The sequence below is a fragment of the Candidatus Sericytochromatia bacterium genome (genome assembly GCA_035285325.1).
Lineage (GTDB): Bacteria > Cyanobacteriota > Sericytochromatia > S15B-MN24 > JAQBPE01 > JAYKJB01.
In genome coordinates this window covers 1-57,202 of the sequence record JAYKJB010000095.1, presented here as the reverse complement: position 1 = coordinate 57,202, position 57,202 = coordinate 1, and the positions used below count along the sequence as shown (strand labels likewise).

The window sequence follows — 57,202 nt, the reverse complement described above, 5'->3', positions numbered from 1 at the left end:
ATCCCACCGACATGCTCGAGGTGCTCGAGAACCTGAGCCGTCGGCGCCGCAGCGCACGCGGCGTCAATGCCGTGGTGGTCGTGAAATCGGGGGAGCCCGGGCAAGAACAGCTGCGCAAGCCCGAGGCGACCATCACACCGGTGGCTCCCTCCGAGCGCCTCGGCATGGTGGTGTCCGAGGCCGTCGCCACGGCGATCGCCACCCAGACCGACATGACCGAGCGCTACGTCGAAGCGGCCCGGCGCATCAACGAGCTGGAGAATCAGGTCAAGGCGCTGGAGCAAGCCCGCGACGAGGCGATTCGCCAACAGCAGGAGCGGGCCCGCGCCCATGACCGCGAGCGGGAGATGCTCACCAGCGAGTTTCACGACCGCCTCTCCCGCGTGGAAGCCGAGCGAGACCTGCTGGCCGATGAACTGGCGGTGGCCAAGCGGCAGCAACTCGACGACATGGTGGAGCGCCTGGCCGAAGCCCTCAGTCCGCGCTTGTCGGGCGTGCTGGACGAGCACACCAGCCTGGCCGATCGCTATGCCAAGGCGGTCCATCGCATCGGCGAACTGGAGGGCCGCCTGGAGGCGCAGGCCGCCCAGGCCCGTCCCCGGCCCTCCTGGCACCAGCCCGATGCTTCCGCGCCGGCGCCGCGGGCCTGGTGGCAATTCTGGCGCTGAGCCACGTGGGCTGGTACCGCCGGCCCTGAGCGCCCCCCGGCGCGGAACCTTCGCCCCCAAACTGTGACACCCTGGCCCACAAGGGACCAGGGTGCCACAGGAGGAGGGGTACGGAAGGGGGATAGCCATTCGATGCTGCCTGCCGCAGCGCTCCGCGACCTCCCTGCCATGGAACATAACGGCCGTGATGCCGATCACCTTGAGGGCCCCGCAAAAAAATGTCGGCCCACGATCGGTCAGCCGTGAAGTACCCGTCTTCACGCCTGAGCAGCCAAGCCGATGGCAGGACGTTCAGGCGCCCCGCCGGGGCGCCGGAAGGAGTCCTCGCCGTCTTGGCTGATGGGCCTGAGACGGGTCTCGCTGGAGAATGAACCTGAACAAGCGGAACCAGGAATGGCGTCGATGGAAATTCACGGGCTCAGACCAGCACGTGCGGCCCCTTGGTGCAGGAACCGTACCGACCCATTCGCGAAGCTTTCCAGCCTGTTTGCCCGCCCGGATCCCACTGGGCAGACGAACAAGGCTTCCAGTTTTCAGGATAATTCCGGGACAGATGGGAAACAAGCTGGAACACGACAAATGTTTGTTAAATCGGTGTTCTGTTACCCGAGGAGGCCGCCAGCGCGCTCTGCGGCTCCCCGTCAGATGTTGATGCGCGAGCGGATCGTGTTCGGTTCGAAGCCCACGGCGCGAAAGGCGTCCGCGCGTTCTCCGAGTAGCTCCACAAAGCGATGGGGGATGTCGTGGTCTTCATTTTGCAGGATGTAGCCATAGCCCGTGTGCTGCAGGAACATGGCCCAGAACAGCTGATCCGTGGCTTCCATGGGCGACTGGGCGATCGCCTCGTCGGCCTCGTCGCCCCAGCCCCCCTCGCGCAGGCTGAGCGCCGCATAGCGTAGTTCGCCGCCGTCATCGTGCTGGCGATCGTTGGCCCAAGCGTGGAAGAAGGTCGCGTGGTAGATCACGTAGCGGCACCACTGCGCGAGGTCGTCCCATTCGCCCGCCGCCGGCGCGTCCGTCTGCGTGAGGGGTCGTACGGCGCGCGTCACGCCATCGATCACCGCACGGGGGCTCGTGACATCCCCCCGTTCGCCCGCATCGAGCACCACGTCGTGAGGGACCTGCAAGGGGGGCACGGCCGGCACGCTGTGCCGCACCATGTCATCCGACATGCGGCGCAGCTCCGGCCAGTTGGCCAGGATCGCCTCGCGATGCGTCTCCAGAAATTCCGCCACGTGGCGGGTGAGCACCTCCCAGTAGAGGCGCGCCGCCTGCGCGAAGGTGTGCTGCGGCACCAGCGGCCGACGCGGTTCCCAGCCCTTCCAGTCCAGCCGGCCCAGCGCCTCCACGAACAGCGCATCGACCGCGCGGCTGGTCAGCGCGGACGCCGCGGACACATAACCACGTTCGCCGAAGATCAGGTCGCTCCCCCCGTGGTTGATCACCGCCACCTCCTTGAGATGGGGGAACAGCAGCCGTCGCAGGGGGCTGCGCCGCAGGTTGCGGTAGGCGGCCACCGCGTACTGCTCCACGTTCAGATGGGAATCGGCCAGGTGGGCCACGATCTGGCCGTGCAACACCCAGGCGCAGCGAAACAGGCGCTTGGCCCGCTGCCAGTCGGCACCATCGGCAGGGGTCAGCAGGCGTTCGGGTTGTAGCGGCCCGAACGGGGCCGTCGCGCCCGGTTCGCGCAGCTGGATGCGCAGGCGCGTCAGCCGCAGCGTCTCACCGTCCGGCACGAACCAGGCATCGGCGTTGGGCAAGGTGTGCACACCGTCCATCTCGCAGGCGTCCCAGTTGAACCCGACCCGCCACTCCCCCGGGTAGCGCGTGTCCCCCACGGGCAGGCAAGGGTTCAGACCGTTCAGAAGGCGGTCGACGAAGTAGGCATCCGAGCGAGTCAGCCCTGGTGACTGCTTTTCCAGGTGCAGCGTGCGGTTTTCCGGGTAATCGCGCTGGATGGTCGTCAGGTGGGGCAGGTGGGCCGAGAGCTTGTGGGCCACCTGGTGCCGGGTGCGGATCAGGCCGTATTCGGCCATGGTCTTGAGCAGCGCGGTCTTGCGGCCGCGCGCGTAATCCTGTGGAGGCTCGGCCCCGGTCGGCACCAGCACGCGCGGCAGCGGACTGTCGTAGGTGTAGGGCCAGTACGGCACCGCGATCGTGCCCAGTTCGATGGTCGCCGCGAGGTCCTGCCCCAGCTGGACGGTATGCACCTCGTGGGGCTGCCATGTCGCCTCACCGTGCGGACCGAAGACCTCTTGTTGCTCGACAACGCGCAACTCCACCGGATGCCGGGTGTGCGCCGGTGCCGCGAACGAGAGCACGAAGGCCCCGTCCAGGTCCGATTCGCCCTCGGCCAGCAGGACCGAGCCGCCCAGCGCATGGCGCTCGCGTACCTGCAAGCTGAAATGATGCAGCGGCGCGGGCGTGATGCCCGGCTTCCAGTCCTGGAAGACCAGACGGCCCGTCACCTGGTGCATCGGCTCGCCGCTCTCAGGCGGATGGTGGGTATCCAGCCACTGCGCCAGCTGCTGGCGCCCTTCCGGGCTCAGGCGTTCCAGAGCCCGGCTCAGGGCAGGCAGCGAGGGCTCGGTCGGTGGCATCAGACGGCCTCAGGGGGCTGGTGGGGCTCCGGGGGGGCGTGGTGGCGCGCGTGCTGGATTCCGCTGGCAGCCAGCCGGCTGCCCTTGATCAAGTCGGGTAGGGCGCGCGTCAGGGCGACCCCGCCCAGCAGGCCCATGCCGTGGGGGCCTGTCGCCGCGCCGGCCCCTTCCGCCGCGCCACCCAGTTCCTGGGCTTCTACCGGCAAGGGAAACGCCAGTTCCAGGCCGGCCAGGGTCACCAGCAGCACCGCCACCACCAGCTGGACGGCTGGCCGCTCGGCCAAAGCAGCCAGACGATGCACCCAGGTCGGCACCCGGGAATGCTCCAGTTTTTCCAGGCCTTCCAGCAAGTCATAGGCGGTGCGGGCCAGCATGGTCAGCCCGAAAATCACCAGGCCCCAGTGCCAGTGACCCTCGTGTGGCAGGTCGTTCACGGCGTGACGGTAGGCTTCGCCGAACCCGGACAGGATCACCAGCAGCCCGACCAGGCCCTCTGCATGCGGACCCGCCAGCCAGTGGTGAAAACGAGCCCAGAAGCCGGCTTCCAGCTTGGACCACTCCCCGGCGAACTGGGTGTAAACCCCGACTTCCGCCACCGCGCGCAGGGTCACGACCGCCCCGAGCAGGGCCACGCCGTGATGCGCGCGCAGCGACAGTTCGTGCCACTCGCTGGGAAAGGCCGCCAGCGTGTGCAACACGCCGGCGATCGCCACCGTGAGACCCAGGCCCAGTTCGGCATAGGCAAACGCTGGCAAGCGCCAGCGCCGCAGAATCGCGAGCGAAGGCTTTGCCCCGGTCATGCCGGCACCTCGGCCTTGCGGGCCGCCACATAGGCCTCGGCGGCCGCCGCGCCACTGTCGATCAGGCGCTGGATCACGGCAGGGGGGGCCTTGAAGTCGGTGGCCCGCACCCCGCAGTCATTGATGAAGATCGTGCGCGCAAGATCCTCCGGATGGGTGTGCTCCAGGTTGGCCGTCTCCATCATGAAGCCCATCAGGGTGCCCGCGTAGGCCACCACGTTGTGCGTGTCCCCCGGCAGCGAGGTCCAGTCCCGCACGCCGGCCTCGGCCAGGTTCTTCGGTTCGAGCACGAAGCCGAGCGTCTCTTCCGAACGGGGGTGGCCCCCGTGGGGATGCGCCTCGTGCAACTCGGGGTGGTCGAACAGGTCGATCGGGAAATTCCAGGACATCCCGCCGTCGACGTAGTACTCGTCGTTGAGTCGCACCGGTTCGAAGATGAACGGGATGCTCATGGAGGTGCGCACCGCCTGCCAGATCGGCATGTCGGGGTGATTGTCGGCGCAGAGCACCTGGGCGCGCTGACGGGTCAGGTTGGAGGCCACGATGTAGAGGTCGTGGAAGCGGCCCGGTTCCGCCTCGGCCCGGGCCCGCAGTTGCCCGAGCGTGGTCTGACGATCGCCGGTATAGCGCGCGATCTCATCCCCGAGCAGGTCTGAGAAATGCTTGCCGGGCGCCACACCGAAATGGCGGATCAGGCGCTCCACCTCGCTGAAGATGTTCCAGCTGGTGTCGAGAAACGAGCCGAAGTCGGTCTCGCGCACCGAGCGCATCAGCCCTTCCGGCCCCGCGCCGATCGCCAGCATGCAGGCGGTGATGGCACCGGCCGAGGTGCCGGCGACGTTCTCGACCTGATCGAGCCAGCCGTGCCTGGCCAGCACGTTGATGGCACCGGCGTAGGCGGAACCCTTCACGCCTCCACCTTGGAACACGAGATTGCGAATCACGGGCGGCATGCGAAAAACCCTCAGAATCGGTTTGGGTGGACCGATCCGGTATTATGCCACAGGCAGGCATCGGCTCGCAGCAGTGCCGGGCCGATGAAGGGCGTCGCGCGAGGGCCGCGGGTTCAGCGGGGTTCGTCGAGACGGCGTGCCATCTCGTGCAGGCCGTCGCGGATCGCCAGATAGGCGTCTTCCTTGTTGCCCTGACGGGCGGCGTGTTCCAGCAGGGCCTGGCACGACTTGCGCATCGGACGGTCCTGGTAGTACTCGCCCAGCACGGACAGCACCGAGATGCCGACGCGCAGGCCCTGATCCCAGCTGGTGGTGGCTTCCAGCGTGGCGGCGCCCAGCGTGAAGAGCGGACTGCCGATCGTCAGGCTGGCTTCCCCATCCAGGCGGCTCAGGTATTCCAGCGTGGCCACCTGCACCCGGTAGCGATTCTCCGTCGTGGGGTGCAGTCCGATGTAACCGTAACCGCGGGCGGCGTGGAGCCCCATGAGCGCCGGCACGTTGCGTTTGCCGAAACCACTCAGCTTCATGTCCCGGATGCTCTGCAGGCCCAGGTCGGTGGCCTTCCAGCGAGCCTCCCAGGACGTCTGTGTCTGGGCATCCTGGATGGCCGTCACGGCCGCGCCCTTCATCCGGGTGACCACGATCGTGGCGACGCCTGGGTCTCCGTCACGCGCCTGGACACTCGCCGTGGCGGCTTTGCTGCGTCGGCTGTCCGGCAGACGCTCGAAGGCGGCCAGGATGCGAGTACCGAAGGCCGTATCGGCGGCTTGAGGCGCCAGGCTGGCGGCGCGCTGAGCGGTGCCCGTCGAGGGGGCCGGCGCGGCGCAGCCCGCAAGCAGCAGGGTGAGGGCCAGAAGGAACCGAGAACGGGGCACGGGCGACCTCTCAAGCAAGGCCTTGCACGGGAAACCAGGCCTCGTTTTTAGTTTATCTAATCCATATTTAACCTGTCAATGATTTACTTATTCTAGATTTAACAAAACGGCGGACTTCCGTTGGCGTCAGCAGGTGGCCAACAAAGCCGTGGTAACCTGACCGGAAAGCGCGATGCGTGGCCTCTCGCCGGGAGGGCCTTGCAGCGCCGCTGCGCGATCTCTGAAAGGACCCCGCCCGATGATGGGAGGATTCGGCTGGCACGTGCTCTCGCTGGGCGAGTCGACCACGCGCGTCACGGTCGACCGGGCCCGATTGCACCGCATCGTGGGCTACTTCCGACCCTACTGGCGGGAGGCGCTGGCCGTGCTGGGGGTGATTGCCACAGCCGCCTTGCTGGGCTTGCTGCCGCCTCTCATGCTGCGGGCCCTGCTCGACACCGCGATTCCGCACAAGGACCTTTCGCTGCTGACCTGGCTGGCCGCCGGCATGCTGATCTTGCCCCTGGTGACCGGCTTGCTCGGCATCCTGGAGACCTGGCTGGATGAACGTCTTAGCCAGGGCGTCATGCTCGACCTGCGCAAGGCCCTGTTTTCGGCGCTACAGGCCCAGTCGATGGATTATTTCACCACCAACCGGCCCGGCGATCTCAGTTCGCGCCTGAACAACGACGTCAACGATCTGAGCGACATCTTCAGCGACACCGTGGTGGCCTTCACCAGCAACGTGCTGATCCTGGGCTCCACGACGATCGTGATTCTGGCGCTCGACTGGCGCCTCGCGCTGCTGGCCCTCGCGGTGGTGCCGCTGTTCATCCCGCCCGCCTGGGTGGTCGGCAAGCGGCGTCAGGCCGTGGTGGCCGAGGCCAACCAGAAACGGGCTGACCTGCACGCGCTGGCACAGGACACCATGAGCATCAACGGCTTTCTGATGCGCCGCATCTTCGGCCACCTGCCCGAGGAGCGCGCACGCTACACCCATCTGGCGGCCGAATTCGGCCAGATCGCCATGCGCCGCATGCTGCTGTGGCGCTGGTTCATGCTGGTGCTCGGCCTGTTCGCGATCATCGGGCCTACCCTCATCTACGGGGTGGGGGGCTGGCTGGCCATTCGCGGCGAGCTGACGATCGGCACGATCGTGGCTTTCGTGGCCTATCTCGGCCGCCTGTATACCCCGGCCACCGCGCTGGCCACCATTCACGTACAGCTCATGTCGGCGCTGGCGGTCTGGGACAAGCTGTTCGTGATTCTGGATGCCCAGCCCAGCGTGCAGGACCACGCCGATGCCACCGAATTGCCGCCGGTCGAGGGACTGTTGCGCTGCGAAGGCGTGGCCTTTCACTACCGCAGCGATGCCCCGTTGCTGGCCGAGATCGACTTCGAGGCCCGGCCGGGCCAGCTGATCGCCCTGGTGGGGCCGAGCGGCGCGGGCAAGACCAGCCTGTCGTACCTGCTGACCCGCTTCTACGACCCCACCGCCGGCCGCATCACGCTGGATGGGCACGATCTGCGGAGCGTCACCCAGGCCTCGCTGCAAGCCCAGATCGCCACCGTGACGCAAGAGCCCTTCCTGTTCCACACCACGATCCGGGAAAACCTGCTGCTGGCCCGGCCCGATGCCACCCAGGCCGAGCTGGAGGCCGCCTGTCGCCTGGCCCACATCCACGAGGCGATCGCCGGCTTGCCGGAGGGCTACGAGACCGTCGTGGGCGAGCGGGGCTACCGGCTGTCCGGGGGCGAACGCCAGCGCCTCGCGCTCGCTCGCGTGGTGTTGAAGTCGCCGCGGGTGCTGATCCTGGATGAGGCCACCTCCAGCCTCGATTCGCACTCCGAGGCGCTGATCCAGGCTGCCTTGAAGCCCCTTATGGCGGGGCGCACCACCGTGGCGATCGCCCACCGCCTCTCGACCATCCTGCACGCCGACCTGATCCTGGTGCTCGAGCGGGGGCGCATCGTGCAGCGCGGCACGCACGCCCAGCTGCTGGCCGAAGGCGGGCTGTACGCGCACCTGTACGAGGAACAGTTCCGCTAAACTTGCCATTCGGGCGGCCGCGCGCGAGACTGAACCTCTGGGCTGCCCCGCCCCTCGCCCCCCAGCGCTTTGCCCTCGCGCCCCTTCACTGACAGGACCCGCTCCGATGATCGATACCTCGCTCGACCTGGTTCCCCCCGCGCGGGATATCACCGTGCTGCGTGTGGCCGAGGTGCCCATGGCAGACGTCGTGCCCAGCCCGCACCAGCCCCGCAAGGCCTTTGATGCCCTGGTGTTGCGCAGCCTGATCGAGAGCATCGGGGCGGTCGGCGTGCTGCAGCGCCCGCGGGTGCGGGAGGTCGGCGACCAGTTCGAGCTGGTGTTCGGACATCAGCGCGCCGAGGCATGTCGCCAGCTGGGCTGGGAGGTCCTACCCGTCGAGGTCGTGGCCTGCTCCGACCTCACGGCCCGCCGCATGACCCTTCATGAAAACATCAAGAGCGCCCGCCTGCACCCGATCGAGCACGCCGAGGCGATCGTGAAGTTCCTCGACGCCACCCTCAGCATGGAGGACGGCTACGAGCTGGTGCCCGGCCAGGTGCCTGCCGCTCGCGTGTCGGCCCTGCTGCAACGCCTTGCGACTGCCCCGGAGGACCCAGCCACGCCCGATCCGGTCCGCAGCTTCGCGGCGACCCACGAGGCCGCCATCCGGCAGATTCTCCGCGAGATGGCCAACAAGGAACCGAAGGCCTTCCTGAGCGCGGATGTGTCCTTGCTGCAATTGCCCGAAACGATCATCACCACCACCGTCGAGAAGGGTCTGAAAAAGGGCCACGCCCGGGCCCTTGGCCAGTTGCTGGCGCGCGAACCGAACCTGTTCGATGAGGTCATGAGCAAGGGCATCCCGCAGCCGGAAGCTGAGGAGGAAAGCTGGTTGCCGCTGGAAAAGGCGCCCGCCTCCGCGATTCGCAACCTGTATGCGCCGTCGCGCCGGCGCGACTTCGGTGACGAACCCCGCGAGATGGCCGCCGACCGTCGCTATATCCCCATCGGGGTGCCGGGGCGCTCGGAAGCGACGCTGGAAACCCACGCCGAGGCCCCCGATGGCGACCTGCCGCCGTGGGAAGACGAATCGGTCACGCCGGTCTTCGGCTTGCCGCTGGCGGCGCTGGCCGAGGCGCACGCCCAGCTCACGGTGCTCTCGCCCAGCGAGTGGGTCGCCATGATTCTCGAATCGGCCCAGGGTAGCTCGACGCAGGCGCGCGAGCAGTGGCAGGCCATCGGCGCGCTGGCCCAGGAAATCAACCAGCGGCTGGGTTGAACCGCCGGCTGCCGCCCGTGCACCGGCGCGCGTGTTGACAAAACGCGGTCTGGACGGCTTTACATAAAGTGACCGATGCCGTCCTTCGGGAGGATTTCCGCGTGTCCGCTCGCCCTGGAACCAATCCCCGCTCGCCTCAATGGCGCGCCGTGCTGACCCTGACGCTGGCGTCACTGGCCTGGCCTGTCCAGGCTCAGACGGCGCTGCCGGCCGATGGCGGCGAGGCCCCGCTGCTCCCGGTCGTCGCGTCGCCCCAAGTGGAACTCGCGCCGGGGACCCCGCTGGGCGCCCCGCTGCCGCAGGAGATGCCCTCCACGCAGCCGACGCCACAGCAGCCGCTGCTGGCCGACCTGGCTCCAGGTCTGATGGCCAAGGTGCTGGTGCGCGCGGGCGACCTGCTTTCCGATGGATCGACCTTCGCTCCCAAAAACGATTTCACCGGCTACTTGCCGCTGAATGCCCACGAGGGCTACTTGATGGTCGGTCATGAGATTCGCTGGGGCAAGGACGCGCTGGCTGGCCGCCTGACGCGCCTGCTGCTGCGAGACAACGAGATGGTTGCGGGCCAGGTCTGGGCCAGCGGCATGCACAACCCCTGTGCCGGGACGGTGACGCCCTGGAAGACCGTGCTCACCTGCGAGGAATACCCGCATGACAATTTCCCGGGCGATGACGGCGAGGCCCGGCGGGAGAATTACCTCAAGCGTCGCCTGTCGCCGGGCCACCCCCTGGCCTCGTGGGGCTGGGTCTATGAGGTCAACGCGCTGGGTCCCACGCCGGCCGGTCAGACCCGTCGCTTGACGGCGCTGGGTCGTTTCAGCCACGAAAGCGCCGTGGTGGTGGGCGAGCGCGAGGTCTATCTGACCGAGGATTATGACCCCGGATTTCTCTACAAGTTCGTCGCGAGCAAGCCACGCGATCTCAGCGAGGGCAAACTCTACGCCTATCAGCGCAAGGAGGCGCGCTGGATTCCGATCATTGACCCGCTGAATGCCCACCAGGCCGCCGAGACGGCCGGCGCCACCAAGTTCGTCCGCCTGGAGGACGTTCAGATGGGCCCCGACCGGGCGCTCTACATCGCCGAAACGGGGCATCCCAAGTGGAAAGATCCCTATGGCCGGGTTCTTCGTCTGAACCTTCAGACCAGCCGCATGTCCGTGTTTGCGCAGGGTGACGGCGTCTTGATGGCCCAGCCGGACAACCTCAGCTTCGACAGCAAGGGCAACATGTACGTCTGCGAGGACCAGTACGAGGACAACATCGCCAAATTCGGCCCCAACGAGCTGTTGCGCCGGGATCGGCGCGGTCGCTGGGCGCGGCTGGCCGCCTTCCCGAAGGGTGCCGAACCCAGCGGCCCGACCTGGAGCCCTGATGGCAAGGTGCTGTTTCTCAGCGTGCTGTGGGGCGATCGCAGCGGAATCCTGTCGATTCGCGGCATCAATTGAACGAACGGCCTCTCTGGGAGGGGGGCAGCCGCGCGACGCGGGCGGCTACGGTGATGGGCGCAGCATCGGGTGCGCGGCCGCGCGGATCACGTATCCCACCCCCAGCGCGGAGAGGGCCGTTGCCAGCGCGAAGTGCCCGGGATAGCCGAGCCCGCTGGCGCTGTAGCCACTGAGGGCCGCCGCCAGCCCGGTCACGGCCACCACCAGCGAGGCTTGCAGCGTGTAGTCGCTGCCCTCGTGGCCCCGGCGACAGGTGTCCATCATGGCCGTGAACAGGGCGGCCGTGACCATGCCCCCCACCACGTGCTCGAACAGGCAGGCGCTCCAGATGGCCGCCTGGGTCGGCTGCAGCGCCACCGCGGCGTAGCCCAGGACCCCCAGCGTCTGCAGCGCCGTGCTCAGCAGCAATGCCCGCGCGCGCCCGAGCCGACCGGCCAGCCAGCCCCCCAGCAGCGCGCCCAGCAGGCCAGCCAGGAAGCCCGCGGTGCCGATCAGGCGGCCGATGTCGGCCAAACTGAGCCCGGCATCCACCAGCATGGGGCGCACCATGCCGCTGGCAAACGCATCGCCGGCCTTGGCCGCCACCAGCAGGCCCAGCCAGCCCGCGATGCCAGGCTGGCGCAGCCAGTCGCGGATCGGCTGCCAGATGCCCGGGCTTTGCTGGGGAGGCGTTCGCGGCGGTTCGTGCAGGCGCCAGACCGGAATGGTCGCCAGCAGCAGCAGCGCGCCCATCGACCAGAACAGCCCACGCCAGCCGATCGTGTCGGCCACCATCAGCAGCAGCCCGCCCCCCACGATCATGCCCAGGCGGTAACCGGCCACCTGGATGCCGTTGCCGAGCCCGCGCTCCTGCGGCGTCAACAGGGCGATCGCCAGCCCGTCCGTGGCGACGTCCTGGGTGGCCGCGAGCAGGTTGCTGATCAGCACCGCGCCGATCAGGATCGCCAGCCCGTGGCTGGGGTCCAGCATCGCCAGGACCAGCGCCGTGACGGCCGTCAGCCCCTGCAACCAGAGTATCGGGCGCCGGCGTGAGGTTAGGCGGTCCATGGCCGGTGCCCAGAGAAACTTGAGCGCCCAGGGCAGCGCCAGCAGGTGGCTGAGCCCGATCGCCGCCAGATCCACCTCGCGTTGGCGCAGGATCACGGGCAGCGCCTGGCTGAAGAATCCAAAGGGCAGGCCCTGGGAGAAGTACAGGCTGGTCAGCAGGCCGAGCTTGGCGGTTGTTTTCACGAGGGGGCAGTGTGCGGCGATCGCCGCGGGGCGTCAAGGGCGATCGCGCCTTTCCCGCTCGCGCAGAGACTTCATCAGGCTGTCCGGAGGGGCGCGATGGTCGTCATGAATGTCTTTGGGCCGATCAGTTTGGGCCCCTTTAAACCAAACTTAAACCAAACTGATTCATTTGTTACCTCACTGTGACCTGCTCGGCCGACAAGCCTTTCATCGAACACCCTGGTTGGAGACCATCCAAATGCCATTGAGCGTGAACCCCATTCGCTCGTTAACGACTTCGCAAGCCCCTCGTCCCTCGCTGGGGACAGCGGCCTCGACGGCGTCCGGCCCGGCTGCGACGTCGACGAGCGCCAGCAACTGGGGGGGCTATCCCAGCTATCCTTCGTATCCGAATTACCCTGGCTACCCGAGCTATCCCTATCAACCGCAGCCCAGCATCTGGAATGCCATCTCGAACATCGGTCGTGGCCTCGGAGAACTCGCCATGGTGGTCTTCTACGGTGCCGGTACGGTCCTCAGTTGGGTCGGCACGGCGGCCGTGGCCATCCTCGGTGTTACCTGGGAGGTCCTGGCCAGCGTGGGGCGGGCGGTCGCACGCGGCTTCCGCGCCATCTTCAACCCAGGCTATCCCACCTACCCCGGCTACCCGGGTTACCCCGGTTATCCGTCGCCATACTATCCCTACCAGCGTTAGCAGCAGGGAACGACCCTCGGCGGAACGGCCGAGGGTGGGAGGAAACGGGGCCTCCCACCTTCGCCCGTTCCGCCGGACGGTTTACCACCCGCCGATCTGGAGCAACCGCTTCCGGATCGGCGGGCGTCGTTTTGTGACAAAAATCACAAAAACGCTTGAATTTCGTCGAACAACTGTTCCATGATTGGGGCATCCCTGCGGGTACAGGAGGTCCCATGCGAGTTTGGGCCGTCGCCGGGCAAGGCCCGAGTAGTTTGGGGGGAATCTGGCGGCCGCTGGCCTGGATGCCGGCGATCGACGTGATCCGCGACCGGCTGGCTGCCGAGGCCCAGGCAGGCCCGCTGACGGTGCGCACCACCTTGGAAGCCGGCTTCCCCCTGATGGCCGCCGCGGCCTGTCTGATCGGCCGCGATGCCGGCCTGCCGCTGAAGCTTGAGGTGGTGGTGCCGTTTCCCCTCCCCGACACGGTCGAGGAGCCACGCGCCGTCCATGAGTGGGCCCAGCGGGCCTTGGCCCGTGCCGATGCGCGGCAGACCCTGTTTGCGCGGCCGCCACGCTCACGCCCCGAGGTGGCGGCGGTGCGTCAGGAGACCGAACGCACCTTGCTTGGGGGGGCCGAACTGGTGCTGGCCTGCTGGAACGGCCGCCCAGGTAACCGCACCTGGGCCATGCTGCAGACCGCCCACGTGCGAGGCCTGCCCGTGTCGAACCTGTTCCCGCAGATCGCCGCGGCGCTTGGGCTGGAAGCTCCGCCCGCCGCCGGGCACGCCGTCCGCGATGACGTGGCCGAAACCGGCTGAACCGTCGCCCGAGGACCTGGCCGCCAGGTGGACTGGTCGGCGTCGGCGTGCTCAGGTATAATGGTCGCTGCGCTGCGGTGTTAGCTCAATTGGTAGAGCACCGGTCTCCAAAACCGGGGGTTAAAGGTTCGAGTCCTTTACGCCGCGCCTCGATCAGGTGGTTTCGCTCTTCTGAGCGGTGCCACCTGTTTCGTTTTTTCCGGGTGCTTTCAGATCAGGCCAGCCGCCAGTGCGCCGCCGTAGACCACCAGCAGCGTGGCCACGATGCGTTGCAACCACTGGATGGTGACCTTGTGCAGCCAGCGGCTGCCCAGCCACGCCCCTGCGAAGGCGCCGGCGATCGCCACGCCGACCGGGGTGGCGTGGGCATCGAGTGACAGGGCTCGCAACTGGCCGCCGTAAATCAACAGGCGGCTGAGGTCGACCGCCACGGCGATCGCCACGCCCGTCGCGACGAACGATGCCGGAGGAAGCCCGACGCGCAACAGGAACAGGCTGCGCAGCGCGCCCTGGTGACCCGAGAGGCCCCCGAAGAAGCCGGAAAGCAAGCCGCCCCAGGCAAGGTGGACCGACTCGAAGCGGGGCAACTGGCGCGGGGGAATCAGCTCCAGCAGCGCGAACGCGACCACCAACCCCCCGACCGCACCCTTCAATGGCGTCACTGAAGCCGTGTGGCCCGCGACCGTCCAGCTGTACCACGGGGTCTGAAGCGATAGCCAGCCCAGCAGCCAGGCCCCGCAGAGGGCCGCGGGAATGGCGGCCAGCGCGAACTGCCGGGCCACGGGCCATTCGACCGCCTGGCGCACGAGGCCCCACTTGAACACGTTGGTAGCCAGATGCACCACGGCCGTGGCGGCCACGGCGGCACCCGGGGGAAAGAACAGGGCAAAAGCGGGCAGCAGCACGGTGCCCAGACCGAAGCCGGAGAAGAAGGTCAGCAGGGCGCCGCCGAAGGCCACCACTGCCAGCATAAGCAGGCTCATAGGCTCAGGGTAGCCCAGGGTGCGTTCGTCGACAAGGCGAGGCGGCGTCCGGGACGGTATGATGGCCGCATTCCCCGCGCTCCCCGCCTGCCCCCTTCCCCCACCGGAACCCGTCCCTTGTCTGATTCTTCCCTGCCCTCGTCGCCCTCTGCGCCTTCATTCTGGCAGCTCTGGCGTCAATTCTTGCCGCTCTCCGTTTCCGACATCACCATGGCCGGCAGCGAGCCGCTGGTGGCCACCACGCTGGCCCACATGCCGGATCCGCGCACGACCCTGGCGGCGCTGGGGGTTTCCAAGGCGATCGCGATCCTGCTCGAGTCGCCCATCATCATGGTGCTGCACGCCTCGAATGCCCTGGCCGCCTCGGCCCGGGCCCGCGCGGCCTTGCTGAAGCTGGTGCTGCTGATGTCGGCGACGCTCACGCTGCTGCTGGCCGGGATCACGCTGACCCCGCTGTTCGCCCACATCACGGGTCGCTGGATGGGGGTCGATGCCGCCGTTCAGGCGGCCGGTTGGCCGGCCCTGCTGATCCTGACGGCCTGGCCCGCGGCGATCGCCTGGCGGCGCTATGTGCAGGGTCTGCTGATCGCCGGCGGCGCGGGCGGGGTGGTCGGGCGCGCCGGCATCGGACGCATTTCCGTGGTGGCACTGGCCTTGCTGGCGGGCTACCACAGCCAGCTGCCGGGTGCGACGGTCGGGGCGGCGGCCCTGATGGCCGGCGTGTTCGTCGAGTCTTGCCTGGTCACACTGGGCGCCTGGCGTCGCGGCACCTTCGCCTCAGCGCCTGCGGAGCCGTCTGTCCCGGCCGGGACCGTGCCGGAGCTCCCCACGGACGTATCGGGCGTCTGGGGCTACTATCGGCCGCTGGCCAGCTCCATGCTGGTGGTCTGGGGGGGGCGGGCTGCCATGTTTGCGATCATCGCGCGCGCGGTGGATGCCCCGGTGGCGCTGGCCGCCTGGCCGGCGGCCTGGTCCCTGGTGACCGTCATCGCCAACACCACCCGCATGGTGCAGCAGCTGACGATCCGCCATCAGGCCTATACGCCGTTGCGGCGCCTGCTGGCCTTCGCCACCAGCGTGGGGGCGGCCTGTTCTGCGCTCGTGTTGCTGGTGGCCACTCCGCCCGGTGCGTGGGCCCTGGCGGCCTTCCTGGGGCACGATGCCAGCCTGATCGAGGCCGCGCGGCCGACGGTGTTGTTCTGCGCCCTGATTCCCCTGCTGGTGGCCTGGCAGAACGCCTCTCAGGGGCTGCTGATTGCCCGTGGACTCACGCCGGCGGTGCAGCGGGCGGCCTGGTGGGGGGTGGGCAGCGGCCTGGCGGTGGCGGGCGGGGCGATCGCCCTGGGCGCCCCTGGGGCGGCTTCGGCGGCGGCGGCCATGGCCCTCGGCTACGCCGTCGAGGTGGGCGTGTTGGCCTGGGCCTGGCGGTTGAATGCGCCCGAAGCCGCGCAGGCGGCGGCCTGATCGGCCTGGCAAACGAGCGCGGGCCTGGGTTTTCGCCCGAGCTGAAAAAATCTTTGCGGAAACGGAACCGGTTGCGGGGGGTTGTCGTCAAGATGGTAAGCTAGAACGTTCAGCTGGTTCCAGGTTCATCCGAAGACACTCAGCAACTGCCACGGTGGGACGGGCGTCGTCCCCTCCCCGAATCGACAAGGAGATTTCCCCATGTTCGCCAAGAAGCTTTCCATCGGCGCCCTGGTGGCGATGAGCCTCAGCGCCTGCGTCATCACCACCATGCCCGAAACCACCGGCACCAAGCCGTCGTCGGCCAGCTCCGCCGCGCCGACCGCTCTGAACAAGGACATGGCCAACAAGGCCGTGGTCGAAGTGATGGCCAGCACCTCCAACATGGTCATCCAGGCCAAGAAGTCCAGCAAGGTGATGGCCACCGTCAAGTACGCCGACGGCAGCACCGACAGCAACGTCAACCTCTCCTCGGATGACAACACCGTCGTGTCGATCAACCCGACCACCGGCGAGATCAACGGCGTCAAGCCCGGCACCGCCACCGTGCGCGCTTCCTCGGCGACCGACGCCACCAAGTTCGCTCTGATCACCGTGACCGTGCGCGAAGGCCAGGTCGAAGACGTGTTCGCCACCATCACCCCCGAGAAGTCGAACATCGCCGTCAAGGGCCGCGTACAGCTGTCGGCTGAAGTGCAGGACAGCAACGGCAAGGCCTCCAGCAATGGTTCGTGGCAGTCGTCCGACAGCACGATCGCGACCGTCAACGGCGAAGGCCTCGTGACGGGCCTCAAGGATGGCTCCGTGACCATCACCTTCACCTCGGACATGAAGTCGACCGTCAAGGCCCAGGCCACCATCACGGTCGGCCAGGCGGCGGCGGCTCCGGCGGCGACGCCGACCCCGGCGGCGACCCCCACGCCCGTGACCACCACCGAGAAGACCACGGTCTCGACCACCACCACCACGACCACCACGCAGCAGTAAGCCGCCTGGTCTTGGGTGCGCCCGGCGCGGGTATGACCTGCCTGAGCCGGGCGCGCTCCCTACGTGCCTTGTTGGAGGGCTTCCGATGCATCCACGTGTTTATGCCTTCATGGCGACGCTGACGCTGATACCGGCCGTACAGGCCTGTTCGGACGACCCGCGCGATTGGGTTCCGCTGGTCACCGCCATCGGCCGTGCCGCGCCCGTGATTGCGAGCGCGGCCCCTGTGGTGGTTGATGCGGTGAAGCAGCTGACGCCCTCTCCGACGCCCACCCCGAAACCGGTCGGCCTGCGCGCCGCCGTCAAGGAAGTGACGATCAAGGCCGGTGACTTCAAGGACCTGTTGCCCTACTTGCGGACCTTCGAGGGCGACATTCCGACCCTGGATGAGATCGACTGGACCGTCAGCAACCCGGCGATCGTCTCGCTCAACCGCAAGGAAGGCCGCGTCAAGGGCGTGTCCGCCGGGCAGGCCGTCGTGTTTGCATTCCTCAAATCGGCGCCCAAGAACAAGGCGCAAATTTCTCTTGACGTGCTGGATGTGGTGCTGGTCAAGGACGTGTCGATCATCCCGGCGCGCTTGAGCCTCAAACCCGGCGAGAGCCGCAAGGTCCAGGCCGAGGTGACGCTGGCCAGTGGCGAGATCAACGCCAACGTGAACTGGTCCTCCAGCGACGACACGGTGGCCCGGGTCAATCCCACCACGGGCGAGGTTTCCGCCGTGGCGCCAGGGCGGGTCACGATCGTGGCCGCTTATGCGGCCGATCCGCGCTACAAGGGCTTGCTCAACCTGACGGTGACGGCCACCGAGGGGACGACTCCCAGTGATGGGGCGTCTCCGGCGGCCAGCCCGGCGGCGCCCGCCAGCAGCGAGACGGCCAGCAACTGACGGGACGCCTCCCCGGGCTCAGGTCAACGGGCGATCTGGGCCGGGGGGCCATCCGCCACCGCATCCCGGTCTTCCATATGGGTCATGGTGGGCGGCCGCAGGCGCAGGAACACGCGGGCCATCAGCGGATTCTCGCCGTAGGCGCCGCGGGTCAGCGCCTCCAGTGAATAGACCGTCACGTCCCCGCCGAGGCCCAACGCCCAGCGGTCGATCGGCCCCAGGTCCTGGGTGTAACCGAGCGTGAGGGCGTTCACGCGTACGGCTGTGTGGCTGGCAGGCGCCCGTGGCGGCAGGCCTGCGCGATCGAGCAGCTCGTAACGCCCGTAGGCATGGTGGCGTCCGGCCCAGTCGAGCTGGCTTTCCAGCGCGTAGCTCTGGCGCACGTCCGGGGGGGCAACGGCCGATTCGAATTCCGCATTCTGGCCCCAGACCAGGGTGTTCGACCAGCGCCCGAGCGCCGTGTTGGCCACGCTGGTCAGCGAGGCGCTGGTGCGGGCCTCATCGCCCGGGTGCGAGGGGCTGGGGCTGCGCAGGTAGCCGTGGGAGAGTTGCGCCACCCAGTGACGCCCGGGAAACCAGCTCAGGCGCGTGGACCAGCTGTCGAGCGGGCCCCAGTCGATGTCGAAGCGGTTCTCATCCGGTTCGCGCCCGTTGAAGGCCGAGGCCTCCCATTGCCAGGCGCCCAGGCGCGCACCGGTCGTGACCACGCCGTAGCTGACGTGGGTGGCGTCCTGGTAGTGATGCCCCAATGGGGCCCAGTGGTTGTCGGCCGATGAGGGCCGGTGCATGTACGCGGCGGGGCCCAGGGCCGGTTCGCCGGCCAGACCGCCATAGGCGAAGACCGAGAGCAAGGGCGAGGGCGTCCAGGTGTAGCGGGCCGAGAGCTCACCCAGCAGGTCGTGCGGATGCTGCCGATCGAGCAAGGGCCGGTTCTGGAAGGTCTCGCCGCTCTGGAACAGCTGCGGGGTACCGCCCAGGGGCGTCGTGAAGGGCTCCAGACTCGTCATCATGCGCACGTCCAGCAGGCCAGGCCCCAGGTAGCGACTGCCCATCAGCATCTGCCAGTTCTCCGCCACGTGCGAGCTGCCGCCGCGGGGACCGGTTTGCTGGGTAAAGCCCGCGACCGCATCCAGGTGGGCCATCCAGAGCCAGCTGCCGGTCTTGAAGGCCCACATGCGCATGGGCGTGGTGGCCGGCAGCACGCTGGTGCCGGAGCCCATGGTGGCCGCCCGGTGCATACGTGGGTCCTTGTTGGGATCAGGGTCCGCCAGCGCTTCCTCGGTGGGCAGCGCGCACCAGGCATCGGCCGTTCCCGGCGGCGGCGGTGGCGGGGGGCTCGTCTCGGTCTCCGGGGCCGCCAGGCGAGCGGCCAGATCCACGCCGAGGGCCGTTTCGATGTCGCCCTTGCCGGCGCCGAGTCGCGCCACGTAGCGCCCTTTCGGGTCGAACACGAAGACCTCGTCCGGGTGCGCCACCGCATACATCTGGTCCGGCTTGGCGCCCTTGGGGATCTGGTAGCGCGTGCCCAGGGCCGCGACCAGCGCATCGATGCCCTGATGCGGGCCTGAGAGGCCTTGCAGGCGGGGGTGGAAGAAGCCCGTGTAGGCCTTCAGGCGGGCCGGCGTGTCGCGCATCGGGTCCACCGAGACGAACACCGGCACGACCCGCTCTTGCACCGCCTTGGGCAGGGCTGCATAGGCCCCCACCATCGAGCCGAGCGTGCGCGGACAGGCATCCGGACAGCTGGCGTAGCCCAGATACAACCAGACATAGCGGCCACGCAGTTCGGCCAACGTCATCGGCCGCCCCGTGCCATCCACCAGGCCGATCTCGGTGGGGGCCGGGGCCGGGATCGCCCCGGTCAGAGCGGCGATCGCAGGGGGCGGTGGCAGGGGCGCTGGCAGCATCGGCACGTCTCCGGCAGGGGGTTGATCGGGTGCTGAGACCCGAGGGTTGACATCTGTATATACACATATATACTGTATATATCGTATATACAGAACGCCCTCTCCGCTGAAAGGAGTTTTCATCATGACGTCTACCATCGATTCGATCCAGTCCGAAGCTGCCGCCGAGGTCACCGCTGAGGCGACCGCCGCCGCGCCGGCTGGAATTCCCACCATCGAAGCCGAAGAGGCGCCCGCGCCTGCGGCGACCGAAGCCGCTGCCGCGCCTGAGGCCCCCGAAGCCGAGGCCGAGGCGGATGAAGCCGGTGCGGCGGAGGCAGGCCCCAAGAAGCTGATCTCGCTGCGGGTGGCCAACGACGACCTCGAACTGGCCAAGTCGCTGGCCGGTGACATGAACGTGGGGTACCAGACCTTGCTCAACCAGTTGATTCACCGCGGCCTGAAGGATGCCGAGGCCGAGCTCAAGACCCGCCGTCTGGTGGCCCAGCTCTCTTCCTCGCTGCCGGCCCTGCAAGCGGCCCGCGAACTGCTCGACTCGCCGGCGGTGAAGTCGGCGCAGGAACTGCTCAACAACCCGGTCGTGAAGTCGGCGCAGGAGCTGCTCAACAACCCGGTCGTCAAGGCGGCTCAAGACTTCGCCAGCAACGTTGCGCAGAACCCGACCGTGCAGCAGGTGCGCGAATTCGGCCTGAACTCCTATCAGAAGGCTTCCGAGGAAATCGCCGCCTCGCCGCTGGGCAAGGCGCTCAAGGACCTCAGCGAGGCGCCCGCGCTGAAGGCCGCGCAGGAACTGGCCGAGTCGACCTCTGCCAAGCTGGTTCGTGAGATGTCCAACACCCCGGTGGCGCGCTTCTCGCGGGAACTGGCCCAGGCGGCCGGTGTGCCGGTGCCGGCTCCTGGCGAGGAACTGAAGGAGCTCAACAAGCGCATCGATGAGATCCGCGACGCCCTTCAGAAGGCCAAGTTGATGTAGTCCTGCCCCTCAGCGGCCCCGTGCCTGTCGGCGCGGGGCCGTTTTCTTGCGTTCTGTGGGCATGTCCGAGCCGATGTGATTCCATGGAGGGATGCGCGTGATGTTGGAAGATCAGGCCAGCGATGTGATTCGCAAGGCCATGTGGGGTTTCAAGCTCGGGCGAGACCAGCTGGGGGCGCGCTGTGGGCTGAGCCTGGAGCAGGTTCAGGCCTTGCTCGACGGCACGGTCGAGCCGGCCTGGCTGCGCGCCGTGGCGCCGCCCCTGGGCCTGGCGCCCGAGGCGCTGGTCGACCTGGCCACCGGGGCCTACCAGCCCCGCGTGGAGGCGCCGCCGGGCCTGGCGAGTTTGAGCAGCCCGTTTCGCGATTTCTTTGTGAACGCTTACGTGCTCTGGGACCTGCAGACCCGCGAGGCGCTGGCCTTCGACACCGGCACCGAGATGGCCGCCTGGTCGGACGTTCTGCAACGCCACGGGCTTCGCCTGCGCCACGTGTTCGTGACCCATACCCACCGTGATCACGTGGCGGTGGCCGATGCGTTGTGTGCCGAGACCGGGGCCACCCTGTTCGCCCCGCTGGCCGAATGCCTGCCGGGGGCGCAAGCCGTGCGTCCGGGCGATCGCTTCACCTGCGGCACCCTGGCCGTGGAGGCGCGCGAGACGAGTGGTCACACGGTGGGAGGCACCAGCTACCTGGTGCGCGGCCTCGCGCGCGAGGTGGTCTGCGTCGGCGATGCCTTGTTTGCCGGTTCGATGGGGGGAGGCCTGGTCTCGCACGAGCAGGCGATCGCCCACAACCGCCGGGCGCTGATGAGCCTGCCGGACGACACCGTGGTGGCCCCGGGACACGGGCCGCTCACGACCATTGGCCTGGAGCGCCGTCATAATCCGTTTCTGGCAGGCTTGGCCTGATAGGGGGCCGGACCTGGGGCGCGCGACGGCGTTGGGGAAACGGGCGCGGCGCGAGGCGCGATGAGACCCTCGGACACCCGCCTGGATTGCGTGGCCCGGCCCGTCCGTGGGATGATCCCCGCGTGTTTCACTGGCCTCTGATTCCCACTGCCCTGCTGGCCGCCGCGGCCTGGTTGGTTGCCCCCGGACATGCCCCCGCGGCGGCGCGTGTTGCGCCCGCTCATGCGGCTGACGTGCGTGTGCCGTTGTTGCCCGCCGGGCCGATCTGGCGAGGGCGATCGCCGTTGCCGAGCCCGGCGCTGACCGCGCCGGCGACGCCGGCCCCACCTGAGCCACGGGCCACGCCCGCCTTACCCAAGGCCACGCCGCTGTTGCCGGTCAGCGTTCCGCAAACGCCGATGCCGACCCCGGAGGCCTGGCCGGAGGGCGTGTCGCTTTTCACCCGGGATGGGCGACCGGCCGGGTTGTCGGATCTGGTGGCGGCCAGTCGGTTGGCCGATGTCGTGTTCGTCGGCGAGTATCACGACGACCCGGGGGCCCACGCGGTTGAACGGGCGCTACAGGCCGCCTTGTCGACCGGCGCGGGGGGGGCAGCCGGACGCCCTTTGGCCCTGTCGCTGGAGATGTTCGAGACCGATGTCCAGCCGGTGCTGGATGAATATCTCGCGGGCCTGGTGCGCGAGAAGGATTTTTTGGCGGCAGCACGTCCGTGGAACAACTATTCCAGCGATTATCGCCCGCTGCTGGAATGGGCCCGGCAGAACCGCCAGGCCGTGGTCGCGGCCAATGCGCCCCACCGCTACGTGATCCGGGTGGGGCGACACGGGCCTGACGGCCTGGCGGCCCTGAGTGCGCCGGCTCGCGCCTGGCTGCCGGCGCTTCCCTGGCCGGAGCCTTCGGTGGCCTACGCCGATCGCTTCGCGGCCTTTGCCCGCGAGGCCCTCGGGGGGGCGCCGGCATCGCTGGTCGCGCCCCCGCTGTCGGCGACGTCATCTTCCTCTGGCAATCACGGCACCAGCCAGACGGCTCAGCGAATGTTCGAGGCGCAATGGCTGCGCGACGTGACCATGGCCCATTCGATCGCGCGCCACCTCGAAGGGGCGCCCGGTGCCCTGGTGCTCCACGTGACGGGCTTGTTTCACAGTCAATCGGCTCAGGGCACCGTCGAGGCGTTGCGCCATTATCGGCCTGGGGTGAGGGCAATGACCCTGGCCGTGGTGCGGCGCGCGGGCAGCGCCGAATTTTTGGCGCGGGACATGCGCGACCTGGGCGATTTCGTGGCTGTCTCTCGCTTGGCGCCGGTCCGTCCGCGCCCCTGAGCGCGTCACCGTGGGCCATCTGGAGGGGCTTTCGACCGCGTGCCAGCGCCCGAGAATCGTCTCGCCCCGCGCCTGTCGGGGCCGGGCCAAGTCCCCGAGCGCAGGGTGCGCTCGGAGGCCTGGCCGCTCGCGCCGGGCGACGCCATTGGCGCCCGACGCCTGGTTGCGAAGGTTCAATGGGCCCGATTCAGCGCTCGAGCGTCAGCTTGCGGCTCTGCGGGCGTTTCACCCGTTCGGCCAGGGGCACGCGCACCGTTAGCAGGCCGTGGGTGAAGCTGGCCTTGGCCTCGCCCTCCTTGACGCGATAGGGAAGCGCCACGTGGCGCTCGAAGCGCCCGTAGTTCCGTTCGGAGCGGAAATAGGCGTCCTCGTTGATTTTCTCCTCGCGACGCAGTTCGCCCGACAGGTGCAGGGTGTCCTCCGACAGTTCCAGGGTGATCGCGTCGGCTGTCAGGCCTGGCAACTCCACGTGCACCACCAGCGTGCCTTCGTCCGGGGTGTACAGCTCGATGGCGGGCTGATAATAGGCCGGCCCCTCGCTTTCCTTGCGCCAGGTCTGGGGCCGGGGGCCTCGCCACATCTGATGGAAGACCCGATCGAGTTGCTGCCGCATCGCTTCGAGTTCGCTCAGCGGGTTCCACGTCGTCATCGTCATGTCTACCTCCCAGTTTCGATGAAGGGATCGTCGCCGCGGCTCGCGCCTCCGGCGGAACGGGGAGATTATTACATCTTCATTAAGTTATGTAAACATAGCGCGTGGCCGAGGCGTGACGACCCGGCCACCCTCGGGCACCAGCAGCACGACGCCTGGCCAGGCGTGCAGAAGCCGATCGGCGGTGCTGCCGAACGCCCGGCGGGCCAGCGTGTCTCGCGGGGGATTGCCCAGGATCAGCGCATCGGGTGACAGGCCGCGCAGCATTTCCAGCAGCACGGTGGTTGGCGGGCCGAAACGGCAGTAGCCACGGACCGTGCCGCCGGCGGCTCGGATGCGGGCGATCGCCCGAGCCAGGGCGCGTTCCGCAGCCAGTTGACGATCAACGGCTGCGCGCTCCAGGGGGGTGATCTCGACCCAGTCTGGCTCCACCGGCGCCATGCCGGGCAGTGGGGGCGCCGCCACGGCCACCACCATCCAGTCGTGAGAACGGGCCCCGAACATCGCCAGGGCGAAATCCAGGGCGGCTTCCGCAGGCGCCGAGCCATCCGTGGCGAGCAGCAAGCGTGACATCAAATCCCTCCTGTCCTGATCCTCTCTCACGGGCCGGGGATCAGGAACAGGCGGGCCAGGCATTGGTCCCGCGGGCGATGTGAGGCCCGCTTCGCGATCAGGGTTTTGCGGGGGCGGTCGAACGGGCGCCCTTGGGGCGCCACTGAGGCTCGGGGCAGCGCGGACGATGGTTCAGCGCCGACTCGAGGGCCGCTTTCAGCGCGGGGTCATCCGGCGTGGTGCTGGAGCGGAAGCGGGCGGTCACCCGGCCGCTGCGGTCGACCACGAACTTCTCGAAGTTCCAGCGCACGGGACCTTCCTCCACTTGCGGGCTGCTCTGGGCCGTCAGCCAGGCGAACAGGGGCTGGATCGCATCGCCCGTCACGGGGGCCTTCTCGAACATGTCGAAGGTCACCCCGTATTCGCGCGTGCAAAAGCTCGCAATCTCCTGATTGCTGCCGGGCTCTTGGCCCAGAAAGTCATTCGACGGAAAGCCCAGCACGGCCAGGCCTTGCTTGGCGTAGCGCTGGTGCAGGGCTTGCAGGCCCTCGTACTGACCGGTGTAGCCGCAGCGCGAGGCGGTGTTGACAATCAACAGCACCTTGCCGCTGTAGGGCGCCAGGGTGGTCGTTTTGCCGTCGATGCGGCGGACCTTGGTGTCGAACAAGGCCGAGGACCCGCCCGCCGCCAAGGCTGGAGTCGCCAGCATGGAGATGGTCAGCGCCCATCCACTGAGGAGTCGGAGCGGCCGGCACAGCGGTGAGGGAAGCTTCGAAAGGGGCACGGTTCCTCCTCAATAAAACGACAGTCGCGCCACCGCGATGTCAGCGTCGAAGGCCTGCTTGATCGCCACGATCCCGAGGCGACGGAGTTTTTCCGGTTTCAGTCGCCCCACCTCCCAGCCACTGCGGGCAAAGGCCGTGAAGGGCAGATCCACCTGCCGCCAGCTGGGGGTCACAGGCAAGGGCGCGCTGTGGTACTGCCAGGGCAGCCAGTGGTCGCTGGTGCGCAGGTGAATGGCGTAGGAGCCCGGCGTGCCCACGACCCAGAGCCTGATGCCCTGGTGCCCCGATGCGTCCAGAACCTGCCCCTCCGCTGCCAGCGGCAGCGCCACCTGAATGAAGCCGCCATTATTTTCCAGGCGCACGCGGCCGCGCAAGCGCAAAGCTGGCTTTCCGTGCACCGTTTCGAAGCCGTAGCGCATCTGGGAGATGCCGCCCATCACGGTATCGCTGAAGCCGACCCAGCTGGTGCCCAGCGCACTCTTTCCCTGGCCACTGGCGAAGTCGTCTAGCAGGCGCTCGCTGGCTTCCGCGGATGGCGCTTGGCCCACCGTCATCACGACCCCCAACAGGACTCCGACACGATGCGTGGCACAGAGAACGGGCAACTTGAACCCTGCCTTCCGATCGTGGGTTGTCCAGGACAATAGTAGGACAAAAAGCGCTCGGCGCAAAGCCTGCCTTGCGCAACACAAATTTCATCTTTCTTTGATGATCATTTGTCGCATGGCTCCTGTTTCGCCCAGATCAGATCGTGAATTTCCCGTCCAGGAGGGGTTCTGCGCCCCTGAGGTGGGGGGAGAGGGCCCCCCATTGGCAGGGAAAATGCCGCAAAAGCAGTCAAGATCTGACGTTGCCGTGTCGATCAGGGTTAAAGCGGGCCAAGGACGTGGCCTGCCACACTGCCGGTCTGACATAAGCGCGAGCGCGTGTTTCGCCGCCATTAGCGCTGCGTTAAGCGCCCGAGGCTTGCGATCTTGATCACAACCTGGGTTTTTGCGCCATTGGTAGGCTGGTTGTGATCGGGAGCACCCGGCTTGCTGTTCATGGAGGAACACCCAATGCCCCAATTCTTGACCTTTGTCTGTCCGGAACTGGACACGACCTACGACGCGGTCTACTCGGAACTCGCACGTTACCTGGAAATGGAGCCGGAAGAGGCGATGGAGCGCTTCGCGCCGGACGACGCGGTGGCGCGCGTGCGCTACCACCGGCGTCAGCATCAGCGGCGCCACGTCCAACTCGACCTGGCCGAGGTACTGGGCATCTCGCCGGCCGACGTGTTTGCAGCCGTCAACGACGAAGGCGCGCGCATTCTGCTTTCGGCCTTGAACGCCAAGAAGGCTCAGAGTAGCGGCTGGGAGATCACGGTCTCCCCAGGCCCTCGCATCGAACACCCGGCCATGCTGGAACTGGCCTGAGGGCGTCTAGCCGGCTGCCAACTGAGGTTTGAAAAGAAGAGGGCCTTCCAGTTCAGGAAGGCCCTCTTTTCGATCGGGTGGTAGACGAGGCACAGCTCAGTGGGACAGGGGCCTTGTCGCCGCCTGTCCCGCGCTTGGCGGGCTCCGGAGGAACGCGGCAAGGCGGCGCGATGGCTCAGGTGGTGGCCCCCACGCCGCCGCGAATCTGGGCCAGCAGGTCGTCGCGTAGGCGCTCCATGGCCTCCTGGGTTTTTGCCTCGCAGTTCAGGCGCAGCAGCGGTTCGGTGTTGCTCTTGCGGATGTTGAACCACCAGCCCTCGCCGATGATCGACAGCCCATCGATCTCGACCAGCCGGCCCTTGGCCTGATAAGCCGTTTTGACCGCTGCCATGACCGCGTCGGCGTCCTGCACGCGCGAGTTGATCTCGCCGGAGATGTGGTAGCGCTTGGTTTCCTCCATGGCCTGCGCCAAGCTTTGACCCTGGTCGGAGAGCGTTTTCAGCAGCAGCAGGGCGGTCAGACAGCCGCTGTCGAAGTAGGCGTCCTTGTGCCGGAAGTAATAGTGACCGCTCACCTCGCCGCCGAACTCGCACTGATGCTCACGCATGTAGGTCTTGGCGAAGGCGTGACCGACCTTCCACATACGGGCCTCGCCGCCGCCGGCCTGGATCGTGTCTCGCACGTAATCACTGCAGCGCACGTCGTAAACGACCCGAGCGCCGGGATGGCGTTTCAGGACGGGCTTGGCCAGCAGGCCCAGAATGAAGTCGCCGTCGCAGAAGTGCCCCGTGCCATCGACGAAGAAGGCCCGGTCGCAATCGCCGTCCAGGCCGATGCCCAGGTCGGCGCCGGTTTCACGCACCTTGGCCACCATGTCGACCCGGTTCTCCTCCAGCAACGGATTGGCCTCGTGGTTGGGGAAGGTGCCATCCGGCTCGAAGAAGAGCGGAATCACCTGCACAGGGGAGCCCTGAAACATCTTTTCCATGATCGGTCCGCCCATGCCGTTGCCGGCGTCGATCACCACCTTGAGCGGCGCGAGCGTTTTGGGATCGACGAACTCGTGCATCCAGGCCACGAAGGCGTCCAGCACGGGCTGTTCCCGGTAGCCGCCGGGCGTCGCGGCCGGCGGGGCGAACTCGCCCCCACGCACGATCGCCTCCAACTCGGCCAGGCCGCTTTCGAGGCCCATCGGGATGGCCTTCTCGCGCACGAACTTGAACCCGTTATACTCCCCCGGGTTGTGCGAGGCCGTCACGGCCACGCCACCATCCACCCCGAGGTTGATCACCGCGAAGTACATCATGTCGGTCGAGGCCATGCCGATGCCGATCACGTCGGCGCCGCCTTCCCGCAGGCCCCGGATCAGTTCCTGCTCCAGCGGCACCGAGTGCGGACGCATGTCCCGTCCCACCACCACGGTGCGGGCGCCGGTGTACTGCACGTAGGCCCGGCCAAGCTGGTAGGCCAGGGCCTCGGTCACGTCCTCGCCGTAGATGCCGCGGACGTCATATGCCTTGAAGGGAGCTGCCATGCGGTTACCTCACTGTCGACAGGCCCCCACCTGCGTTGTGGGGGCCCCGGGGCGCGCCCGGCTGGCCGGGCGCGGGGTCATGCCAGAGCGTTCAGAGGAATTTGCGCCAGCCCACCAGGGTGCCGCCGCCCACGGTCCATTCCTCGTTCTTGTTGAAGCGCCAGGCCAGCTCGACGTCGGGGGACCAGCCAAGTCCGCCGCCCGTCAGCGGAATGCCAATGTCCAAGCCGGCCCGCAGGATGACCTGCTGGCCGCCCAGCAAGGGGATGGGCAGCGGCCAGCGCACGGTAGGCCCGACGTTGGCGGCCAGGCTGGTAGCCCCGAACCCGGCGGCACCCACGACGCTGGCCCCGAGGCCGCCGGTGACGCCCAGCTGGATGTTGTGGTCCAGCTTGGCCAGCAGGTACGTGCCGCGAGCGCCCAGGCTCAGGGCGTTCACCCCGAAGCCGCCCCAGGCCGACGCGACGCCGCCCACCGAGAGCTGGTCGCTGAGCGCGAGGTCATAGGACCCCCCGAGCACGCCGAGGCCCATCATGGCGCGACCCTTGCTGAGGCCGAGTTCGGGCATGGTCGAGGCCTGCGCCGGGGCGGTGGCCAGCAAGCTGAGGGCCGTGACGGCGGCCAGGGCGGGGGCGAGCGCGCGAAGCTTCATGAAGGAACCTCTCCTCAACAAATCAAACCGAACAACCCGGCCAGTATACCCGCTCGGCTCAAAGGCGTCTCATCCACGCCGGACATTCCTGTCGACGCGCCTGGTGCGCGTTCTGACCCGCGTCTGAAGGGCTTCTTGGAGCAGCCGTGCCACGCAGATGACGCTCTCAGGGGCTTCATCGCGCAGCGGCCGCTTCAGAGGTCGAGTTCCTTGCTGCTGAAGCGGCGCGCCTGCAGGCGCGTGAAGGTCTGGACGTGGCGCGAGCCATCCGCCTGGGCGATCGCCAGATGATAAGCGAAGCGCGGCCCTTCTCCCAGGCCGACCGTCAGGGCCGCGCCGCGCACGATCGCGCGAGGGCCGAGCGCTTCCAGCATGCGCAGGGGACGCCCCTCGACGGCGCGGCCCGGCAGCTCGCGCACCTGGGTGCTGGGGTCCATCAAGATGTTGACGAATTTCTCGGGTGTGACGTCATCCGGATACAGACCCATCAGGCTGCGGCTCTGGTTGCTGCGGGCGGCCACTTCCAGGCGAACGAACGAGACCGCACCGGGCAAGCGCACCTGGACCGTGTCCGAGCCGGTCGATCGGACCTTGAAGCCTTTCGGCAGGTGATTGCTCTCCAGCACCTCCAGCAGCGACACGCGCGGCTGCTGCTGGAACAGCATGCGGTAGACGGTCTTGCGGTAGTCCGACTTCACGCGTTCTTCGGTGGCGTAGCGGGCCTCGAAGCTGGTGGCGGACTGGCTGAGGGTCGACAGAACGGCATTCAGGTTTTGCCTGAAGGCGGCCTCGGTGGGCACTGCCGGTGCCGGCAGAGCAGGCGGCGCCGACGGAGGCCCCACGGGGTCTCCACTCGGCAACCTGCCGGGTGGGGCCGAGACAGGGGCCTCGGGGAGCGCACCGCAGCCCGACAAGGTCAGGGCCAGCGTGCACGCGACGTTGCGAGCAGAGAAGCGCATGATGTCCAGTTTAAGCCCAGGATAAGCTCACGCGCAACCGGTCCATGTCGCTGGAAGTGCCGGGTGCCGGATGCCTGAAGACATCGGTCAAACCAGGCCTTCAAGGTGTTTTGTCGGCGTGGTATTGGACGGGCCAGGCGTGGGCGGGAGGTGGCTTTGAGATTATGAAAAGGTTAAGGTTCTTCCGTGGGGGGCTTTGACCACGCCTCTCAGCGAGACTGCCCCATGCTCATCGCGATCGCCCGCGCCACCAGCATCGACACGGCGATCGCCCCCACGCCCGCCAGCGGATGAACCGCCGACATCAGGTACACACCCAAGCCCGTTCCGCCCACGCCGAACAGCGCCAGCGGGATGACGTGAGGGTCCAGGCGAAAAGCGCCGTTGGCCGGTTTGGCAATGATCGATGGGGTTGGTGTCGGCTTGGCGGGAGTGTTCGCCGGCGCTGAGCGGTCAGCTTCGCTCGGCCGAGGCGACTGACTGCGCACGAGGGCGTCGCACGCCATGCCCAGAACGGCGCTTTTCCCGTGGGCCGGGACGCAGTCCACCGCCGGCGTGGCGGGCTTGGCCGGCGTGGGCGGAACCGTGGACGCGATCACCTGGGGCATCTCGATACCTCTCTCTCCAACCGATGAGCGGGTTATCCGCCGGCACAGGTGGATTCATTCTTAAGACCAGTAAAATAAAACGTTAAAATTTTCCAACCACCCGGATGGGCTGTCGCGCCTCCCGGACTGCTCTGGTAAAGTAAAGGTTAAGCCCCCGTCTACGAGGAGTGTCGCTCTTGCCTCGCCTGTCCCGCTCGGTCCACTTTCTGCTTCCGATCGCCAGCGCGGTGCTGCTGGCCGCGGGGTGCGCGCGCGTGCCGCAGGCCAGCGCGCCACGCACGGGGACCCCTGGCGCGCTGACGACCCTGGCGTCGCGCCCCGAGGAACCCACCACGCATCTGCCGGTCGGCACCCAGGCCCCGGACATGCCGATCACCCGTCTTGACGGCACGCTGGAGTCGTTCGCAGCCTATCGCGGCAAACCCGTCTTGCTGGTCTTCTGGGCGACGTGGTGCCCCATCTGCACGAACGAGCTGCCGGCCAAGCAGGCCATGCATGACGAGTTCAACGCCAAGGGCCTGCAGGTGCTGTGCGTGAATGCCAGCAACGAGAAGCTGCAACGCCTGCGCGACTTCATCGCCTGGCAGGGCTACACCATGCCGGTCTTCGGGCAGTACACCGGAGCGGCCACGCGGGATTACCTCGTCTCCAACATCCCGACGCTCTACTGGGTCGACCGTCAGGGGCGCATCACCGATGCCCACGTGGGCCCGTTGCCGATCGACGACCTGCGTCAACGCACCCGCAAGCTGCTGAAGCTTCGCTGAACTCTGACGCGGCGGGCGCGCGGAACGCCGAGCGTGTGCCGCTTGGCCCTTCAGCCTGCGGGCTCATCCCACAGACTGGCCAGGTTGTAGGGGGCGCCCGGCATGGCCCACAGGTCGCCGCTGACGTAGCGCCGATGGCGGTCCAGCTGGTCCAGTGCGCCGAGGTCCTCCGGGCTGAGTTGCAGCGCGCAGGCGTCCAGGTTCTGGCGCAAGCGAGTGGCGTTCACCGATTTGGGGATCGCGGCGATGCCACGCTGCAGGCTCCAGGCCAGCAACACCTGGGCGGGGCTGCCCCCTCGTTGCTGGGCGATCGCCACGACGGCGGGGTCTTCCAGCAGCACCGGTTCATCGGCGGCCTTCAATCCGGGCGGGCGATCGGGCGAGCCCAGCGGCGAATAGGCCGTCAGGTGACAGCCCAGCTCACGCGCGCACGCAACCAGCTCGGGTTGGGCCAGGTACGGGTGCCGCTCGACCTGGTTCATTTCGGGTGGGTGGGTGGCGCTCGCGGCGATCGCCCGCAGCTTGGTCGGGCTCATGTTGCTGACCCCGATGTGGCGGGCCAGCCCGGCCTTCAGGACCACTTCCATCCCCTTCCAGGTCGCGCCGAGGGGCTGCGCCTCCAGTGAGAGAAAGCCATCGGGCGTTTCGGGGAACACCACCTCCGGCTTGAAGGCCACGGGCCAGTGGATCAGCCAGAGGTCCAGATACGGCGTCTGGAGATCCTGCAGCGTACGCTCCAGCGCCGGGAGAACATCCTCGGGGGCGTGGGCGTTGTTCCAGAGCTTGGAGGTGATCCAGAGTTCCTCGCGCGTCAGCACACCGGCGGCGATCGCCTCGGCCACGGCCTGCCCGACCTCGCGTTCGTTGCCGTAGATCGGCGCACAATCAAGGTGGCGGTAGCCCATCTCCAGGGCCAGCTTGACGGCTTCGTATACCTCTCCGGGCTTGGACTTCCAGGTTCCGAGTCCCAGCAAGGGCATCTCGTCGCCATTGGCAAATCGGATCGTCGACACGCGCGGCTTCTCCTTCGCTCCCCCATCAACCGGCACGCCCATACGCGCGGCCAGGCGGCATGCAAGATGTTACGCTGCCCGGGCCGCGCGTGCCACCGGCGTCGTCCGGCCTGGGCTGATCACCCAAAGTTAACGTCAGCTTCCCCCAGAGGCCCCGGATAATCTCATCACCTCACGTCTTACCCTTTCATCGCACCACCGGGAGGTCCAAGTGAACGCTGCTTCGAACAAGGGGTTCTTGTCTCTATCCGCCACCCCCGTCAAACCACGCCTCACACCAGCCAACAGCGTTTCCCTCGACCGACCACCCCTCGCCAGCGTGCCGCTCTCTCCGCGGACGCCGATGGACGCGCTTCAACTCGAGCGTCCGGGTGGTCGGAGCGCTGAACTCACCTTGCCGCGCTCGGGGCCCGACCAGCTCGCCCCTCGCCCGGTTCCCGGAAGCGCCCTGGCTGCGCCTCCAGTCTCTCCCTACACGGCGATCTTCGGCGCCCAGGACCACGTCAAGAATCCATCCGACCCCAGCCTGGTCGCGCTGGCCCGCCAGACCCTCGCCCGAACCCCTGAACTGGTCGATACCCCCTTCGGTCGCGCCGCGACGGCGGGACGGGTCGAGGCGCCCGCCGTCCGTGACTTGCAGCAGTTCTTGCTCGCCAAGGGACATTCGGTGGGCCAACCAGGCGTCGACGGTAAGTTTGGACCGTTGACCCATCAGGCCTTGCGGGACTTTCTGAGTGGGAGTGCCAAGGGCCCGGAGGCGCCGGATGGTGGCGCTGCTGAACCGCTCGGAGGCACCGTCCGCAAGCGACGCTTGCGCGTGGCGAGCGGCGGGATTCCGGTGGCCTATCGCCAGGGCAAGCCGATGCACGCGGCCATCGCGCCGGCCTGGGACCGCATGGCCGCGGCTGCGGCGCGTGATGGCGTGAACCTGCGCATCAACAGCGGCTACCGCAGCATCGCGGAGCAGGCTCGCTTGTTCCGGGCGGCCGTGCGCAAGTATGGCAGTGTGGCCCGTGCCCGCAAATGGGTAGCGCCCCCAGGGCGTTCGACCCACCAGCGCGGCAACGCGCTTGATGTCTCACGGGCGGGCGGTGCGCACGCCTGGCTGCGCCGAAACGCCTCCAAGTTTGGCTTTTATCAGCCCTACAGCTGGGAGCCCTGGCACTGGGAGCGCCGCCTTTAAGCGGGCTGGCGCGCCCTCACGGAAGCTCGCGCCGGCTTGACGTCCTGCAGTTGCCGCGGGCGAGACGCAGGCCCCTGAGCTGGCCGCCCGTCAAAACGTGACGCCCCGACTGTGGCCAGTCGGGGCGTCTTTGAAAAGGGGCCTTACTTTCCGGCCGGCGCGGGTGGAGCCGGGGGCACCGGTTGTGCCGGCGGCGCGGGGGCCGGCGCCGGAGCGGCATCGCCGCCGAGGGCCGCGACGACCATTTCGATGTAGAGGTCTTCGAATTCGGCCTGGCTCAGCTTCCCGTCGCCGGTCTTGTCTGCGCCCTGGAACTGCTCCGGCGTCACCTTGCGGATGGGCACCGTGATGTGAAGCTTGGGGTACTGGAAGGTCAGGCCCAGGCGCCGCAGGTCCGCCAGACTGGTTTCGTTCTTGATCAGCAGACCGTCGTCGTTCGTGTCGAGCCGATTGAAGGCCCGCGCCAGCGACTGGCGGAACGAGTTGGCGAAGCTGTCGCGGTCCTGATGGAACCACAGGAAGGTGCGCGTGGCGTAGTCCACGAACTCGGTGCGGCTCAGGCGACCCGCGCTGCCCCAACCCTGGCTCTTGTCGGCCTTGCGGAACTCGGCCATGGTCATGTGGCGGCCCACTTCATACTCGTTCAACCATCCGTCCTTGTCGGCGTCGATGGTGTTGAAGATGGCGCGGTGGACGCGCGTGAAAGCCTTCTGCAGGGTGGAGGCCGAGAGCGCGTCGAAGGTGGCGTCGGCCACCACAGGAGCCGCTGCACGCGGGGTGGGCGCGACACCACAGGCCGTCAGGGAGGCCACCGAGGCGACGAACAGCAGGGAACGGGAAAGCTGGTTCACAGGCCACACTCCTTAAGGATGAATTAAACTTTAATTAATATAATTCACCCCTGGCCGCTTGCCAAGGCTTTTGTGAACTGTTAACGCCAAATCCCTTTTCGGCGCACGAACAACCGGCGTGTTCGACGCGTCAGCGATCGGAATCCCCCCGCAGCGCTCAAGCCCAGGGGGAGATACCTTCCATTTTGGGTTCGTAGCTGTCCAGGTACTCGAACAGCGCGCCGATCGAGGGCACGATCGCGAACAGCTGCCGATATTCAGGCTTCAACAGGCCGTCCTGGATCGAGCGTTCGAACAGGGCCGCGAGGCCGTCGAAGTAGCCACCGATGCTGACGAACACGATCGGCTTGTCGTGAATGCCGAGCTGTTTCCACGTCAGGATCTCCATGGCTTCGTCCAAGGTGCCGAAACCGCCTGGCATCACCACGAAGCCATCACTGCGTTCGTACATGATCGTCTTGCGTTCGTGCATGGTGTCGACCAGTTTCAGTTCCGTGACATCCAGATTGGCGAGTTCTCGCCGCTGGAGTTGATGCGGGATCACCCCCAGCACCGTTCCCCCGCCGGCCATGACACGTTCCGCCACGATGCCCATCAGACCGACGCGTCCACCGCCATAGACCAGGCCGATGCGTCGCGACAGCATGGTGTTGCCGAGTTCCAGGATCGCCTGCGCATGGGCGGCATGGCTCGGGGTGCTGGCCCCGCAGAACACGCAGAGATGCTTGAGTTTGCGCATGGTCATCGTCTCCTGAATCGCTTCCGCTGGGGCGGAAGGAGCCCACGCACCTGCCGGGCCTTCGGACGAGCGGCGAGGGGTCTCTGCTTCGCAGCCTACCAGGGCAGGGCGACACGCCGCTGTGTCGCGTAACGAATCCGAACCAAGAGTCAGGGGGTGAAAAGCCCGTCAGGGCGCTGTGACCGAGCGCCCCTGCGCCAGAGCCAGGGCATCCTGACGCAGCTGGAGCAACCGTCTGGCCCAGGCATGGCAGGCCAGCACGGTGGTCTGGTCAATGCCGAAGGCTTGTTGCACCTGCCTCAAAAATTGACTTTCGGCCGGGTCGTACTGCCCGTCCACGTAGGCCAGTGCCACCAGTTCGATGAAGGCCAGGCGCCGCGATTCATCCGTCGCAAAGCGACGCACAGCGTCGTCCAGTTGAGGATCGCCGAGGATTTGCTGAACGAATGCTTCTTCCGCGACGCCCATGCTCAGGCGCAGTTCTTCGACAAACTGGACCTCCTCGGTGGTGATCGCGTCGTCAGCGCGCACCCCCAGCAGGGCCAGCTCGATGAAGCCGATCTTCTCATCCTCGTTGAATCGGTTCAAAAACATGACGGGTATCCTGTCGAAGGCGGGCGCGCGAATCCGAGAACCTCATACCCAACGGCTCGGGACTTGCCACGCGCTGCGCGTCCAATCCCGCTCGCCTGCTCAACTTCAGGTGGCGTCGGTATGTGCCGGGAGACGCGCTGTTCAGGTATCCGGTTCCACCGACACCCGGATCCCGATCGTGCGAATGATGCCCGCACAGAGGTCCGCCTGCGCCACATCTCCCCGAAACACGACGGCAGCCCCCGTCCGGTGGACTTCCTGCGTCAGGCCGATGGCCTCCGCGAGCGACAGTTGCGGCACCGCCAGCACCAGGATGGCAATCACCTCGTCGAAGGTGTTCCAGTCATTGTTGTGAACGATGACCTTGTGCGGTGGCAGCCAATGCACCGTGAAAACCGGTTCCAAGGTGCGGATGGGACTTGGTGGCGCGGGCATGGCGCAGGCAGGGCCTCCTGGTCGTTCCAAGCGCCGCCGTCGACGCCGGTGAGCCGCTTCCCACGGCTCATCATAACAGCTTTCCGACGGTCCAATTTTTACCTCGTCATGACCCAATCGAGGCATCCGTGACAGCTTCATGACAGACGCCAGGGCCCGTGTTGCGTAGGCTGGAAACGGTACCGGGACGGCCCGGACCGCCCTGGCAGGAAAGGGGGATCCGATGTTTCGCCACCACCCGATCAACTGGCTGGTTGTCGCCTTTTTGAGTGGCTTCCACCTCCTTGCGGCGGCTGCCCTGGCCTTCCCGTTCGAATTTCGCTACCTGCCCGTCATGGTGGCGATGTATCTCTGGATGGGCTTTGGCACCACCTTCTATTTGCATCGTTGCCTGACGCACCGGGCCTTCGACACCCATCACGCGATCAAGTTCTTCTTCTTCCTGGCCACGTCGGTGGGGCAGCAAGGCGATCCGATCAACTGGGTGGGCCACCACCGCTGGCATCACCTCAAGTCGGATCAGAGCGAGGATGTGCACAGCCCCAAACAGGATGGTTTCTTCTACGCCCACATGGGCTGGATCTTTCGGAACCCCGGTGAGGACGAGATGCAGATGCGGCGCATGGCCCGTGACGTGGAGGAGGCGCAGCCCTACCTGCGGCACTTCACCGGCCGCGTCACCTTCTTTCTGCCGCACCTGATCGTGGCCGGGTTGTTGGCTTACTTCCTGGGGCTTGGCGGCCTGCTCTGGTGCCTCTACGTGCCGATGATCGCCGTCTATCACGTGACCTTCTCGGTCAATTCGCTCTGCCATATGTTCGGTTACCGGCGCACCGAGACGCGCGACGGCAGCCGTAATTTCTGGCCGATCGGGCTGCTGGCACTCGGCGAGGGCTGGCACAACAATCACCACGCCTGCCAAACTCGCGCGCCGCAGGGCCTGGTGTGGTGGGAGGTCGACCTGACCAGTTACCTGATCAAGGCGCTGGAAGTGGTCGGTTTGGTCTGGAACGTCAAATGGACCGCTCCGGTTCGCCGCGCGGAAGAGGAAGCGGAGGCGGAAACGGCCCCTTCGACTGGCGCCACCACTCGCCTTCCGGCCTATGTGGGAACGCTCTGAACCACTCCACCTGGTGCCGTCCCATAGGGGCCCCTGCGGGGGCCCCTTTGTGTTGCGGCCGAACCCCCTGTTCTCGCGCCCCGCTCATCGCGCGGCAGGTTTGAATGTCTCCATGCGCTGGAAGGAATCGTGCCGATCTGGAAGAGGGAAACCGCGTGGACGCTCGCTTTGGCCAAAACCCGGAAGGTTGGGATGAAAAAATTTTCAGAAATTTCTCGAGGGAATAAGCAAGTTAAGAGATGTTTAAGCTAGAATAAAGGGGCTTGGAGTTCGTCAAAGGAGCCGTCCTCGATGCCCTCGTTCCGTTCCCTGCTCTCCACCACCGCGGTCTTTGCCGCCTCGCTGAGCCTGCTGGCGGCGTGCGGTCGCGCGTTGGCCCCCACGGGCCAGCCCGAGATGGTGCGGGGCTTTCAGGCCGTGAGCTTCACCTCCCCGGAACAGGCCCGAGAAGCGGTACTGTTCTACGGTGATCGGGACCGCCTGACGCGCCTGGCCAGCGCCGGGGTCGACATCTGGTCGGTCGACCGGGCGGCCAAGCGGGCCAAGGTCAAGCTCAACCAGGCCCAGGCCCGCCTGGCTGAGCAGCTTGGCATGCAAGTGGAGTGGCCCCTGCGGCAGTCGCTCTTGCGGGCAGACAAGGGCTACCGCAATTACGACCAGATCACGGCCCGCCTCAAGGAACTGGTGGCCAAACACCCTGAGTTCGCGACCTTGGTGGATATTGGCGACTCGTGGGAGAAGACGCAGGGAATTGCACCGCGTGAGATCTGGGCCTTGCACCTCAACACGGGCGGGCGGGCGGACAAGCCCAACGTGACGATCGCCGGCTGCCACCACGCCCGCGAACTGGTCACCCCAGAACTCACGCTGATGATGGCGGAGGAGCTGGTCGAGAAGTACGGCAGCGACCCGGAGGTCACCGAGGCGGTCAACACCCGCGACATCTGGATCATCCCGCTGGTCAACCCGGACGCCCACATGCGTGCGGTCACGGGCGTGGACTGGCGCAAGAACGCCAACAACGTGAGTGGTGGTCGCCGCCGGGTGGGGGTGGACCTCAATCGCAACTATGACATCGCCTGGGGCACGGTCGGCGACAGCGGCAATCCGGAGAGTGATACGTTCCGAGGCAGCAAAGCCTTCTCGGAGCCGGAAACCCAGGCCGTGCGAGATCAGCTGTTGCGTCACAAGCCGGTGGTCTATATGACCTTCCACAGCTACTCGAATGCCGTCATGTGGCCCTGGGACCACAAGGATGAACCACCGCCGGACCCGCGCCTGGCCGCGCTGGGCAAGCAACTCGGTAAACTGTCGGGTTACCAGGCCTATCAGGGCTGCGACATGTACCTGAACAGCGGTGACGATGTCGACTGGGCCTTTGCGACGGTGGGGGCGCTCTCTTACACGATCGAGGTGGGTGGCTGGAGCGACGGGTTCATGCCGGCCTACAGCAAGATTCCCAAGTTCTGGAAGGAAAACCGACCCATGATGATGCACGCCTTGAAGGCGGCGGCCAACCCGGGGCGTCCCTAGTCGGAATCTGACGACCTGGATGACGCCCCAGGGGCCTCCTCGGTGTGCCGGGCCTCGGCATTCCGCTTCACCCCTCCTCCAGCACCCGCTGGGCTTGGGCCGCGTCGAAGCGGCCTTCCCAACGGGCCACCACGATCGTGGCGAGGGCGTTGCCGACCATGTTGGTCAGCGCCCGCGCCTCACTCATGAAGCGGTCCACGCCGAGCAGCAGCGCCAAGCCGGCCACTGGCAAGGCCGGCACGGTGGCCAGCGTGGCAGCCAAGGTGACGAACCCGCCGCCGCTCACCGCGGCGGCCCCCTTGCTGGTGACCATCAAAACGGCAAAGAGCGTGAGCTCCTGTTGCCAGCTCAGATCCACCTGCAAGGCCTGGGCCATGAACAGGGTCGCCAGCGTGAGGTAGATGGCGGTGCCGTCGAGATTGAACGAATAGCCGGTGGGCAGCACCAGGCCGACCACCGGGCGCGCGCAGCCGAGGCGCTCCAGCTTGGCCATCAGACGCGGCAGGACCGACTCGCTGCTGCTCGTGCCCAGCACCACCAGCAGCTCTTCGCGCAGATACACCAGCAGGCGCCAGAGCGAGACGCGATTCCACCAGGCGATCGCCCCCAGCACGCCGAACACGAAGGCGAGGCAACTGAGGTAGACGCAGGCCATCAGCTTGCCCAGGCTCCACAGGGCGGCCGGGCCGAACTTGCCCAGCGTGAAGGCCATGGCGCCGAAGGCGCCCAGGGGGGCCAGCTTCATGATCCAGCCGACCACGTGAAACACGGCCTGAGTCCCCTCTTCCAACATCTGGCGCAAGCTGGCCGCTCGCGGCCCCAGAGCCGCCAGCGCCGAGCCAAGCAGCAGGGCCAGCAGCAGGACGTGCAGCACTTCACCGCGTACGAAGGCTTCCCCGACGCTGCTCGGAATCAGGTTCAGCAGGAAGGCCGCGACCCCACCTGAGGGGGCCTGGCCGGCGTAAGTGGTCACGCCGGCGGCATCCAGGCCCGCTGGATCGATCGCCATGCCTCGCCCGGGTCCGGCGAGCTTGCCGACGGCATAGCCCAGTCCCAGCGCCAGGGTGGTCACCAGTTCGAAGTAAATCAGGGCCTTGAGGCCCACCCGGCCGACGCCCCGCAGGTCCGCCATCCCGGCGATGCCGGTGCTGACGGTCAGAAAGACCAGTGGCACCACCAGCAGCTTGATGAGCTTGATGAAGGCGTCCCCGAGAGGTTTGAGCGCCACCCCCCACTCGGGCTGGAGCCAGCCCAGCGTGGCCCCACCCACGACCGCCAACAAGACCTGGATATACAGTTGCCTGTACCAGCGGCTGCCGGTGCGGGGCTCGTCACGAGTGGCGTCTGGCGCGCGCCCCTGGTCTGCCAGCACGGGGGCGGCTCAGGTGGTTTCCTGGGCCAGCAGCCAGGCCCGCACCTCAGGGGGCATGGGCATGCAGCTCAGGCGCGACATGCGCACCAGCTCGAATTCGTTCCAGCCGGCCGCCTTGAATTCCGCCAAGGTCACGGGGCGCTTCAGCTTACGCACGAACCGCAGGTCCACGCAGACGAACTTGCCCGTTTCATCACTGGGGTCGGGTCGGGCCGCGCCGATACATTCGGCCACGCCGACGACGCGCTTTTCATCGACCGAGTGGTAGATGAAGGCTTCGTCTCCCACTTGCATGGCCTCCAGGTGGCGCTTGGCCAGGTGGTTTCGCACCCCGTCCCAGGCTGTTTTTCCGTCGCGAGCCAGGTCGTCGATGCTGTAGGTGCCGGGTTCGGTCTTGAGCAGAAAGCTGGCCATACGGGATCTCCTGTGGGGCAAGGTGAGACTTGCCTGGTGTCATTCTACGGCAAGCAGGCCCGGCTTGGGCAGCGACGGCCCTGCGGCGCTGACGGGAGGTCTTACTGGCCGCCAGGGCTGCGTCCCCCTGTCCCGCCAGAGGGAAACGGAGGCGACTTTCGGTTCCAGGAAGACCGAGTGGCCTGGGCTTGCGGCAGGCATCAACGTGTCAAGTCTGGCTTTCAGGGTACACAAACGGAAGGTGTGTTTGACTGATACGCTGTGCGTGTCTGTCCAGGAGGGATTCCCGTGTCGAAAGTCGATAAAAAGCCCGCGCCCATACCCCCGCCGCCCAAACCCAAAAATCAAGGTGGTGGCGGCAAGAAGAACGACCCACCCAAGGGGAACGACAAGCCCGCTCAGGCCAAGGGGAACGACAAGCCCGCTCAGGCCAAGGGAAACGACAAGCCCGCTCAGGTCAAGGGAAACGACAAGCCGGCCCAAGTCAAGGCCGCTGACTCGGGCAATCAGGTCAAGGGGACTGACAAGCAGGGCGCAGGCAAACCGGGCCAAGGAAAGGGCGCGGACAAAGCTGCGGCGGCCTCTTTTACCGGGGCACAGGCCCTTGCGAAGGCGGCCAAAGCGGACCTCGGAGCGCTCCCTTTCGCGACCGAGAAAGGCCGTTCGGCCGACACCCAGGCCCTGCTCGATCAGACCGCCAAGGCCCTATCTCCCAAGGGGCAAAAGAGCCTTGAAAAGCTGGCCGAAGCCGGGATTCTCGACAAGCCCGCAAAGCATGGCGAACCGCCCCTCGGGCAGCAAGTGAAGCGCTTTCTGGACAAGGGCGGCAGCCCTCAACTGGCGGAGGACACGCTGGAGGCGATCGGCAACGCGGCGGGCCTGCGTCAGGCGCGCAAGAACACTTGCGCGGCCGCCACGGCGGAGGCCAACTGGGCCCAGAACCAGCCTTCCGAGTATTTCCGAGCGGCCACGGACCTGGCGACCAAGGGCGAAACCACGCTCAAGCGTGGCAAGAACGACGATCGCAAGGTCAAGCTGCAGGTGGATGAAGCAAAGCACAATATCGGGGGCAAGAAAGAGGGCGCCAACGATAACCAGAAGTGGATCAAGCAGAATAAGTCGGGGGAAGCCGCGGTCCATGCCACCGTGCAGACGGCCCTCATGAATCATGGTAGCGAAGGCTATTACGACATCAAGGCAGACAAGCACTCCGGGAAAAAAGCCTGGGGGGAGTTCAATCTCGCCGGCGGCGCGAACACGACAGGCCTCTCCTACGATGGTGCGGCGAAGCTGAACAAAGACGTCACGGGGGTGGAGCTCGGCGTCAAGGTTGACCAGCGCGTCACTTACAGTGCGCCGAAATTCGGGGGCAACGGAAGTTCCAGCACCACGGTTCGCGATGTGGACGGCGAGATGAAAAACATGCGCGCCACGACGCAGGAAGGCAAACGCTTCAACACCGTGATCCACGTTCCGGAGGCCAAGCCAACCGACCCCGAGGAGGCCGCCGTGTGGCAACTGATGGGCGGGGGGCAGAACTCGCCCAAAGGCGCTCATGCGGTCACCGTGACAGCCGTGGACCAGGGCAAAGTGACCTTCCAGGATCCCAAAGGGGGCGCTGTGACCCTGCCCGAGGGCAAGTTCCGCAAGTTGATGGAAGCCGTCGATATGAACGCGCTCGGGGACGGTGGCATCGGCGGCTGGACCGGGATGGCCTCCTACGCCAGCAGCTGGGGGGGGCGCCGGTAAACGGGACCCGGCCGGCATCCTCGCGCTCATTATCTCCCAAACGCCTGGTTGTTTCCCAAGCCTGCTGTCCGTCGGAACCACGCCGACGGGCAGCACATCTTTTGGGCCCTGCGCGCGCTATGATCCGGGCGCGCTTTCCGCTTGCCTCCAGGCGAATGGAAAGGGCACAAGCCAACGTGTCGCTCCAAGCCGGGAGGTTCGTGCATGTCGCTGGAACCGCGTCAACAAGCCCTCAAGCTGGTGGAATACCTGCTGGCCCTGAAAAATCTGGAGGCCCCGGTCGCGGTGGACCTTCGCGAGAGCCGGGAGCCGCTCTGGTGGTGGCGCGACCTGCCGGTTGGTGAGGGCTGCGTGCTGCATCCCCCGGAGCAAGCGGCCTGGCTGGAGGTGCACAAGCAGGTGGTACCGGCGGCTCCCCCGCCGCCCGCCGAACTGGCCGACTGGTTGATGCAGCCCTGGGATGATCCCCGGCGGGAGCCGCTGCCGCACCCGCTGCGCAACCTGCTGACGCCGGCCGAGGAGGCGCACTGGATCCAGCACAGCACGGCGGCGGTCGAGCGGGCCGCGGTCGCGGTTCAGGCGATCGCCGCCGCGGCGCCGGCCTCTGACGTGGGCCCGATGACGGACGAAGAGGCCCCCGCCGCATCGGAGACGGGCTTGCCGGGGGACGGCCACGCGGCGCTGCCCGCCGGCCCTCGCCCCGACAGCGAGGCGAGCGGGCCCTCTGAGCGTGATGGTTGGCCCGCCGGAGCGCCGGGCGAGGGGCCTGCACTGAGCGGCGCGGCGGCGCCGGCGCGGAGCGCGTTGCCCACCGCGTCCGAGCCGGACGCCGATGACGATTCGCTGGCGCCTCCGCCCTACGACGCCGAGTGGGTGGCTGCCAGCGCCGTGGAGTTGCCCTGGGAGGTGGACGACCTGGCCGCCCTGGCGGCGCGTCGGCGCGTTTCCTTCGAGGCAGACCCGGCGAGGGTGGCTGCCTTGAATGCCTGGCTCGAGACCGCCTGGCGCCCCTGGGCCCAGGCCGCCGGGCAGCGCGGGGCGGTGCAAGCACTCTACGGGCAGCTGTTTGCCCTCTACCAGCGCTTGCAGCGCGAGCGCGAGACGATCGAGCTGGTGATGGGGCACGGGCTGCTGACCTGGCGCGTCGCGGGGCAGAAGATCCGCCGTCCCGTGCTGACCACCCGGGTCGATCTGCAGTTCGATGCGCAGCGCGGCGTGTTCACCCTGGCGCCCGCGCTGGCCGGCACCGTGCTGGAACTCGATATGCTGACGGCGGTCCCGGTGCCCAATCCGGCCCACCTGGTGCGTCTGGAGCAGGCCTTCGAGGAAAGCCCGCTCGACCCCTGGGACTCTGCCCTGACGGCGCCCTTTTATCGCGAACTGGCCCAGACCCTGGACCCTGATGGGGCCTATCGGGCGGATACCACGGTCGGCGGCGCCGATTGCCCGCTGGCGGCCCATCCGGTCATCTGGGATCTGCCGGTGCTGTTCGTCCGCCGTGGCGGCGGTCGCCAGTGGCAGGCTGAGTTGAAGGGCCTGACGGAGGCCCTGCGCAATGGGGCCGAGGTGCCGGCCCCCGTCCTGGCCATCACGGCGGCGGCCCCGCCCACCCCCGACGCGGCCGCGGCCGAGGCCTGGCGCCCGGTGGGGGAGGATCTGCTCTTCCCGCTGGCCTGGAACGAGGAACAGCGCGAGATCGTGCGGCGCCTGTCCCAGCATTGTGGCGTGGTCGTTCAGGGGCCTCCAGGGACGGGCAAGAGTCACACCATCGTCAACCTGATTGCCCACCTGCTGGCGCACGGCAAACGCGTGCTGGTGACCAGTGAAACCGAGCGGGCCTTGCGGGTGATCGGTGACATGGTGCGCGAGAAGGTGCCGGCGATCGCCCCGCTGTGCGTCAGCTTGCTGGAAGGCGACTCGCGTTCCGTCAAGGAACTGGAAGAGGCCATCACCGGCATCGCCGACCGGCTCGACGCGGACAGCATCGAGACGCTCGAAGCCCGCATCGCGGCGCTGCGGGAGGAGCAGGCCCAGTTGCAGACGGAACAGGCCGAACTGCGCCGCGAACTGGCGGAGTCGGCCGAGGCCGAGCACGCTGAACTGAGCTGGCACGGACAGACCCGCACGCCGATGGAACTGGCCCGCTGGCTGCAGGCCAACGCCTCGGAGCTCGGTTGGTTGCCCGACCAGCCGGACCCGGGCTCCCCGCCGCCGCTGGACGAGGTCGAGCTGGCGCGCTGGCTGGCCTTGCTGGGCGAGATCGATCCGCAGGATCGCCGCGCCGCCGCCCTGCATCGCCCCGCGCTGGAGAGCCTGCCGACCACGCCGGCACTGGCGGAACTACTGGACCACCTGACCACCTTCGAACGCGGCGCCGAGGCGCGCACCCAACGCCTGACCGGCTGGCAGTTGCCGGCGGTCGGCCTCTCGGACGTGCAGCAGGCCCTGCAGGGGGTGGCGGGCGCGCTCGAACGGGCCGAACCGCTTCAGGCTCCCTGGTTGCGCGCCGTGATGGCCGACGTGAGCAAGCCCGATGGCGGTGGGGAGGCCTGGCACGGCTTGCTCGAGGCGGCGCGCGAGCGTCGCGCGGCCCTGCGCCAGAGCGAGACGCAGCTGCGCGACTGGGCCTTCAGCGGCGATCTCGACGCCGATACGGCCCCCGTGCAAGCGGCCTTGCAACTCGTGCGGGACGAGCTCAGCCGGGGCGAAGGGCTCGGCTTCATGTTCCGTCACTTCACGGGCAAGAGCGCCCTGGCCGCGATCGCCCCGCTGCGGGTCAACGGCGCCCCGCCCCGCACCCGCGAGGAGGTCGAGGCGCTGCTGGCCTGGCTGGCTCATCGCGAGGCCTGTCGCAAGCTGGCGATCAAGTGGAACAACCACATGCGCGACATCGAGGGTCCGTGGCTCGAACCCGAGGCACCGCGCTTCCTGGCCACCCTTTCGGAGCACCTGGAGCACCTGGCGATCGCCGTGGCCTGGGAGAGTGAGGTGGTCCGGCCGATCCAGTCCGCCCTGTGTGAGATCGCGCCGCCTGGCCTGGCCCAGTGGCACGAGCCGGCCTGGTTACAGGTCTTGCACGACGGCCTGCTGGCCCTGCGAGACACCCTGCAAGCCCAATCCGCGCGCGCGAGCCTGGATGGCTGGCGCGCCTTGCTTGAAGCCGGCGCACGCCAGCCCGAGCCTCATCCGGCCTGGGAGGCACTTGCTGCGGCCCTGGCGGCGCGCGACCTGAACCGTTGGGGAAGGGAGCGGGATGCCCTGGTCCGACTGGCTGCTCAGGCCCCCAAATTGAGTGAACTGACCGCGCTGGGCGCCCGGCTGGAAGCGGCGGCGCCGAACTGGATGCACCAGTTCGAGGCCCGCGCGGCCCGGGGGGAGGCCCTCTCCTTGCCAGGCGATTGGCGGGCGGCCTGGGAATGGGCCCAGGCCAATGTGCTGCTGGAGACGCATCTGGCCCGCCGGCCCCCGGAGGTCATTCATCTCCGTCTGGCCGAAGTGCAGCGGATCACCGCTCGGCTAACCGGGGACCTGGTGGCCGCCACCACCTGGCTGGCCCAGCTTCGCCGCACCACCCCCGCCCAGCGGCGGGGCCTGCTGGCCTGGTTGCAGACCATTCGCAAGATCGGCAAGGGCACCGGCAAGTACGCTGACCGGCATCGCGAACACGCGCGCCGCGAGATGGACACCTGCCGGGGGGCCGTGCCGGTCTGGATCATGCCGCTCAATCGCGTGGTCGAGAACCTCAAGCCGAATGGTGAGCGCTTTGACGTGGTGATTGTCGACGAGAGCAGTCAGTGTGACCTGAACGCGATCAGTGCCCTGTTCCGGGCCGAGCGCGCCGTCATCGTGGGCGATGACAAGCAGATCAGCCCGGAGGGCGTCGGACGAGACCAGAGCGAGGTCAACCTGCTGATCGAGCGTCATCTGCAAGGGATTCCGCAACGCCACCTGTTCACCTTGCAGAACAGCCTGTACGACACGGCCGTGCGGGTCTTTGCGAGCACCCTGATGCTGCGCGAGCACTTTCGCTGCGTGCCCGAGATCATCCGCTTCAGCAACGAGCGGTTTTACGGGGGGGTGGTGGAACCCCTGCGGATGCCGCTGGGCTCGCAGCGCTTCGACCCTCCGCTGCGGGCGGTGTACGTCCCCGATGGCATTCGGGAGGGCGGAACGGCCCGTTCGCTCAACCTGCCGGAGGCCGAGGCGCTGGTCGAGACGGTGGTCCGGCTTTGCCAGGACCCGGCCTACGAGGATCGCACCATGGGCGTGATCGCCTTGCAGGGCAAGGAACAGGCGCAGCTGATCGAGCAACGCTTGCGCCAGCGCTTGGGTGAGCGGGAAATGGTGGAGCGACGCATCGTCTGTGGGGACGCCTATTCGTTCCAGGGGGACGAGCGCGACGTGATGTTCCTGTCGCTCGTGGCCGCGCCAAATGTCCGCAACATGCCTTTGACCAAGCGTACCGACGAGAATCGCTTCAATGTGGCGGCCAGCCGGGCGCGGGACCAGGTCTGGCTCTTCCACTCGGTGGGGCTGGAGCATCTGCACCCCGCCTGCATGCGGCACCAGTTGCTCCAGCATTTCCTCACACCGGAGGAGAAAGCCGGCGCAGAGCAGCTCGGAGAAGCCCGCTGCGAGTCCGAGCTGGAGCGGGACGTTTTCCGGCGCCTGAGCGAACGCGGCTACCGGGTACAGGCCCAGCAAGCCGTGGGCAGCGGGAACCAGCGTATCGACCTGGTGGTCGAGGGCGCGCGGGCCCGGCTGGCGCTTTCGTGCGAAGGCGATCGCTGGCACGGCCTGGCGCGCTGGGAGGCGGCGCAGCGCCGCCAGGCGGTGCTGGAACGAGTGGGCTGGCGCTTCTGCCAGGTGCGCGGAAGCGCCTTCTACCGGGACCCCGCCCGTGCGCTGGCGCCGATCTGGGAAGCCCTGGCCGACCTGGGCATCCAGCCGGAGGCTGGGGCTGAAGCCGGGCCGGTGGAAGTCTTGCTGCGTTTCGACGGATAGCCAAGCGGTGAGGTCGCCCGAGCCAAATGGCCGGGCGACCTCACGATTTGCGCTGCTCGGCTCGCCGCGGATGGTTGGCGGCGCCGCTCACTTTCGTAGAATCAGACCCGCGCGAGGGTGGTCTGCGCCTCGCCGAGGTGGCGTTCGATCAGCGCACGGGCCGTTTCTGGATGGGCCTGACATTCCAGCAGGGCCTTCAGCATGAGCGGGGCCACGATCGTGGCATCCGACTCGATCACGAACATCGGGGTGTCTTCCGTCAGCTTGTCCCAGGTGATCTTCTCATTGGGAGTGGCCCCCGAATACGAACCGTACGAGGTGGTCGAGTCGCTGATCTGGCAGAAATAGGCCCAGGGTTTGACCGGGCGGTCGAGATCGTACTTGGTCGAGGGCACCACGCAGATCGGGAAGTCGCCGGCAATGCCGCCGCCGATCTGGAAGAAGCCGCAACCGGCGCCCTCCGACAACCGCTCGTAGCGGTCGTAGAAGTCGGCCATGTACTCGATGCCCGACTTGGCCAGGCTGGCGGAACATTCACCCGTCTTCACATACGAGGCGAAGATGTTGCCGAAGGTCGAGTCCTCGTAACCGGGCACCACCAGGGGCAATTTCGCCTGGGCCGCGGCCAGCAACCAGCAGGCTTCCGGACTGCCCTCGTAGCTGGCCGGGTCGATCGCGGCGATCAGCTCGTAGAAATATTCGTGCCAGAAGCGCCGTTCCCCCTGTGACGAGGCCTGCTTCCACATCGGCACGATGATCGATTCGACCGCGCGGAAGGCTTCGTCCTCCGGGATACTGGTGTCGGTGACACGGCGCATGCGGTCTTCCAGGATGCGCGTGTCGTCCTGCTTCGTGAAATAGCGATAGTCGGGGAAGTCCTTGTAGCTGTCGTGCGCGACCAGACGAAAGAGCGACTCTTCCAGGTTCGCGCCGGTCACGGACAGCCCGTGGATCAGGCCGGCCCGAATGGCGGGCGCCAGCGTGATGCCGAGTTGGGCGGAGGACATCGCCCCGGCCACGGCCCAGAACATCTTGCCGCCGTTGGCGATGTGTTGCCAGTAGGCAATCAGGGCGTCACGCGTGGCGCGGGCGTTGAAGTTCTTGTAGTTGCCGAGAATGAACTCCAGAATCGGCAGTGGCGGATGGGACATCGCAAAGGCTCCTCGTGTCAGACAAGCGGGCAGGGCGCGCCGGGGGCGCATACGTCCTACGGTCACGAACGAGCGTCGTGCCGCCATCGGAGCGTGGCGTGGCTGTCATGTGCTTAGCACGCGATCGGGGTTGCCTGTCAAGCGCCCCCTCAGGCCGGCGCCCCCTGCTCCTGCACTTGCAAGCAAGCTCCCCAGAGTCTGGCCAGGCCTGCCAGGCGTGGAAGGGCTTGCGCCCCCTCCGTGTCAATGTGTTGCAGGTCCATGTAGAGGACGCCGACCACCTCGCCTCGCACCTCGACGGGCAGGGCGAAGACCGAACGCAAACCGAGGGCCATCACGCTGAGCTGGCCCTTCACGGCGTCTTCACCCTGGGCATCCAGCAGAAACACGGGTTCGTTCCGTTCGACCGCCCAGTTCGAGATGCTGCGGCTGAACGGTTCATCGGTGGGGGAGGGAATGTCGCCCTCTTCCCAGGCCGCCGCCGCGCAATCGAGTTCACCGGACGTGCCACGTCTCACCCAGAGGATGCGGTCGGCCCGGCTCCAGGCCAGTCCCGCTCGCGCGAGCAACTGCCAGCGATCGGCCAGGGAGGCGCTTGTCAGCACCTGAATCCCCAGCTCGACGAGGTCACTGGCCACCGCACGGGCGTGCTGTTCCGCTCCGAACTGTTGGGTATGCAAGAGCGACCAGGCCGCCTGCTGCATCAGCGGGGCGGCGCCCGCTTGCCGCTGGGTCCATTGTGCGAAGGCCGCTGGCGAGAGGAGCACGACCACCGCACCGAAGACGTGAAGTCCCTCGAAGAGTGGCAAACCCGCCAGACGGTGGTGGCTGTCTGCCCCCTCGAATTCCTCCACGCAGGGGGCGCCTCCCCAGATCACGTCATAGGCAAAGTTGGTGATGCCACTGTCGGGACGGATATCAGGCGATTTCCAGCGCGCCGTCTGGCGGACTTCGAAGTCTTCGAACAGCAGCAGATAGGCTTCTTCGGCGTCGAAAAATTCCCCTGCGACGGCGGCCACTTCCCGTTTGACGGTCTCGAAATCGCTCTGGGTGCTCACACGCAGCAGCAAGGCGGGCGAGACCTCTTCCGAGTTGTCCATCCGGGAGGTCGACACCGGCCCTCGGGCATTCCCCCAGGCTGCGGAGGCGGCGGCTCGCAGGTGTTCCGGTAGCTCGTCGCGCCAGGCCTCGAGCCAGCGGCGACCTTGTTGCGCGATCAGGCGGTCACCTGACTGAAGCCGGGCCAGAGCGGCCAGCTGGGGATGACCTGCCTCCTCGGCGGCGCTGGCGACGGTGTCGACGGGCCGGCCGGCTTGCCCGGACCAGCCGGCCAGCAACACCTCGACGGCGAGACCCTCCAGCGCCAGGCCAGCTTCGAGTGCGGCTTCTCGGGAGGCTTCCAGGCGCGCCGGCACGCTGGTCTGGTCGCCCATCTGACGGGCGGCGGCCGCCTGAGCGAGCGTGAGGGCCGCTCGCAGGTCGGCCCGGTCCGGAAAAAGGTTCGAGGCATCCTGTGAGAGGACACTCGCCGGGTCGCTCTGGGCCTGCAATTGCCAGTGCAAATACTGCAGCAGACGGTTGCCCTGGTTCTCGCCCACGATGCCACCCGCGGCAGCCAGGGCCGCCGCCGCGCCCGCCTGATCACCGATCGCCAGGCAGGCCGTTCCCCACAGCGCCTGGAGTTCGTGATCGAGCTGGGAATTGTTGATTTCGGCGGCGATTTCCTGCGCGCGCTGGAGTCGGTCAAGCCCTTCCGCGGGATTTTCACTGAACACCTGCAACAGGCCGCTCAGAGCCAGCGTGTAGGCCTCCGGGAACTTGCGCTTCTGGGCCTGGCTGAGCTGGAGGGCGCGTTCCGCATGCTGGCGGGCGGCCAACCAGTCGCCCTGATGGAGCAGCACCGTGCCCAGATTCAGTTCAGCAAAGATGGTCTCTGTCACTTCAGCCTGTCGCTCGCAAAGTGCCAGGTAATCGGTGAAGGTGTCGCGCGCCGCTGCGTAGTGCCCCATCATCATCCAGGTATTGCCGAGGTTGCCCAGGGCATCGGCTTCGTCGTACAGGTTGCCCAGGGCACGGGCCTGCTCAGCGGCAGCCAGCAGTTTGGCGGTGCCTTGACGCTGGAGCTCCGGGCTTTGCAGACTCTCGATCAAGCCCTGCAGGCTCAAAATCGGTGGCAACATGGCCTCGAGCGCGTGCGTGTTTGCGGTGGCCTCGGCCTGTCGCAAACACTGTAAGGCGGTCACAGATTGGCCCTGAAAATAGTGGACGCGTCCTTCCGTGAACTGTGCGCGCACGACGGCCGGCCACAGTCCCAGCGATTCGGCCAGCTGGGCACCCTCCTGCAAGCGCGGGCGGGCCTCCGCATAACGGCCCTTGGTCACCATCAGAAGCCCGTGCGTGACCAGGTGGTCGGCGTGGTGGTTGGGGGCCACCTCGCGCAGCGTCTCCAGGTCCGGGGTGTCGTAAAACGCCAGCGCCTCATCGATGCGGCCGAGGCGTCGCAAGCCTTGCGCGTGATAGCTTCTCACCATCACGAGGCGGGTCAGGTTCTTGTCACCGGCCTGGAGCCAGGCTTCGATCAACGGCAACACCAGGCGGTACTGTCCCGTCAGCAAACCACGCTGAATCGTCGGGTCGGCGATCGTCCAGGCTTGCTCCCACGCTTCGGCACCCAGCAGGTGCTCGGCGACCCGGCGCCAATCGCCCAGCGCACGGGAGGTCGCGATCGTCGCAGGGTCTCGCCCGGCCAGGCAGGCCTGAGCGAGACGCCCGTGGGCCGCTTTTCGTTCTGCATCAGGCATAAGGCCACGCAGCGAGGGCACCACCTCAGGCCTGGCAAAGGTCCAGTGGTTTCCGTCGAGGAACCAGAGGCCGCTCCGCTGCAGTTCTGAAGCCCCCGCCAGCGCTTCGTTCTGAGGCACGTCGGCCAGTTCGGCGATCGTGGCCAGCGTCCCCTCGACCCCGGCCAGGGCCGCCCACAGACAGAGTCGCCGGGCGGATTCGCTCAGGCAGCGAAGGCTCGCCGTCAGAGCTTCCGCACCGGAGGGAGGCGCGACCAGTTTTTCGGCCAAGGGCACCTCCAGCCCATCGCCGATGCGCGCCAGCGCCCCGTTGTCGATCCAGTGTCGCAGCGTGGCCAGCAAGGCGCCCGGGTTGCCCCGGCCGATCCGGAAGAGCAGGGCCTGCACGTCGGCGGGCAGGCAATCGCCGCACAGGGCACCTTCCACCAGAGACGCCGCTTCTTCAGCGGTCAAGGGCGTAAGCCCCAGCGTCTGCCAGTCTGCGGGCACCCCCTCCGCATCGCCACGACACTCCACCCACCGCCACTGACGGCCGGAACCACGCCGCTTGAGAAATTCCAGCAGGGCCAGCGAATCCGGGTCCAGCCGTTCGGGGGCATCCAGCACCCACAGCACGCAGCCAGCCAGCGATTCAGCCAGATTGGCCACGGCGTCGTGAAAGCGCACCTTTTCCGCGGTGCCGTCCAGTGGCGCGGCCGCGGGGATCTCACAGCCCGGGATCGCGCGGGCCACGTAGGCCTGATTGCGCGCTCGGGCCTCCTCGGAGGCCTGCACCATCAGGCTTGCCAGCAGGCTCTCTACCGCCTGATAAGGACTGGCCTCGGGGCCACTGCCTCGCACGCTGAAGACCGACCAGCCCTGGCGATGACCCTCCGCGGCGGCCTCCGTGCTCCAGCGCGTTTTGCCCGACCCACCGGCGCCGTGCAGGCAAACTCCGCGGGGGGCCTCCACAGCGTCTGCCCAGAAGGCCTTGAGGGCTGCTTGCACGTCGGCCTGGCCGGTCAGCGGCGGCTCGACCCAGGTGATGCGGTCGCCGTCCGGGCGCGGCAGATTCAGCGCCTTGAGCACCTCAACCGCGCTGGCATAGCGGGTCTCAGGTGTTTTGGCCAGCAAGCGCTGGACGACCTTGGCCATGGCGGGGCTGAGGCCGGGCACCCGTCCTGCCAGGTCGGGGGCGGGTTTTTCCACGTGGGCGCGTAGCAGTGCGTTGGCGTCGTCCCCGGTGAATGGAGGCTCGCCGGCCAAGGCGTAGTACAGCACGCAGCCCAAGGCGTACAGGTCGGCTCGTCCGTCGGTGGGGCGCCCCAGCGCGACTTCCGGCGCCATGTAGGCGGGGGTGCCCCGAATGCCTTTGACCGGCCCAGCCGGACGCATCAGGCCGAAATCCATGATCATCACCTCGCCATCCGGCAGGAGGCGCACATTCTCCGGTTTGAGGTCTGCGTGGACCAAGCCGCGACCGTGGAGATAAGCCAGGGCAGCGAGTAAGCGAGGCAGCCAGCGGCGCACCTGGGATTCGCCCTGATGGGGAGGCAGGTTGATCCCCTCGACCACGGGCATGACGCAGAATGGGGCACCGTTTTCCCCCTCACCCACGGCGCACGCATGAAGGAGTCCCTCGTGCTTTAGCCTCGTGAGGAACCCACTTTCTTGCCTGAAACACATGCGCTCTGCTGGCCCGTCAGCCAGGCAGCATTTTAGCGCCAAGATCTCACCAGTTTCCCGGTCGCGAACGCGCCAGACCTCTCCCATTGCGCCACGGCCGAGCAGGTTCAGCGTCTCGTAGCGTTCGAACGTGTTCTGGCTCAAGGTTGTCAATCCTCATCGGACACAGGTTGGCCCTTCCTTCTTTACCCCACGTCTCTGCCTCAACCACCGGTTACCAGCTCTCCTTGGGGCGCCATCGGGCTGCCTTCCCCTCCGGCCTGTTTGCGCCTGAACGACGGCCGATGCTCCCTTCCCGTTCGAGGCTGGGCGTTTGTCAGGTCGAGCGCCTTTCAGCGGAGAGTCACGGCAGGACCGGCAGTAGGCCTCCTTGGCTAGGGTAGGAGGGAACCAGTGGGCTTGAGGGGGCCATGGGGTTTCTGAGAGACGTCGAAAAAAGCCGCTCACCTTCGCCTCCAGAGGCCGGACGCGACGATGGGTTGCATTACGTGCTGTACGATGGCGACTGTGGGCTCTGTGATGCCCTGGTGGCCTTGATGATGCGCGCGCCTCGGCGAGACCGCTTCCGGTTCGTGCCATTACAAAACGTGCAGGCCAGCCCCATCGCTCAGGAGCTGGAGGCCCACATCAAGGGCCCTTGGGGGAGCAGCGTGTTGGTCCTCTGTGGTGGGCGATGGTATGAGCGGAGCGATGCCGTGTTGGCCATCGCCCGGACCTTGGGGGGGCCTCTCGCCTGGCTCGGCTGCCTGCGGTTCGTGCCGCGGGCCTGGCGTGATGTCTTCTATGACTGGATCGCGCGGCATCGTCTGCGCTGGTTTGGCCGCGCGCCAGCGGGCGCTGCCTGTCGGCTGGCCCCGCCGGAAGCCCGCGCGCTGATGCTGGATCAGCTGCCCGGCGAGGCCTGGCCAGAACCCCGCGAGAGACATTGAGGCTGTGGCCGCTGATGGGGGGATCTGATATGGGTCGTGTCCGCGTCTTTCTGGCCCTCTCGCTCGATGGCTTCATCGCGGGCCCCCAGGACGAGCTTGACTGGCTGGAACCGTCCGGAGAAGTGGAAGACACTTTCGGGCCGTTTCTGGCCGAGGTAGGTGCCCTGGTGATGGGCCGCCGGACCTATGACGTCGTGCGCTCCTTCGCGGGCCCATGGCCTTATGGCGAACGGCCCTTGATCGTGGCGACCCACCGCCCTCTGGAGCCGGCTCACGCTGGGGTGCGGGCGATGGCTGGGGACATCGTGGATTTGGTGGCGGCTGCGCGTACGCTGGCCGGTGAGCGGGACGTGTATCTGGATGGCGGGCAGCTGGTACGCCAGGCGCTGGCGGCGGGGCTTGTCGATGAGCTCACGCTGACCGTGATTCCGCTTCTTCTCAGGGAGGGCATCTCCCTGTTCGGCGGCTTGTCAGCGCGCCAGCCGCTCCTGTTGGAGGCCGTGAAGCCTCTGGGAGCCGGCTTCGTGCAACTGCGCTACGCATGCCCAGCGGTATCACCTGGCTGAACGGGAATTGTAGGCCAGGCTTCCCTGGTTTCAGGCTCGGCCGGGCAGACGTCGCAGTCGCGGCACCAGGCCGTGTAAGACGGCCAAGGCGATCAGGTAGACGCTCGCGCTGATCGCAAACATCGGCATGTAGGTGTTGTGGTGGGTCAGTACCCAGCCGGTCAACTCAAGCATCGCCATCCCGCTGATGTTACCGCAGAATGCGCCGATGCTCACGACGGTGCCCACCCCCTTGCCGGGGAAGGCGTCCACGGCGACGGTGAACAGGTTGGTCGAGAAACCCTGGTGGGCGAACAGGGCCCCGCCGATGAAGAGCACCGCGAGCCAGGGATCGCTGACCTGCAGGACCAGCGGCAGGGGCGTGATGATCAGGGCGTAGAGCAACATGCTGCCCTTGCGGGCGACGTTCAGGGAGACGCCTCGGGCCATCAAGAACGTGGGCAGCAGCCCGCCCGTCAGCGCGCCCACGGCCGCCAAACCGTAAATGGCGGCCAGCGGTGCCCCCGCCGTTTTGATGCTCAGGTGAAACTGGCGGTGCATGAAATCGGGCGCCCAGAACAGCAGGAACCACCAGACCATGTCGGTCAGGGCCTTGCCGATCAGCAAGGCCCAGGACGAGCGCTGAGCGAGCAGGGCCCGCACGCTGAGGGGCGCATCGGCTTCGCTGGCCGGCGTTTCGCTTGGCGTCGGGAGCGCTTCACGCTGGCGCGGGCGGGGCAGCGCGAACCACCCCAGCAGCCACACCAGGCCGAGGGCTCCCGTCACGATGAAGGCGGTGCGCCAGCCCCAGGCCAGCACCACGGCCGGCACCAGCAGGGGCGCGATGATGGCCCCGATGTTCGGCGAGGTGTTGATGATGCCCACCGCGAGGGAGCGCTGTGCGGCCGGGAACCATTCGGCGATCGCCTTCATCGAGGCCGGCGTCTGCACGGCCTCACCCGCCGCCAGCACGACGCGCGCCATCATGAAGTGCCACATGTGGACGGCCAGCCCGTGCGCGGCACAGGCCAGGCTCCACACCCCGACGCCCAGCGGATAACCGCGGTGCAGCCCGAAGCGATCGAGCAGCCAGCCGATGTACAGGAAGGTCAAGGCGGCCGAGAACTGAAACACCGAGGCCAGGTGTCCGAAGTCCTGATCGTTCCAGCCGAACTCCTGAGACAGGACCGGTTTGATCAGGGCCAGCACCTGGCGATCGATGTAGTTCAAGGTGCCCGCCAGGAAGACCAGCGCCAGCACGACCCAGCGCAATGTCAGGCCTCTGGGGGGGGCGGGGGGCGGGACGGGCGTTTCGGCGATCGCCACGCTAGATGCTCGCCAGGGCGGGGGCGGCCTCAGGCGCGAGCACCAGCGGGGCATGGTCCAGGCGCGGCAACACGTGCCGGGCGAACAAGTCGCATTCCGCCGCGTGCGGATAGCCGCTCAGGATGAAGGCCTCGATGCCGAGCGCCCGGTAGGCGTTCAGCTTGGCCAGCACCTGGTCGGGGTCGCCCACGATGGCCGCCCCGCAGCCGCTGCGGGCCCGTCCGATGCCGGTCCACAGGTTGGCCTCGGCATAGCCGTCAGCATCGGCTGTGTCGCGCAATTCGTTCTGCTTGGCGACCCCCAGCGAGGCCGTGTCGAGCGAGCGGTTGCGAATCGCTTCGCCGGTGGCGGCATCCAGCTTGGAGAGCAGGCGCGCGGCAGCCGCCCGGGCCTCGGCCTCGGTGTCGCGAACCACCACGTGGACGCGGTAGCCGAACTTGAGGCTACGCCCGTACTGCGCCGCCCGCTGCCGCATGTCGGCAATGATGCCCTCCACGGCTTCCATCCGGTCGGGCCACATCAGGTACACATCGGCCGCCTGGGCGGCGGCGTCGCGGGCATCCGGCGAGAGGCCACCGAAATACAGCGGGGGGCACTGGCCGCTGAGCGTACCAAGGCGGGGCGGGTCGAGCTTGAGCTGGTAGAACTCACCCTGGAAGTCCAGCGACTGGCCGTTCAGCAGCGTCTTGAGGATCTTCATCACCTCGACGGTGCGGCGGTAGCGGGGCGCGGATGCCAGCGTTTCACCGGGCAGGTCGCTGGAGATGATGTTGACCGTCAGGCGGCCTTGCAGCATCTGGTCCAGCGTGGCGATCTGACGCGCCAGCTGCGGGGGCCACTGCTCTCCGCACCGCACCGCGGTCAGCAAGCGAATCCGCCGGGTCAGCGGGGCCACGCCGCCCGCAAAGGCGATCGTGTCGACGCCCAGCTGGTAGCCGGAGGGCAGCAAGATGTTGTCGAAGCCGCCTTTTTCTGCGCCCAGCACGAGGCCCCGGCAATGCTCGAAGCTGCTCTTCAGGGCAGGGTCCGAAACCCCCAGAAATTCGTAGTCATCGTCGCAGAGGGCGGAAAACCAGCTGACTTCGCAGGGCGGAAGGGTCGGTTGGGTCACGGCAGGGGCACTCCTCGGGACGCCACCAGCACCTGGTACCAATCCGTGCGGGAGAGCGTCACTTGGTAAGCATCAGCGGCTTCGCGGATGCGCGCGGGCGATTGGCTGCCCACGATCGGGACGGGTCGGGCGGGGTGGGCCATGACCCAGGCATAGGCCACGGCCGAGACGCTGACGCCCGCGCGGTCGGCCAGCGTCTTGAGGGCGTCGTACACCCGCCGCGCGCGAGGTTCTTCCGGCACGTCGCCCAGACGACCGCCACCCAAGGGCGACCAGGCCATCACGCCGATCTCGCGCTCCACGCACTGGTCCAGCACGCCATCTTCCAGGGCCTGAATGGCCAGTGGCGAGAACTCGGGCTGGTGGCAGGCCAGCGGGAAGGACAAGTGGGCCTGCAGGGCGGCCACCTGGGCCGTCGTGTAATTCGAGACGCCTGCCTCGCGGATCTTGCCGGCCTCGCGCAGGCGGGTCAGCACGGCGGCCACCTCGCTGGGGTGAGTCAGCACGTCGGGGCGGTGAATCATGTACAGGTCGAGATGGTCCACGCCCAGCCGACGCAGTGAGGCCTCGCAGGCTTGCTCCAGGTACTTGGCGCTGGAGTCGTACGGCACCCCGATCTGGATTCCGCCCTTCGAGGCCAGCACCATGCGCTCGCGTAGCGTGCGGTCTGCCGCGAAGAGGCGGCCCAGCAGGGCTTCGGAAGCACCGAAGGCCTCGCCGTTGTCCGGTCCGTAAATGTCAGCCGTGTCGAAGAAGTTGATGCCGATTTCGAGCGCTGCCTCGATCTTGGCGCGCGAGGCCTGCAGGTCCTGACCACCGAAGCGCCACATGCCCCAGGCCAGGGGGGAGACGCGCAGGGAGGTGCGACCAAGCGGCAGGAGGGCGGGCGTGAGTTGCGTGGGGCTCATGGCTTCTCGACTGAAAGTGGCCCGGTCAGGGCCTGCAGGGAG

48 protein-coding genes and 1 tRNA gene (1 of these 49 cut by a window edge) are annotated in these 57,202 nt (G+C 67.4%); 22 read left to right on the top strand and 27 right to left on the bottom strand.

Annotated elements, in window-relative coordinates; translation table 11 throughout:
- On the top strand, positions 1 to 668 hold the 3' portion of the coding sequence (locus VKP62_12445; GenBank protein MEB3198002.1) for a hypothetical protein. It extends 28 nt beyond the left edge of the window; only the last 668 of its 696 coding nucleotides appear in the window; the start codon falls outside the window, past its left edge; its stop codon occupies positions 666 to 668.
- A gap of 641 nt (positions 669 to 1,309) precedes the next feature.
- On the opposite strand, the gene VKP62_12440 is transcribed toward VKP62_12445, so the two are convergent.
- From VKP62_12440 to VKP62_12425, 4 genes are all read right to left on the bottom strand, one after another.
- Entirely contained in the window at positions 1,310 to 3,271 is a 1,962-nt protein-coding gene (locus VKP62_12440) for a hypothetical protein (protein MEB3198001.1), read from the bottom strand.
- Positions 3,271 to 4,071, bottom strand: coding sequence for a hypothetical protein (locus VKP62_12435; protein ID MEB3198000.1), 801 nt, complete (start codon positions 4,069 to 4,071; stop codon positions 3,271 to 3,273). Before VKP62_12435 ends, VKP62_12440 begins: the two co-directional genes overlap by 1 nt.
- The gene (locus VKP62_12430) at positions 4,068 to 5,024 is read right to left on the bottom strand and encodes a patatin-like phospholipase family protein (protein MEB3197999.1); all 957 of its coding nucleotides are present in this window, start codon (positions 5,022 to 5,024) and stop codon (positions 4,068 to 4,070) included. The genes VKP62_12435 and VKP62_12430 overlap by 4 nt, the downstream gene beginning before the upstream one ends.
- Positions 5,025 to 5,137: 113 nt before the next feature.
- Complete coding sequence (locus VKP62_12425; GenBank protein ID MEB3197998.1) at positions 5,138 to 5,899, bottom strand: hypothetical protein; 762 nt, start codon at positions 5,897 to 5,899, stop codon at positions 5,138 to 5,140.
- Positions 5,900 to 6,137: 238 nt separating this feature from the next.
- Between VKP62_12425 and VKP62_12420 the strand changes: the two genes are divergently transcribed.
- From VKP62_12420 to VKP62_12410, 3 genes are all read left to right on the top strand, one after another.
- Complete coding sequence (locus tag VKP62_12420; protein MEB3197997.1) at positions 6,138 to 7,928, top strand: ABC transporter ATP-binding protein; 1,791 nt, start codon at positions 6,138 to 6,140, stop codon at positions 7,926 to 7,928.
- Between the two features lie 106 nt (positions 7,929 to 8,034).
- Positions 8,035 to 9,189 carry a ParB/RepB/Spo0J family partition protein gene (locus tag VKP62_12415; GenBank protein ID MEB3197996.1) on the top strand — a complete coding sequence of 385 codons (1,155 nt, stop codon included), beginning with the start codon at positions 8,035 to 8,037 and terminating at the stop codon, positions 9,187 to 9,189.
- 101 nt (positions 9,190 to 9,290) lie between these two features.
- On the top strand, positions 9,291 to 10,634 hold the full coding sequence (locus VKP62_12410) for an alkaline phosphatase PhoX (protein ID MEB3197995.1): 1,344 nt from the start codon (positions 9,291 to 9,293) through the stop codon (positions 10,632 to 10,634).
- Between the two features lie 45 nt (positions 10,635 to 10,679).
- Here the strand turns inward: VKP62_12410 and VKP62_12405 are convergent, their stop codons facing one another.
- Complete coding sequence (locus VKP62_12405) at positions 10,680 to 11,864, bottom strand: MFS transporter (protein ID MEB3197994.1); 1,185 nt, start codon at positions 11,862 to 11,864, stop codon at positions 10,680 to 10,682.
- Positions 11,865 to 12,102: 238 nt separating this feature from the next.
- Between VKP62_12405 and VKP62_12400 the strand changes: the two genes are divergently transcribed.
- From VKP62_12400 to VKP62_12390, 3 genes are all read left to right on the top strand, one after another.
- Positions 12,103 to 12,558, top strand: a complete 456-nt coding sequence (locus VKP62_12400; protein MEB3197993.1) for a hypothetical protein — start codon at positions 12,103 to 12,105, stop codon at positions 12,556 to 12,558.
- Between the two features lie 215 nt (positions 12,559 to 12,773).
- The gene (locus VKP62_12395) at positions 12,774 to 13,358 is read left to right on the top strand and encodes a hypothetical protein (GenBank protein MEB3197992.1); all 585 of its coding nucleotides are present in this window, start codon (positions 12,774 to 12,776) and stop codon (positions 13,356 to 13,358) included.
- Between the two features lie 74 nt (positions 13,359 to 13,432).
- Positions 13,433 to 13,505: transfer RNA gene (locus VKP62_12390), tRNA-Trp, on the top strand.
- Between the two features lie 62 nt (positions 13,506 to 13,567).
- On the opposite strand, the gene VKP62_12385 is transcribed toward VKP62_12390, so the two are convergent.
- Positions 13,568 to 14,329, bottom strand: a complete 762-nt coding sequence (locus VKP62_12385) for a sulfite exporter TauE/SafE family protein (protein ID MEB3197991.1) — start codon at positions 14,327 to 14,329, stop codon at positions 13,568 to 13,570.
- 129 nt (positions 14,330 to 14,458) lie between these two features.
- Here VKP62_12385 and VKP62_12380 point away from each other — a divergent pair, with 129 nt between their 5' ends.
- The 3 genes from VKP62_12380 to VKP62_12370 all read left to right on the top strand — a co-directional run bounded on the left by VKP62_12380 (position 14,459) and on the right by VKP62_12370 (position 17,681).
- Positions 14,459 to 15,805 (top strand): hypothetical protein, encoded by a 1,347-nt coding sequence (locus VKP62_12380; protein ID MEB3197990.1) that lies wholly within the window; start codon positions 14,459 to 14,461, stop codon positions 15,803 to 15,805.
- Between the two features lie 201 nt (positions 15,806 to 16,006).
- The gene (locus VKP62_12375) at positions 16,007 to 16,792 is read left to right on the top strand and encodes an Ig-like domain-containing protein (protein ID MEB3197989.1); all 786 of its coding nucleotides are present in this window, start codon (positions 16,007 to 16,009) and stop codon (positions 16,790 to 16,792) included.
- Between the two features lie 85 nt (positions 16,793 to 16,877).
- Complete coding sequence (locus VKP62_12370) at positions 16,878 to 17,681, top strand: Ig-like domain-containing protein (protein ID MEB3197988.1); 804 nt, start codon at positions 16,878 to 16,880, stop codon at positions 17,679 to 17,681.
- A gap of 23 nt (positions 17,682 to 17,704) precedes the next feature.
- Here VKP62_12370 and VKP62_12365 read toward each other — a convergent pair whose 3' ends face one another.
- Positions 17,705 to 19,588, bottom strand: a complete 1,884-nt coding sequence (locus tag VKP62_12365; protein MEB3197987.1) for an SCO family protein — start codon at positions 19,586 to 19,588, stop codon at positions 17,705 to 17,707.
- A 124-nt stretch (positions 19,589 to 19,712) separates the two neighbouring features.
- Here VKP62_12365 and VKP62_12360 point away from each other — a divergent pair, with 124 nt between their 5' ends.
- The 3 genes from VKP62_12360 (at position 19,713) to VKP62_12350 (ending at position 22,790) form a co-directional block, all read left to right on the top strand.
- Positions 19,713 to 20,561 carry a hypothetical protein gene (locus VKP62_12360; GenBank protein ID MEB3197986.1) on the top strand — a complete coding sequence of 283 codons (849 nt, stop codon included), beginning with the start codon at positions 19,713 to 19,715 and terminating at the stop codon, positions 20,559 to 20,561.
- Between the two features lie 100 nt (positions 20,562 to 20,661).
- Positions 20,662 to 21,471, top strand: a complete 810-nt coding sequence (locus VKP62_12355; protein MEB3197985.1) for an MBL fold metallo-hydrolase — start codon at positions 20,662 to 20,664, stop codon at positions 21,469 to 21,471.
- Positions 21,472 to 21,593: 122 nt separating this feature from the next.
- Positions 21,594 to 22,790 carry a ChaN family lipoprotein gene (locus VKP62_12350; GenBank protein MEB3197984.1) on the top strand — a complete coding sequence of 399 codons (1,197 nt, stop codon included), beginning with the start codon at positions 21,594 to 21,596 and terminating at the stop codon, positions 22,788 to 22,790.
- Between the two features lie 187 nt (positions 22,791 to 22,977).
- Here the strand turns inward: VKP62_12350 and VKP62_12345 are convergent, their stop codons facing one another.
- The 4 genes from VKP62_12345 to VKP62_12330 form a co-directional block, all read right to left on the bottom strand.
- Entirely contained in the window at positions 22,978 to 23,445 is a 468-nt protein-coding gene (locus VKP62_12345; protein MEB3197983.1) for an Hsp20/alpha crystallin family protein, read from the bottom strand.
- An 84-nt stretch (positions 23,446 to 23,529) separates the two neighbouring features.
- A complete protein-coding gene (locus VKP62_12340; GenBank protein MEB3197982.1) occupies positions 23,530 to 24,015 on the bottom strand; it encodes a universal stress protein in 486 nt (161 codons plus the stop codon).
- A gap of 97 nt (positions 24,016 to 24,112) precedes the next feature.
- A complete protein-coding gene (locus tag VKP62_12335; protein MEB3197981.1) occupies positions 24,113 to 24,778 on the bottom strand; it encodes a glutathione peroxidase in 666 nt (221 codons plus the stop codon).
- Between the two features lie 9 nt (positions 24,779 to 24,787).
- Positions 24,788 to 25,333 carry a CIA30 family protein gene (locus tag VKP62_12330; protein ID MEB3197980.1) on the bottom strand — a complete coding sequence of 182 codons (546 nt, stop codon included), beginning with the start codon at positions 25,331 to 25,333 and terminating at the stop codon, positions 24,788 to 24,790.
- 504 nt (positions 25,334 to 25,837) lie between these two features.
- Here VKP62_12330 and VKP62_12325 point away from each other — a divergent pair.
- Complete coding sequence (locus VKP62_12325) at positions 25,838 to 26,197, top strand: hypothetical protein (protein ID MEB3197979.1); 360 nt, start codon at positions 25,838 to 25,840, stop codon at positions 26,195 to 26,197.
- Between the two features lie 175 nt (positions 26,198 to 26,372).
- On the opposite strand, the gene VKP62_12320 is transcribed toward VKP62_12325, so the two are convergent.
- The 4 genes from VKP62_12320 to VKP62_12305 form a co-directional block, all read right to left on the bottom strand.
- Entirely contained in the window at positions 26,373 to 27,731 is a 1,359-nt protein-coding gene (locus VKP62_12320) for a phosphomannomutase/phosphoglucomutase (GenBank protein MEB3197978.1), read from the bottom strand.
- Positions 27,732 to 27,822: 91 nt separating this feature from the next.
- Entirely contained in the window at positions 27,823 to 28,383 is a 561-nt protein-coding gene (locus VKP62_12315) for a hypothetical protein (GenBank protein ID MEB3197977.1), read from the bottom strand.
- A 194-nt stretch (positions 28,384 to 28,577) separates the two neighbouring features.
- Positions 28,578 to 29,342 carry a hypothetical protein gene (locus VKP62_12310; protein ID MEB3197976.1) on the bottom strand — a complete coding sequence of 255 codons (765 nt, stop codon included), beginning with the start codon at positions 29,340 to 29,342 and terminating at the stop codon, positions 28,578 to 28,580.
- A gap of 209 nt (positions 29,343 to 29,551) precedes the next feature.
- Entirely contained in the window at positions 29,552 to 29,950 is a 399-nt protein-coding gene (locus tag VKP62_12305) for a hypothetical protein (protein ID MEB3197975.1), read from the bottom strand.
- Between the two features lie 176 nt (positions 29,951 to 30,126).
- Between VKP62_12305 and VKP62_12300 the strand changes: the two genes are divergently transcribed.
- Positions 30,127 to 30,717 carry a redoxin domain-containing protein gene (locus VKP62_12300; protein MEB3197974.1) on the top strand — a complete coding sequence of 197 codons (591 nt, stop codon included), beginning with the start codon at positions 30,127 to 30,129 and terminating at the stop codon, positions 30,715 to 30,717.
- 50 nt (positions 30,718 to 30,767) lie between these two features.
- Here VKP62_12300 and VKP62_12295 read toward each other — a convergent pair whose 3' ends face one another.
- Complete coding sequence (locus VKP62_12295) at positions 30,768 to 31,730, bottom strand: aldo/keto reductase (protein ID MEB3197973.1); 963 nt, start codon at positions 31,728 to 31,730, stop codon at positions 30,768 to 30,770.
- A gap of 211 nt (positions 31,731 to 31,941) precedes the next feature.
- Here VKP62_12295 and VKP62_12290 point away from each other — a divergent pair, with 211 nt between their 5' ends.
- Positions 31,942 to 32,913: a M15 family metallopeptidase gene (locus VKP62_12290; protein ID MEB3197972.1), complete on the top strand. Its 972-nt coding sequence runs from the start codon at positions 31,942 to 31,944 to the stop codon at positions 32,911 to 32,913.
- Between the two features lie 143 nt (positions 32,914 to 33,056).
- Here VKP62_12290 and VKP62_12285 read toward each other — a convergent pair whose 3' ends face one another.
- From VKP62_12285 to VKP62_12270, 4 genes are all read right to left on the bottom strand, one after another.
- A complete protein-coding gene (locus tag VKP62_12285; protein ID MEB3197971.1) occupies positions 33,057 to 33,764 on the bottom strand; it encodes an EF-hand domain-containing protein in 708 nt (235 codons plus the stop codon).
- Between the two features lie 157 nt (positions 33,765 to 33,921).
- Positions 33,922 to 34,503, bottom strand: coding sequence for a TIGR00730 family Rossman fold protein (locus tag VKP62_12280; protein ID MEB3197970.1), 582 nt, complete (start codon positions 34,501 to 34,503; stop codon positions 33,922 to 33,924).
- Between the two features lie 168 nt (positions 34,504 to 34,671).
- Positions 34,672 to 35,097 (bottom strand): TerB family tellurite resistance protein, encoded by a 426-nt coding sequence (locus VKP62_12275; GenBank protein ID MEB3197969.1) that lies wholly within the window; start codon positions 35,095 to 35,097, stop codon positions 34,672 to 34,674.
- A gap of 141 nt (positions 35,098 to 35,238) precedes the next feature.
- Positions 35,239 to 35,532, bottom strand: coding sequence for an ATP-dependent Clp protease adaptor ClpS (locus VKP62_12270; protein ID MEB3197968.1), 294 nt, complete (start codon positions 35,530 to 35,532; stop codon positions 35,239 to 35,241).
- A gap of 223 nt (positions 35,533 to 35,755) precedes the next feature.
- Between VKP62_12270 and VKP62_12265 the strand changes: the two genes are divergently transcribed.
- Both VKP62_12265 and VKP62_12260 read left to right on the top strand, forming a co-directional pair.
- Positions 35,756 to 36,652: a fatty acid desaturase gene (locus VKP62_12265; GenBank protein ID MEB3197967.1), complete on the top strand. Its 897-nt coding sequence runs from the start codon at positions 35,756 to 35,758 to the stop codon at positions 36,650 to 36,652.
- A gap of 291 nt (positions 36,653 to 36,943) precedes the next feature.
- Positions 36,944 to 38,185 carry a M14 family metallopeptidase gene (locus tag VKP62_12260; protein MEB3197966.1) on the top strand — a complete coding sequence of 414 codons (1,242 nt, stop codon included), beginning with the start codon at positions 36,944 to 36,946 and terminating at the stop codon, positions 38,183 to 38,185.
- 67 nt (positions 38,186 to 38,252) lie between these two features.
- On the opposite strand, the gene dctA is transcribed toward VKP62_12260, so the two are convergent.
- Positions 38,253 to 39,557, bottom strand: a complete 1,305-nt coding sequence (gene dctA / locus VKP62_12255) for a C4-dicarboxylate transporter DctA (GenBank protein ID MEB3197965.1) — start codon at positions 39,555 to 39,557, stop codon at positions 38,253 to 38,255.
- A 9-nt stretch (positions 39,558 to 39,566) separates the two neighbouring features.
- A complete protein-coding gene (locus VKP62_12250) occupies positions 39,567 to 39,971 on the bottom strand; it encodes an EVE domain-containing protein (GenBank protein ID MEB3197964.1) in 405 nt (134 codons plus the stop codon).
- A 288-nt stretch (positions 39,972 to 40,259) separates the two neighbouring features.
- Here VKP62_12250 and VKP62_12245 point away from each other — a divergent pair, with 288 nt between their 5' ends.
- Together VKP62_12245 and VKP62_12240 are read left to right on the top strand one after the other, a co-directional pair.
- Positions 40,260 to 41,720, top strand: a complete 1,461-nt coding sequence (locus VKP62_12245) for a hypothetical protein (GenBank protein ID MEB3197963.1) — start codon at positions 40,260 to 40,262, stop codon at positions 41,718 to 41,720.
- 204 nt (positions 41,721 to 41,924) lie between these two features.
- Positions 41,925 to 46,724: an AAA domain-containing protein gene (locus VKP62_12240; GenBank protein MEB3197962.1), complete on the top strand. Its 4,800-nt coding sequence runs from the start codon at positions 41,925 to 41,927 to the stop codon at positions 46,722 to 46,724.
- Positions 46,725 to 46,825: 101 nt separating this feature from the next.
- On the opposite strand, the gene VKP62_12235 is transcribed toward VKP62_12240, so the two are convergent.
- A complete protein-coding gene (locus VKP62_12235; protein ID MEB3197961.1) occupies positions 46,826 to 47,875 on the bottom strand; it encodes a deoxyhypusine synthase family protein in 1,050 nt (349 codons plus the stop codon).
- Between the two features lie 149 nt (positions 47,876 to 48,024).
- Positions 48,025 to 52,485 carry an AAA family ATPase gene (locus VKP62_12230; protein ID MEB3197960.1) on the bottom strand — a complete coding sequence of 1,487 codons (4,461 nt, stop codon included), beginning with the start codon at positions 52,483 to 52,485 and terminating at the stop codon, positions 48,025 to 48,027.
- A 266-nt stretch (positions 52,486 to 52,751) separates the two neighbouring features.
- Here VKP62_12230 and VKP62_12225 point away from each other — a divergent pair, with 266 nt between their 5' ends.
- Together VKP62_12225 and VKP62_12220 are read left to right on the top strand one after the other, a co-directional pair.
- Entirely contained in the window at positions 52,752 to 53,270 is a 519-nt protein-coding gene (locus tag VKP62_12225; protein ID MEB3197959.1) for a DUF393 domain-containing protein, read from the top strand.
- 29 nt (positions 53,271 to 53,299) lie between these two features.
- Positions 53,300 to 53,836, top strand: coding sequence for a dihydrofolate reductase family protein (locus VKP62_12220; GenBank protein MEB3197958.1), 537 nt, complete (start codon positions 53,300 to 53,302; stop codon positions 53,834 to 53,836).
- 30 nt (positions 53,837 to 53,866) lie between these two features.
- Here VKP62_12220 and VKP62_12215 read toward each other — a convergent pair whose 3' ends face one another.
- The 3 genes from VKP62_12215 to VKP62_12205 are packed head-to-tail and all read right to left on the bottom strand — an operon-like array spanning position 53,867 to position 57,160.
- The gene (locus VKP62_12215) at positions 53,867 to 55,141 is read right to left on the bottom strand and encodes an MFS transporter (protein ID MEB3197957.1); all 1,275 of its coding nucleotides are present in this window, start codon (positions 55,139 to 55,141) and stop codon (positions 53,867 to 53,869) included.
- A gap of 1 nt (position 55,142) precedes the next feature.
- Positions 55,143 to 56,252, bottom strand: a complete 1,110-nt coding sequence (locus tag VKP62_12210) for an LLM class flavin-dependent oxidoreductase (protein ID MEB3197956.1) — start codon at positions 56,250 to 56,252, stop codon at positions 55,143 to 55,145.
- Complete coding sequence (locus VKP62_12205; GenBank protein MEB3197955.1) at positions 56,249 to 57,160, bottom strand: aldo/keto reductase; 912 nt, start codon at positions 57,158 to 57,160, stop codon at positions 56,249 to 56,251. Before VKP62_12205 ends, VKP62_12210 begins: the two co-directional genes overlap by 4 nt.
- Positions 57,161 to 57,202: the final 42 nt, after the last annotated feature.

What these genes read in the sequence shown, in the direction of transcription:
- VKP62_12440 (MEB3198001.1), bottom strand. Translation starts at nt 3,271, where the DNA reads ATGCCACCGACCGAGCCCTCGCTGCCTGCCCTGAGCCGGGCTCTGGAA.
- VKP62_12435 (MEB3198000.1), bottom strand. Translation starts at nt 4,071, where the DNA reads ATGACCGGGGCAAAGCCTTCGCTCGCGATTCTGCGGCGCTGGCGCTTG.
- VKP62_12430 (MEB3197999.1), bottom strand. Translation starts at nt 5,024, where the DNA reads ATGCCGCCCGTGATTCGCAATCTCGTGTTCCAAGGTGGAGGCGTGAAG.
- VKP62_12420 (MEB3197997.1), top strand. Translation starts at nt 6,138, where the DNA reads ATGATGGGAGGATTCGGCTGGCACGTGCTCTCGCTGGGCGAGTCGACC.
- VKP62_12415 (MEB3197996.1), top strand. Translation starts at nt 8,035, where the DNA reads ATGATCGATACCTCGCTCGACCTGGTTCCCCCCGCGCGGGATATCACC.
- VKP62_12400 (MEB3197993.1), top strand. Translation starts at nt 12,103, where the DNA reads ATGCCATTGAGCGTGAACCCCATTCGCTCGTTAACGACTTCGCAAGCC.
- VKP62_12395 (MEB3197992.1), top strand. Translation starts at nt 12,774, where the DNA reads ATGCGAGTTTGGGCCGTCGCCGGGCAAGGCCCGAGTAGTTTGGGGGGA.
- VKP62_12385 (MEB3197991.1), bottom strand. Translation starts at nt 14,329, where the DNA reads ATGCTGGCAGTGGTGGCCTTCGGCGGCGCCCTGCTGACCTTCTTCTCC.
- VKP62_12375 (MEB3197989.1), top strand. Translation starts at nt 16,007, where the DNA reads ATGTTCGCCAAGAAGCTTTCCATCGGCGCCCTGGTGGCGATGAGCCTC.
- VKP62_12370 (MEB3197988.1), top strand. Translation starts at nt 16,878, where the DNA reads ATGCATCCACGTGTTTATGCCTTCATGGCGACGCTGACGCTGATACCG.
- VKP62_12365 (MEB3197987.1), bottom strand. Translation starts at nt 19,588, where the DNA reads ATGCTGCCAGCGCCCCTGCCACCGCCCCCTGCGATCGCCGCTCTGACC.
- VKP62_12360 (MEB3197986.1), top strand. Translation starts at nt 19,713, where the DNA reads ATGACGTCTACCATCGATTCGATCCAGTCCGAAGCTGCCGCCGAGGTC.
- VKP62_12355 (MEB3197985.1), top strand. Translation starts at nt 20,662, where the DNA reads ATGTTGGAAGATCAGGCCAGCGATGTGATTCGCAAGGCCATGTGGGGT.
- VKP62_12345 (MEB3197983.1), bottom strand. Translation starts at nt 23,445, where the DNA reads ATGACGATGACGACGTGGAACCCGCTGAGCGAACTCGAAGCGATGCGG.
- VKP62_12340 (MEB3197982.1), bottom strand. Translation starts at nt 24,015, where the DNA reads ATGTCACGCTTGCTGCTCGCCACGGATGGCTCGGCGCCTGCGGAAGCC.
- VKP62_12330 (MEB3197980.1), bottom strand. Translation starts at nt 25,333, where the DNA reads ATGACGGTGGGCCAAGCGCCATCCGCGGAAGCCAGCGAGCGCCTGCTA.
- VKP62_12325 (MEB3197979.1), top strand. Translation starts at nt 25,838, where the DNA reads ATGCCCCAATTCTTGACCTTTGTCTGTCCGGAACTGGACACGACCTAC.
- VKP62_12320 (MEB3197978.1), bottom strand. Translation starts at nt 27,731, where the DNA reads ATGGCAGCTCCCTTCAAGGCATATGACGTCCGCGGCATCTACGGCGAG.
- VKP62_12315 (MEB3197977.1), bottom strand. Translation starts at nt 28,383, where the DNA reads ATGAAGCTTCGCGCGCTCGCCCCCGCCCTGGCCGCCGTCACGGCCCTC.
- VKP62_12310 (MEB3197976.1), bottom strand. Translation starts at nt 29,342, where the DNA reads ATGCGCTTCTCTGCTCGCAACGTCGCGTGCACGCTGGCCCTGACCTTG.
- VKP62_12305 (MEB3197975.1), bottom strand. Translation starts at nt 29,950, where the DNA reads ATGCCCCAGGTGATCGCGTCCACGGTTCCGCCCACGCCGGCCAAGCCC.
- VKP62_12280 (MEB3197970.1), bottom strand. Translation starts at nt 34,503, where the DNA reads ATGCGCAAACTCAAGCATCTCTGCGTGTTCTGCGGGGCCAGCACCCCG.
- VKP62_12275 (MEB3197969.1), bottom strand. Translation starts at nt 35,097, where the DNA reads ATGTTTTTGAACCGATTCAACGAGGATGAGAAGATCGGCTTCATCGAG.
- VKP62_12270 (MEB3197968.1), bottom strand. Translation starts at nt 35,532, where the DNA reads ATGCCCGCGCCACCAAGTCCCATCCGCACCTTGGAACCGGTTTTCACG.
- VKP62_12265 (MEB3197967.1), top strand. Translation starts at nt 35,756, where the DNA reads ATGTTTCGCCACCACCCGATCAACTGGCTGGTTGTCGCCTTTTTGAGT.
- VKP62_12260 (MEB3197966.1), top strand. Translation starts at nt 36,944, where the DNA reads ATGCCCTCGTTCCGTTCCCTGCTCTCCACCACCGCGGTCTTTGCCGCC.
- VKP62_12250 (MEB3197964.1), bottom strand. Translation starts at nt 39,971, where the DNA reads ATGGCCAGCTTTCTGCTCAAGACCGAACCCGGCACCTACAGCATCGAC.
- VKP62_12240 (MEB3197962.1), top strand. Translation starts at nt 41,925, where the DNA reads ATGTCGCTGGAACCGCGTCAACAAGCCCTCAAGCTGGTGGAATACCTG.
- VKP62_12235 (MEB3197961.1), bottom strand. Translation starts at nt 47,875, where the DNA reads ATGTCCCATCCGCCACTGCCGATTCTGGAGTTCATTCTCGGCAACTAC.
- VKP62_12225 (MEB3197959.1), top strand. Translation starts at nt 52,752, where the DNA reads ATGGGGTTTCTGAGAGACGTCGAAAAAAGCCGCTCACCTTCGCCTCCA.
- VKP62_12220 (MEB3197958.1), top strand. Translation starts at nt 53,300, where the DNA reads ATGGGTCGTGTCCGCGTCTTTCTGGCCCTCTCGCTCGATGGCTTCATC.
- VKP62_12205 (MEB3197955.1), bottom strand. Translation starts at nt 57,160, where the DNA reads ATGAGCCCCACGCAACTCACGCCCGCCCTCCTGCCGCTTGGTCGCACC.